Below are 55,098 nucleotides of genomic sequence, written 5' to 3' on the forward strand. Positions count from 1 at the left end.
GCCCCGCGGCGATGTTGGATGTCGGCTCAGCGGCGGTCGTCGTGCTCCGCCGCCTTCTCCTCGGCTTCCTTGACCTGTACCTCGGGGTCGAGGTCGGACCGGCCGCTGCCGTCGACCGAGGACAGGCGCCCCGCCTCGGGCACCTCGGTCGCGGCCGGAGGTTCGACGAGCCAGTCGGGGTTGGCCTGCTTGTCCCACCACTTCCAGGCGGCGAACGCGCCGCCCGCCAGGAGCCCCAGTACGGCCAGCCCCTTCACCAGCCGGCCGGCCCTGGCCCGCCGCTCGTGCTTGCGGAGCAGCTTCTGGATCTCCTGCGGTGTGACCTGGCCGCGCAGGGCGGCGATGGCCGCCACTCCGCGCGCGGTCGCCTCGTCCCGAACGGGCTGGGCCGCGGCCACGGCCTGCTCGATCCTCGGCCTGGAATAGTCGGCGGCCTGGCGAGCGGCCTTGCGGGTGCGGACGGCCGCCTCCTGGGCGACCTCCTCGACCTTCGGGGGCACATGGGTACGGGCCTGCTCAAGGCGCGGCGCGAGATGGGCGTCGTACTGGACGCGGGCCTGTTCGGCGGCCTGCGACACCTTCGGCGCGAGCCGGACACGTGCTTCGGTCGCGTAGTACGAGGCCCTGTCCTTGGCCGTGTCGGCGTAAGGCGCCACCACTTCCGCGGCGTGCAGCACGCTGTCCTTCGCCGAGCCGGTCGCGGCGCGCACGCTGTCGATGCGGGTCACGGGTCTCCTCCTCCTCGGTGGCGTACGTCGGGGGTACCAGGTACCCCCAAAGACACACAGTTCACCTTTCCACCCCTGGGGGGATCATGCCCGCCCAAAGAGTCCGGGGCATGTGAGGGCGGGCATCCGTGTCACGGGTGCCGACTCCCGGAAACTCCCGGGACGGAGCCGGTCAGGTGTCGATCAAGTGAGATAGCGGATCAATACGGGGCAACGGGAGCTTGCCGTCGACAATGCCACGGATCGCCCCGGCCCGCTCCCGTCCGGCGCGCCCCGACCCGAATTCCTCACCCGCGAGGTCGTGGTGCGTACGGCTTCCGCGCACCCGGGGTTCCGTGCCGCAGGGCTTCCTGACGGGGCCCCGGTCCGCACGTGCGTACGGCGGTGGCGGTCGGGGGTCGGACGGCCCGGTCCGTGCGAGGATCAGGCCGTCAAGAGAAGGCAACGGAAGGCAGATCGTGGCCGAGCAGCTTTACGCCACCCTGAAGACCAACCAAGGCGACATCGAGATCCGGCTCCTGCCGAACCACGCGCCGAAGACGGTCCGGAACTTCGTCGAACTCGCCACGGGTGAGCGCGAGTGGGTCAACCCGGAGACGGGTGTGACGTCCATGGACAAGCTGTACGACGGCACGGTCTTCCACCGGGTGATCAGCGGCTTCATGATCCAGGGCGGCGACCCGCTGGGGAACGGTACCGGGGGCCCCGGCTACCAGTTCGAGGACGAGTTCCACCCGGACCTCCGCTTCGACAAGCCGTATCTGCTGGCCATGGCCAACGCCGGTCCGGCCACCAACGGCTCGCAGTTCTTCATCACCGTCGCCCCGACGGCCTGGCTGACCCGCAAGCACACGATCTTCGGCGAGATCGCGGACGCGGCCAGCCAGAAGGTCGTGGACGCCATCGCCGGTGCCCCGACCAACCCGCGCACCGACCGTCCGGTCGAGGACGTCGTGATCGAGTCGGTCGTGGTCGAGACCCGCGAGCGCTGAGCCCGCCCCGGGCCCGAAGGATCCCGCAGGGAACCAAACGCCCCGTTCATCCGTAAGGATGGACGGGGCGGTGCGTTGCACCCGGGCCCGGACCCGTCGCGACCGTGTGCGAGCCGCCGTACGGAGATTGAGGGGACCCCATGGACCAGCAGCCGCCCGGCAGCCCGCAGGGACCGCGGGATCAGGGACCGCAGGACTCCCGGAGCCTGCCCGGCTGCTACCGGCACCCGGACCGCGAGGCCGGTGTGCGCTGCACCCGGTGCGAGCGCCCGATCTGCCCCGAGTGCATGGTCAGCGCCTCCGTCGGCTTCCAGTGCCCCGACTGCGTCCGCGGCGGCTCCGGCACCGGACACGCCCCGGCCGCCAATCAGCCCCGTACGCTCGCGGGCGGCGCCGTCGCCTCCGACCCCCGGCTCGTCACCAAGGTGCTGATCGGCCTCAACCTGGCCCTCTACCTCGTCCAGGTCTCGGTGGGCGACGCCTTCACCAACAACTTCGACCTGTTCGGCCGGGCCCTGCTCTCCGGCGAGGTCCAGGGTGTGGCCGAGGGCCAGTGGTACCGGATGCTGACGTCGATGTTCCTGCACGGGAGCATCACGCACATTCTCTTCAACATGGTCAGCCTGTGGTGGATCGGCGGCCCGCTGGAGGCGGCTCTCGGCCGCGCCCGCTACATCACCCTGTACTTCGTCTCCGGCCTGTCCGGCAGCGCGCTCACCTATCTGCTCGCGGGCCCCAACCAGCCGTCGCTCGGTGCCTCCGGAGCGATCTACGGCCTGTTCGGCGCCATCGCGGTCCTCTACCGCCGGCTCAACTACGACATGCGCCCGCTCATCGGCCTGCTGATCGTCAACTTGATCATCACCTTCAACCCCAGTTTCAACATCGCCTGGCAGGCCCACGTCGGCGGTCTGATCGCCGGTGTGGTGGTCGGCTACGCGATGGTCCACGCCCCGCGCGAGCGGAGGAACCTCGTCCAGTACGGGGTCTCCGGTGTGATGCTGATCGCGGTGGTCGTCGTGACCCTGCTCAGGACGGCACAGCTCACCTGAGAGTGCTGTGGGCTCACCTGAGAAGTGATGTTGTCCACAGATCGCCGCCGATCTTGTGCACCCTGTGCGGGAACAACTGTGCCCCCTGTCACTGACCCGGGTTTCCCCAGGTCGGACAGGGGGCGAACAGTTTTGCGGGGGCCGGCGGACCGGTCACACCGGCGTCAACCGCGGATTAGTTATCCACAGATCGTCTTTCTTTTCCACCTGTGGACAAGTGTTGTGGATAACTCAGTGGACAGCTGTGGGCAGAGCTCGTGCCCGCGGTGCTTCCAGCTGGGTGAAGACGGTCACTTCCACTGGGTGGAGACGCCGAAACCGGCCGCGATGAAGCCGAAGCCGACCACGATGTTCCAGTTGTCCAGCGCGTCGATCGGCAGGGAGCCGTCCGTCACGTAGAAGACGACGATCCAGGCCAGACCGATGAGGAACATGGCCAGCATGGCCGGTGCCACCCAGGCGTTGCTGTTCATCTTGATGTTGGTCGCCTGCTTCGCCGGGGGCGGCGTGTAGTCGGCCTTCTTGCGGATACGTGACTTCGGCACGAGGGTCTCTCCTGTCGATGCGCTGCGTGGCCGCGCAGGGAACTGGGGCGGGCTCCGGGGCAGCGTACAAGGGGAAACTGAGCGCTCCCCCGGGCGTCCGTTAGCGTAGTGCTTCCGCGGCGCCGAAGGAGATAAGGGTACGTTGAGCAATTCTGCCGACTCCCCCGGGACGAATTCCAGTCCTGGCGGTACGCACCGTTTCCGTCCGGTACGCGTCCTCACGGTCGCCGTCTTCGCCCTCGCGGGCCTGATCTTCTTCACCAGCTTCGACACGGCCAAGGGGACGAACATCCGTACGGACTCGTCCCTGCTGAAGCTCTCCGACCTGATCCAGGAGCGCAGCCACAAGAACGCCACGCTGGACGAGTCCAACGGGGCCCTTCGCCGCGACGTGGACGGCCTGGCCGGCAGCGAGGACGGCAGCAGCGCCGCCACGGACGCCAGGCTCGCGGCGCTGGAGAAGAACGCGGGCACCCAGAAGACCAAGGGCCGTGCCGTCACCGTCACGCTCAACGACGCCCCGCCCAACGCGACGGCGAAGCTCCCCGGCTACCCCGAGCCGCAGCCCGACTACCTGGTCATCCACCAGCAGGACCTCCAGGCCGTGGTGAACGCCCTGTGGCAGGGCGGCGCCAAGGGCATCAAGGTGATGGACCAGCGGCTGATCTCCACCAGCGCCGTGCGCTGCGTCGGCAACACCCTGATCCTCCAGGGCCGCGTCTACTCGCCCCCCTACAAGATCACCGCCATCGGGGACCCGGCCAAGCTCCAGAAGTCGCTGGCCGCCTCCCCGGCGATCCAGAACTACATGGTGTACGTCAACGTCTACGGGCTCGGCTGGAAAGTCGAGGAGAACGGGACGGTGACTCTTCCCGGCTACTCGGGCACAGTGGATCTGCACTACGCGAAGCCCGTGGAGTAGGCCGGTCCCGGACCTCGCGGGCCGCGGGCGAAGCCTGTGGAGCCAGCCGCCGCCGGGGGGTCTTGTGTCGGTGCGAGTGGTCGTCAGGACGATCAGTGAGCTGTGCCTGACCGCGGGCGCCCTGATCGTCCTTTTCGTGGTCTATGTGCTGTTCTGGACCGGGGTCAAGGCCGACAGCGCGATGAACCACCAGATCGAAGTGCTCCAGAAGCAGTGGTCGAAGCAAGCGGTGGCCCCGTCGCCGAAGGCCGGCTCCGGCTCCGGTTCCGGCTCCTCGGGCACGCCCGGCGCCACGGGCGGGACGGCCTCCGGGAGCCCGAAGGCGCCCGGCCCCTATTCGTACGGCGGCCCGTTCGCGGTCATGTACATCCCGCGTCTTGGTTTCACGTGGAACAAGCCCGTACTGGAGGGCACCGCCACCCAGGTGCTGAAACAGGGGCTCGGCCACTACCGGGGGACCGCCCGGCTCGGCCAGGAGGGCAACTTCTCGGTCGCCGGTCACCGGCGCACGTACGGGGACCCCTTCAAGGACTTTCCCGAGCTCCGCAGGGGTGACGCGGTCGTACTGACGGACGGAACGACCTGGTTCACGTATCGGATCGACAAAGGGCCCTACAAAACAGTGCCCTCCGACATTGAGGTGATCGACCCTGTGCCACGTAAGTCCGGGTATACGCGTCCGGGACGCTATCTCACGCTGACCACGTGCGATCCGGAGTGGGGGCACAGCCATCGGTTGATCGTCTGGGCACACCTCGATTCCACACAGCCTGTGGAGGCAGGGAAACCGGCGGCTCTGCGCCGTTAGTCTGTTGGCGTACGGCTACGGAAGGGACGGCATGTACGGCTGGATCTGGCGGCATCTGCCGGGGAGCGTATGGGTGAAGGCGCTGCTCTCACTCGTGCTCGTCCTGGCGGTGGTCTACGTGCTCTTCCAGTACGTCTTCCCGTGGGCCGAACCGCTGCTTCCCTTCAACGATGTGACGGTGGACAACCAGTGAGCACGCGCATCCTCGTTGTGGACAACTACGACAGCTTCGTCTTCAACCTGGTCCAGTACCTCTACCAGTTGGGCGCGGAGTGCGAGGTGCTGCGCAACGACGAGGTGTCGACCGCGCACGCCCAGGACGGCTTCGACGGTGTGCTCCTGTCCCCGGGGCCCGGAGCTCCCGAACAGGCCGGTGTCTGCGTCGACATGGTCCGGCACTGCGCCGCGACCGGGGTGCCCGTCTTCGGTGTCTGCCTCGGGATGCAGTCGATGCAGGTGGCCTACGGGGGTGTGGTCGGCCGGGCGCCCGAGCTGCTGCACGGGAAGACCTCGCTCGTGGAGCACCAGGGCAAGGGCGTCTTCGCCGGACTGCCCTCGCCCTTCACGGCGACCCGCTACCACTCGCTGGCGGCCGAGCCGGAGACCGTACCGGCCGAGCTCGAAGTCACCGCCCGAACGCACGACGGAATCGTCATGGGTCTCAGACACCGTGAACTGCCCGTCGAGGGAGTCCAGTTCCACCCGGAGTCGGTGCTGACCGAGCACGGCCACCGGATGCTCGCCAACTGGCTGCTCGAGTGCGGTGACAAGGTGGCCGTGGCGAGGTCGGCGGGGCTCGCCCCGGTGGTGGGCAGGGCCACGGCGTGACCGCGCTGCGCCCCGAGCGCGACAGCTCCCCCTACGGCGGCGAGGCCGCGTACGGGGGCGCGAACGCGTTCGAGGCGGCGGTCGGGGGACTCGCGGACCCGCTGACGGATCCGCTGCCCGGCCAGGGCCAGGCGCAGAGCGTGCAGCAGCAGGGCTACGACCACGGCGGGTACGGACCCGACTGGTACGCCGCGCAGGAGCAGGCGGCCCGGATGCAGGCCGCAGCGCACCAGCACGCGGCCCAGACACAGGCGGCTCAGGCACAGGCGGCCCAGGCCGCTCAGGCGGCCCACGCGCAGGCCGCGCGGGACCAGGCCGCTCACGCGCAGGCCCAGGCGTACGCCGCTCAGGCCGCGCACGCCCGGGCCCAGGCTCCCGCGCAAGCGATGCCGTCCGCCCCGGCGCCGGCACCCTCGTACGCGGACGACTACCAACGCGCGTACGCGCAGCCGTACGAGGAGCCCGCGGCCGGCCACCACCGCGGACCGGTCGCCGCGCCGATGCCCCCTCCCGCGTCCGCTCCCATGGCGCCTCCCCCCGTCCGCACCGTGACCGCCCCCGCGCCGGAGCCGGTGGCGCCGGGGCTGCCGTCGGACGACGAGACGGTCGCGTTGCGCCTTCCCGGAGTGTCGACGAGGGCGGAGCGCCGCGCGCGCGAGGCCGACGGCGGTCAGGGCCCCGCCTCCGGAGGCCGTGCGGCCCGCCGTAAGGCCGCCAGGCGCCACGGGCGGCACGGAGGGCCACTGGACCCCCAGGAGTCCCAGGAGGCGGCTCAGGAGGCCACTGGGGCCCCTCGGAGCCGGATGGACGCCCGGCGCGCCGCGCGGGAGTCGAAGCCCGGCGCGGCGGTCCTGGTGAGCCGGATGGTCGGAGAGGTGTTCATCACCACCGGTGTGCTGATGCTGCTGTTCGTCACCTACCAGCTGTGGTGGTCGAACGTGCGGGCGCACCAGGAGGCGGGCAGCGCCACCCACAACCTCCAGCAGGACTGGGCGAGCGGGAAGCGGAACCCGGGGACGTTCTCGCCCGGGCAGGGCTTCGCCATCCTGCACATCCCGAAGCTCGACGTGGTCGCGCCGATCGCGGAGGGCACCAGCAAGACGAACGTGCTCGACCGCGGCATGGTCGGGCACTACGGCGAGGCGCCGCTGAAGACGGCGATGCCGAGTGCCAAGACGGGCAACTTCGCGCTCGCAGGGCACCGCAACACCCACGGCGAACCGTTCCGCTACATCAACCGCCTCAAGCCGGGCGACGAGATCGTCGTCGAGACGCAGGACGACTACTACGTCTACAAGATGACGTCGATCCTGCCGGTGACGAGTCCCGCGAACACCAGCGTGCTCGACCCGATCCCCAAGGGTTCGGGTTTCACCGCGCCGGGCCGCTACATCACCCTGACCACCTGCACACCGGAGTTCACCAGTAAGTACCGGATGATCGTCTGGGGCAAGATGGTCGAGGACCGGCCGCGCAGCAAGGGCAAGCCCGACGCGCTGATGGGCTGAGGACGGACGCCGGCGCGGGGACGGGCCCGCGGGCGTCACGCGCACGTGAGACAACCTGAGACAGACCAGACGGGGCAGATGAACAGTGGCAGCGAGGACCGACCACGACGAACGCGCCGGATCGGAAACCGGCTACGCGGCCCCCAGTGACGGGCCCGGCGGGCGCCGGCGCATGGGATGGTTCGCGACGACGGTCAGCGTCTTCGGCGAACTCCTCATCACGGTGGGGCTGGTGCTCGGCCTGTTCGTCGTCTACTCGCTGTGGTGGACGAACGTCGTGGCCGACCGCGAGGCGCACAAGCAGGGGGACAAGGTCCGCGACCACTGGGCGCAGGCCCCGAGCGGTCCCGGCGCCCTGGACACCAAGGACGGCATCGGCTTCCTGCACGTCCCGGCGATGAAGAACGGAGAGGTGCTCGTCCAGAAGGGCACGGCGACGAAGGTCCTCAACGAAGGTGTCGCCGGCTACTACACGGAGCCCCTCAAGGCGTCCCTGCCGATGACCGGCAAGGACGGCAACTTCACCCTCGCCGCCCACCGGGACGGCCACGGCGCCAAGTTCCACAACATCGACAAGATCGCCAAGGGTGACGCGATCGTCTTCGAGACCCGTGACAAGTGGTACGTCTACAAGGTCTTCGACATCCTCCCGGAGACCTCGAAGTACAACGTCAAGGTGCTCCAGACGGTCCCCAGGGAGTCGGGCAGGTCGAAGCCGGGCCACTACATCACCCTGACGACCTGCACACCGGTGTACACCTCCCGCTACCGCTACGTGGTGTGGGGCGAACTGGAACGCGTCGACAAGGTCGACAGCGCCCGGACACCGCCGAAGGAACTGCGCTGACCCTGCCGCTCCCCGGGGCGGCGGACTCCACGGCCATGGAAAGGGCCCCGGCACTGTGAAGTGCCGGGGCCCTTTCCATGACCTTCATCAGGGGGCGGTCATCGGGCGGGTGTCATCCGCTGTTCCCGCCGAAGAAGCCGCCGCCGCCGTTGTTGTTGCCGCCGTTGTTTCCGCCGAGCTTCACCGTCGTCAGGGTGACCGTGGTGTTGTCCGGGCTGTCGACCGGGTTGTTGGCGCCCGGATCCTGGCCGATCACCCTGGCATCGTCGCTCTGGTCGCTACCCGGCTGGAACTGGATGTTGTTGAAGCCTTGGCCCTGAAGGATCTGCCTCGCCTCGGCCACGGTCTTGCCGACGACATTCGGCACCGTGGTCTGCTGCTTGGCCTTGCCGATCTGGATCTGCACCGTGGAGCCCGGGTCCGCCTGGGCGCCGATCTGCGGCGTCGTCTGGATGACCTTGCCGACCAGATTCGGGTCGTCGGTGTCCGTGTCGACGCACTGGCCGACGAGGTTGTTGGCGACCATCTGCGCCTTGGCGTCCTCGCAGCCCTTGCCGGTGACGTCCGGCACGGTGGACTGCTTCTTCGCGGCGGCGACCGTCAGGGTGATCGTCGAGCCCTTCTGTACGTCCTTGTCGCCCGTGGGGTTCTGGGAGATGACGACCCCGGGGGACTGGTCGGACTCCTGGGTCTTCTGCTCGACCGTGAATCCCTTGGCCTCGAGCTGGTCCTTCGCCTTGTCGAAGGAGAGGCCCGTCACGTCCGGCACGGTCACCTTCGGCGCTCCGGTGGACACGACCACGTCGATCGTGTCGCCCTTGTGCACCGTCGAGCCCACGGCAGGATCCTGCGAGCAGACGTTGCCCTTGGGTTCCTTGTCGCACGGCTTGCGGGTGGGGGCGAGTTTCAGCTCACGGTTGTCCGCCATCTTCTGGGCGTCCGACAGCGTCTGGCTCACGAAGTTGGGCACCTCGAAGGCCTCGCCGTTCGTGCCCTTGCCCGAGACGACGTACTTGCCGATCAGGATCGCGCCGATCAGCACCAGGACGCCCGCGACGACCAGGAGGATCGTCGAGGTGTTGTTCTTCTTCTGGCGGCGGCGGTCCGGGCGGTCGTCGTAGCCGTAGCCGCCGTCGTCGGGGTTCATCGGCGGCAGCATCGACGTGGCCTGGGCGTCCGCGGAGCGCAGGGCCGTGGTCGGCTGGTCGTCGCCGTAGCCGCCGTAACCGACCGAGCCCATGGCGGCGCTGGCCGCGACGGGCTGGCCGTCGAGGCAGGCCTCGATGTCGGCGCGCATCTCGTCGGCGGACTGGTAGCGGTAGTCCGGGTCCTTCACGAGGGCCCGCAGCACGATCGCGTCCATCTCGGGCGTGATCTCGGGGTCGAAGACCGACGGGGGCTGGGGCTCCTCGCGCACGTGCTGGTACGCGACGGCCACCGGGGAGTCGCCCACGAACGGCGGACGCACGGTCAGCAGCTCGTAGAGCAGACAGCCGGTGGAGTAGAGGTCCGAGCGGGCGTCGACCTGCTCGCCCTTCGCCTGCTCGGGAGAGAGGTACTGGGCCGTGCCGATGACCGCGGCGGTCTGCGTCATCGTCATGCCGGCGTCGCCCATGGCACGGGCGATGCCGAAGTCCATGACCTTGACCTGCCCGTTGCGCGTCAGCATGACGTTGGCGGGCTTGATGTCGCGGTGCACGATCCCGGCGCGGTGCGAGTACTCCAGAGCCTGGAGGATGCCGATCGTCATCTCCATGGACCGCTCGGGGAGCAGTCTGCGGCCCGAGTGCAGCAGCTCGCGCAGCGTGGACCCGTCGACGTACTCCATCACGATGTACGGGATGGAGGTGTTGTCGATGTAGTCCTCACCCGTGTCGTAGACGGCGACGATCGCGGGGTGGTTGAGCGAGGCGGCCGACTGGGCCTCCCGACGGAACCGGGCCTGGAACGACGGGTCCCGTGCGAGGTCGGCCCGCAGCGTCTTCACCGCTACGGTACGGCCGAGCCGGGTGTCATGCGCGAGGTAGACCTCCGCCATGCCACCACGGCCGAGCACGTGGCCCAGCTCGTACCGGCCGCCGAGGCGACGCGGCTCTTCCATAGCTACCTACCAGCCCTCTCCGTCGGTCCCGACCGCACCTTTGTGTGGTCCGGCGGTGTGCTGTCCGGGCATACCGTACCCGGATCGCTTGCTGTGACCTGGCCTGGACCGTCACCCGTGACAGGACCGGTATCGCAACGTGCACCGATGTGATGGGGACGTGAGCGGGGTCACTTCTTGCTGTCGATGACTGCCTTCATCACGTCCCTCGCGATGGGGGCGGCCAGACCGCCACCGGAGATGTCACCGCGGTTGGCGCTGCCGTCCTCGACGACCACCGCGACGGCGACCGGGGAGCTGCCGTCGGGGAGCTTGGCGTACGAGATGAACCACGCGTACGGCTTCTCGCTGTTGGCGACACCGTGCTGCGCGGTACCGGTCTTGCCACCGACGGTCACACCGGGGATCTGCCCGTTCTTACCCGTGCCGTCCTTGACGACCGTCTCCATCATCGACTGGAGGATCTGGGCGTTGGACTCGGAGAGCGGCTGGCTGAGCTTCTCGGGCTCGGTCTGCGAGACGACGTCCAGGTTGGGTGCCTGGAGCTTGTCGACCATGTAGGGCTTCATGAGCGTGCCGTTGTTCGCGACGGCGGACGCCACCATGGCCATCTGGAGCGGGGTCGCGGCGGTCTCGAACTGGCCGATGGAGCTGAGCGCGGTCTGCGGCTGGTCCATCTTCTTCGGGAAGACGGAGGCGTTGGAGCGCACCGGGGTGAGCTGCTCGGAGTTGAAGCCGAACTTCTCGGCCTCCGCCAGCATCTTGTCCTTGCCCAGGTCGGCGCCGATCTTGCCGAACACCGTGTTGCACGAGTAGCGGAGCGCGATGCGCATGCTCGCGTTCTTGCAGGGGATGTTCCCCTCGTTCTTCAGCTCCGTGGTGGTGTGCGGCAGCGTGTAAGGCAGCGGGGTCGTGGTGTTCTGGTCCGCCGTCGTGTACAGGCCGTTCTCCAGCGCCGCGGCCGCGGTGACCACCTTGAAGGTGGAGCCCGGCGGGTACGTCTCGCGCAGCGCCCGGTTGAGCATCGGGTCGTCGGGGTCGTTCTTCTTCTGGAGCTTGTTCCAGGCCTTGGCGTCGCTGTCGGAGTTGCCGGCGAAGGACGAGGGGTCGTACGACGGGGTCGAGGCCAGCGCCAGGATCGCGCCGGTCTGCGGGTTGATCGCGGCGACGGCGCCCTTGCCCCGGCTCAGCAGGCCCTTGTACGCGGCCTTCTGCGCGGCGGCGTTGAGGGTCGTGACGACGTTGCCGCCCTGCTTCCCCTTGCCCGTGATCATGTCGAGGGTGTTGCGGAAGAAGAGCCGGTCGTCGTTGCCGGTGAGGATGCCGTCGTCCAGCTTCTCCAGCTGGGAGGCGTCGAAGGCCTGCGAGGCGTACCCGGTGACCGGCGCCCACATGGCGCCGTCCTTGTAGGTGCGCTTCCAGACGAAGTCGCTGATGCCGGTCTTCTTCGACTTGGCGGCCCCGGTGACCGGGTTGCCGTCGACGATGATGTCGCCGCGCGGTGTGGCGTACCGCTCGATGGCGACACGGCGGTTGTTCGAGTCCGTCCGCAGGCTGTCGGCCTGGACGTACTGGACGTAGTTGTCGCGGAGGAGCAGGGCGAGGACGAGGAGCCCGCAGAAGATCGCGATCCGGCGCAGGGGCTTGTTCACGGGCGGACCACCTGGGTCATCTCGGCGTCGGGGCTGGGAGCGGGCGCGGGCGCGGGGCGGCGGGCGGTGTCGCTGATGCGGATCAGGATGCCCATCAGCGCCCAGTTGGCGATGACCGAGGAGCCTCCGTAGGCCACGAACGGCATCGTCATACCCGTCAGCGGGATCAGGCCCATGACGCCGCCCGCGACGACGAACACCTGGAGGGCGAAGCCACCGGACAGACCCACGGCGAGCAGCTTGCCGAACGGGTCGCGGGCCGCGAGCGCGGTGCGGATGCCCCGTTCCACGATCAGGCCGTAGAGCACGAGGATGCCCATGATCCCGGCGAGGCCCAGCTCCTCGCCGAAGCTGGCGAGGATGAAGTCGGAGTTGGCGGCGAAGCGGATGAGCTCGGAGTGGCCCTGGCCCCATCCGGTGCCGAGCGTGCCGCCGGAGCCGAAGGCCCACAGCGCCTGCATGGACTGCTCGGTGTGACCGGCGACGTTCTGCCGGCTGAGCATGAACTCGTGCATGGGGTCGAGCCAGGCCTGGACACGCTGCTGGACGTGCGTCTCGAAGGTCGCCACACCGACCGCGCCCGCCGCGGACATCAGCAGACCGAAGACGATCCAGCTGGTCCGCTCGGTGGCGACGTACAGCATGATGATGAACATTCCGAAGAACAGCAGCGACGTACCGAGGTCGGTCTCGAACACCAGGATGAGGATCGAGATGAACCAGACCACGAGGATCGGGCCGAGGTCGCGGCCGCGGGGCAGGTACAGCCCCATGAAGCGACGGCTCGCCAGCGCGAGCGCGTCCCGCTTCACCATCAGGTAGCCGGCGAAGAAGATCGCCAGGACGATCTTGGCGAACTCACCGGGCTGGATGGAGAAGCTGCCGACGTGGATCCAGATCTTGGCGCCGTAGATGTTGGCGCCGAGTCCCGGCACCAGCGGCAGGAGCAGCAGGACCAGGGCGCCGACCATGGAGATGTACGTGTAGCGCTGGAGGACGCGGTGGTCCTTCAGGAAGAACAGCACACCCACGAACAGGGCGATGCCCAGGGCCGTGTACATCAGCTGGCGCGGCGCGGCCGTGCCCGCCTGCTGGATCGACTGGAGCAGCTTGGACTGGTCGAGCCGCCAGATCATCACCAGCCCGAGGCCGTTCAGCAGCGTGGCCAGCGGCAGCAGCAGCGGGTCCGCGTACGGAGCGAACTTGCGTACGGCGAGATGGGCGACGCCGGCCAGCAGGCCGAGGCCCAGGCCGTAACTCAGCAGGCCGGCGGGCACCTTGTCGTCGATGGCGAGGCCCACGTTGGCGTAGGCGAACACCGGGATGACAACGGCGAACACCAGCAAGGCCAGTTCGGTGTTGCGTCGGCTCGGTGTGCCGATCGATCCGATCGTGGACGTGTGGTGCGTCGGCGTGTTCGTGCTACTGCTCATCGTGTGACAGGGCCCCTCACGGCTTCTTACTGCTTACCGCACAGCGAGACCAGCTTCTGCTCCTCGTCGGAGAGGCTGGGGCCGGGTGTGGGAGTGGGTGCGGTCGTGGACTTGGAGGTCGAGGGTGCCGAGCTCGAAGGGTTCGGGCTCGGGCTGGACGTGGCCTTGGACGTCAGGGAGGCCTTTGTGGTTCCCGTGGTTCCGTCGGCCTTGCTCGTGGTCGCCTTCGGGCTGCTCTGGCTCTCGGCGGCGCGGCGCTGCGCGTCCTTGCGGCAGGCGGACGCCTGGACCGCGAGTTCGTCGATCTTGGCCTGCGCGTCGGCGAGGCCGCCTTCGGCGATGGTCGCCTTGACCTGCTTCTGCTGGTAGGGCGGAAGGTACTTGAGTTCGATCTCGGGGTGGTTCTTCTCCACCTTCGAGAGCGAGACCCAGGCCAGGTCCTGGCTGATGCCGCGGTAGAGCGCGACGTGCTGGTCCTGGGCGCCGACGTAGTACTGCGTCTGCGTCCAACGGTAACCGCCGTACAGGCCGCCGCCGATGACGGCGAGCGTCAGGACGACGTAGAAGGATCGCTTCAGCCAGCGGCGTCCGCCGCGCGGCTTGACGAAGTCCTCGTCGGTGTAGTCGCCGAAGCTGCCGTTGGAGACGTAGCCGGTGGTGTCGCCGCTGCCGGGCGGGCCGAACTCGCCGCCGCCGCCCTGTCCGGGCACGGGCCGGCCGAGACCGGAGGCGCGGCCGGCGGGGGTCTGCATGGCGCCGTTGTCGTGCAGCTGGTGCTGGTTCTCGGCGACCGCGCCGACCACCACGGGGGTGTCGGAGAGCTGGGCCGCGAGGGTGTCGCCCGAGTCGATGTCGAGGACGTCGGCGACGATGACGGTGATGTTGTCCGGGCCGCCGCCGCGCAGCGCGAGCTGGATCAGCTCCTGCACGGTCTCCTGCGGGCCCTGGTAGCTGGCGAGGGTGTCTTCCATCGTCTGGTGGGAGACGACGCCGCTGAGGCCGTCGGAGCAGATCAGATAGCGGTCGCCGGCGCGGACCTCGCGGATCGAGAGGTCGGGCTCGACGTGGTCGCCACTGCCCAGCGCGCGCATCAGCAGGGAGCGCTGCGGGTGGGTGGTGGCCTCCTCCTCGGTGATGCGGCCCTCGTCGACGAGACGCTGCACCCATGTGTGGTCCTGGGTGATCTGCGTCAGCACGCCGTCGCGCAGCAGGTACGCGCGGGAGTCGCCGACGTGGACGAGACCGAGCCGCTGGCCGGTCCACAGCAGGGCGGTGAGCGTGGTGCCCATGCCCTCGAGCTGCGGGTCCTCCTCGACCATCATCCGGAGCTGGTCGTTGGCACGCTGCACGGCGGTGCCGAGCGAGGTGAGGATGTCGGATCCGGGTACGTCGTCGTCCAGCGCGACGATGGTGGAGATCACCTCGGAGCTGGCGACCTCACCGGCGGCCTGGCCGCCCATCCCGTCGGCGATCGCGAGCAGGCGGGGACCGGCGTAGCCGGAGTCCTCGTTGCCCTCGCGGATCATGCCTTTGTGCGATCCGGCGGCGAAGCGCAGTGACAGACTCATGCGCACCTCGCCCGTCGGCTCCGGGTACATCCGCACGGTGCCCACCCTCCGGTCGGGAGCGCGCCGGGGTCCCTTGTGTGGACCGCCGCTGCGTGCTCGCTCCGCTCGCTCATTGTCGTACTACTTCCGCAGCTCGATGACGGTCTTGCCGATGCGGATCGGCGCGCCCAGGGGAACGGGCGTCGGGGTCGTCAGCCGGCTCCGGTCGAGATACGTGCCGTTGGTGGAGCCGAGGTCCTCGACGATCCACTGGCCGTCCCGGTCGGGGTAGATCCTGGCATGCCTGCTGGACGCGTAGTCGTCGTCCAGCACGATGGTGCTGTCGTGCGCCCGGCCCAGGGTGATGGTCTGCCCCTGGAGGGCCACGGTGGTACCCGTGAGGGTGCCCTCCGAGACGACGAGCTTGGACGGTGCGCCACGGCGCTGCCGCCCGCCGCTCGCGGGCGCCTGCTGCTGGCGCTGCTGCGGAGGCGCGGCCTGTCGCGCGGCCTGCTGGGGCCTCGCGGCTTCCCTGCGCGAGCCGCGCTGTGTGACACGCGTTCCGAACAGGTCGCTGCGGATGACCTGCACGGCCACGATCACGAACAGCCACAGTACGGCCAGGAAACCCAGCCGCATGACCGTGAGGGTCAGCTCTGACATTGCCCCCGCTTCACCCTTCGGCTTGCCGGTAAATGATGGTGGTGCTGCCCACGACGATCCGCGAGCCGTCGCGGAGCGTAGCGCGGGTTGTGTGCTGCCCGTCCACCACGATGCCGTTGGTGGACCCGAGATCCTGGATCGTCGAGGGCGTTCCGGTCCGGATCTCACAGTGCCGGCGGGATACGCCGGGGTCGTCGATCCGCACGTCGGCTTCGGTGCTGCGGCCCAGCACCAGCGTCGGGCGGGAGATCTGATGGCGTGAGCCATTGATCTCGACCCAGTGCCGCACACGGCCGCCCGCCGCGGGACCGGCCGGGGGCCGGGCACCCGCGGGTGCCATGCCCGGACGGCCGCCGGGAGGCGGCGCGGACGGCATGGGGGGAGCGGCCGAGGGCGGGTAGCCGTAGCCACCCTGGGCTCCGCGGGGGCCCGCCGGGGCGGGGCCCGCGGGGGCGCGCTCGGGAGACTGCTGGTTCGCGGAGGAGGCGAGCGTACGGCTGCGGACCCGGTACAGACCGGTGTCGAGGTCGTCGGCCTTCTCCAGATGGACCTTGATGGGGCCCATGAAGGTGTAGCGCTGCTGCTTGGCGTAGTCGCGGACCATCCCGGCGAGCTCGTCGCCGAGCTGGCCGGAGTAGGGACTGAGCCGCTCGAAGTCGGGCGTGCTCAGTTCGACGATGAAGTCGTTGGGGACGACGGTCCGGTCGCGGTTCCAGATCGTGGCGTTGTTGTCGCACTCGCGCTGGAGCGCTCCGGCGATCTCCACGGGCTGGACCTCGGACTTGAACACCTTGGCGAAGGTGCCGTTGACCAGACCTTCGAGACGCTGCTCGAACTTCTTCAGGACTCCCATGGGGCACCTCCTCCGTCGTTGCCGTCCTGGTACAGCTTGCGGTCGTCTTCCTGGCCCTGCTGGACCAGCCGGCCTAGTCGGCCTTGCTGGTACTGCTTACTGATCGTATCCACGCGTCGGGAAATCGGCTGGTTCCCCCTGTCGGCACGGTCGACGGGTTGTCGACACCTTCCGAAGTCCCCTCCCGAAGTTCCCTGGGAGGCCCCTCTTCGAACTCTTCCCGGCCCTGCTTCTGCCATGGATCGTAGAGGCGCCCCACGACCAGTGTCCCGCACCCGACTGCGCGGTCCGTCCGACTCCTGGGGAGATGCGCTGGACCGGTACGAGGTTGATACGTGAACCGGTTCTGTCCGAAACGTGTGATGCGGACGGGAGTGCTGGTGGGGAGGCCGTGGGCGGGGGACGAGGAACGGCCGGGGCCGGGAGCCCGGACGGGGCAAGGGCACCGGGCCCGAAGGAGCGGGTGCGCGGGACGGGTGGTGCGCGGGCGGGAGGGCCTGGGGAAAGGGATGTGATTCCACCCCTGACAGCGTGCTAATCTTCTGCATGTCGGAAGGCGCTCGCGGCGAAAGCGAGAGACGGAAGACACACCCAATGCGCGGGTGGCGGAATAGGCAGACGCGCTGGATTCAGGTTCCAGTGCCCGCAAGGGCGTGGGGGTTCAACTCCCCCCTCGCGCACCAGCCGAAAGCCCCTCAGGTCCTCGACCTGAGGGGCTTTCGCGTTGTCCGGGGCCGTGAGCGCTTCCGATGCCTCGCCCTCGCGGCTCTTCCCTGCTTCTCACGGTTCGTGTGCTGTCGCGCGAGCGGGAGCACCGTTCGCCGCGGGTTGCGCGGACGGTCCGGGGCGCTGTGAAGTGTGACGATGCTCTCACGCGGGCGCCCGGGGTCGGTGGGGTGCCCGCGCGGAGCGGGTGCGATCAGGCGGCGACGCGGGCCGCGACCATCTTGGCCCGGGCGGCCGCGTCGTCGAGGGCCTTGCTCCGGGACGCCTCGAAGAGCGGGACCAGGTCGGTCATCGCCGGGTTGTGCGGGGCCATGGTGAGCTCCGGGACGATGAACTCGACGTCGAGGGCGAGCATGTCGCCGAGCAGGGCCCCCAGGTAGTTCTGCACGTACTCGTAGCCCTCGCGCGGAGTGCCCGGCGCGTACGAGCCGCCGCGGCTGGCGATGACGGTGACCGGGGTGCCCTTGGCCTTGGAGTCCTCGGCCATGGCGGTGCGCCCCACGAGAGCGATGTTGTCCAGCCATGCCTTCAGGGTCGAGGGGATGGAGAAGTTGTACATGGGGGCGCCGATCAGGATCGCGTCCGCGTTCTCCACCTCCTCGATCAGCTTCAGGCGGGCCGCGAAGGCCTCCGCCTGCCCGGGGGTGTGCGTCTCCGGGGCGGCGAAGCCGGCGCTGTGGGCGTCGGCCGTGATGTGCGGCACGGGCTGCGCGGCGAGGTCGCGGTGGACGACCGTGCCTCCCGGGTGCTGTTCCTCCCAGGCCGCGCGGAAGGCGTTCGCCACGGCGCGCGAGGTGGAGGCGCCGTCGGGGGAGACGGACGAGTCGATGTGGAGGAGGGTGGCCATGGTGGTCTCCAGACAAAAGGGGTGTAAGGGCCGCCTGTTGCAACCAGGGGTGCGCCCGGGTTCCTGGCGGGGTGGTGGAGCGGGACAGGGCAGAGCTGTCGCAGGGAGTCGAGTCCCCCTGGCGGGCTTCTCTTTCGTACCTAACTAGAGATAACACAGGGACTTACTTTTTTTCATCCCCTTGTGGGGACGCAGTACCCTGGCCTCATGGCAGAACCGGGAAGCCACGACGCGGGGCCGTGCCAGAAGGTCGACGACGGCATGACCCGTGTCTTCACGCTGCTCGGAAAGCGGTGGACGGGTCTGGTCGTCGCGGTCCTGCTGCAGCAGCCCGCCCACTTCGCGGATCTGCGCAGGGCGATCCCCGGCATCAGCGAGCGGATGCTCTCCGACCGGCTCACCGAGCTCGGCGCGGCCGGTCTGGTCGTGCGCAAGGTCAACGAGGGCCCGCCGCTGCGGGTTTGCTACGCCCTGACGGAAGCGGGCGCGGCGCTCGAACCCGCCCTCAAGGAACTCGGGGCCTGGGCCGAGCGGTATCTCCCGGAGGGCGGCGCCTGCCGGGAGCGGCTGCCGTAGCCGACGGGACGGGGCTTCTCCGGGGCCGTGGGCGGAGTTGTCCACAGGGTCTGACGCGTTTTCCCGACCGCCTGTAGCGTCAGCACGAGTTGATGTTCGTGCGCGGGGGAGGCGGTCGTGATGACCGAGATCGGTACGGCGGGGGCGGAACGGCGGACGGCGCCGGCGGGACGGGCCGGGCTCGTCGAGCAGGCCGGACCGGTGCCGCAGGAGCACCTGGAGCAGTCTCGGGGCGGCGTGCACGTGCCGGTGGCCGGCGACGGCTCCGTGCCGCGGTCCGGGCACCTGTCCTCGCACGGGGGCGCCCCGGCGGACGAGATCTTCGGGGTACGGGAGTTCGCGGTCCCGGGATTCGCCGCCCGGCCCCTGAAGGGTTCGCCCAAGCAGGAGGGGAAGGCCCTGCGCGGGCGGGTCCCGCGCGCGGCGCACGCCGAACTCCCGCTGGACACCGACCGGCCGGACGCCGTGACCGCGGTCGAGGAGTCCAACCGCGGCCGGATCCCCGAGCTCACCCCGATCCGCGTCGGCAGGATGGCGGCCACACCCTTCGCGTTCCTGCGCGGCAGCGCGGGCCTCATGGCGTACGACCTCGCCCGCACCCCGATGACCGGCGTCGGCGCCCAGATCTGCGGCGACGCCCACGCGGCGAACTTCGGCCTGTACGGGGACGCCCGCGGCGGCCTGGTCATCGACCTGAACGACTTCGACGAGACGGTGCACGGCCCCTGGGAGTGGGACCTCAAGCGGCTCGCCACCTCGCTCGTGCTCGCGGGCCGGGAGGCCGGGGCCGACGAGGACACCTGCCGGGCCGCCGCGCGCGACTGCGTGGGCGCGTACCGCCGCACCATGCGCCTGCTGGCCCGACTGCCGGTCCTGGACGCCTGGAACGCCATCGCCGACGAGGAACTCGTCTCCCACACCGACGCCCACGACCTCCTCGGCACCCTGGAGCGCGTCTCCGAGAAGGCGCGGGCCAACACCAGCGGGCGCTTCGCCGCCAAGTCGACCGAGGCGGTCGAGGGCGGTGGCCGCCGCTTCGTCGACGCGGCACCCGTGCTGCGCCGCGTCCCCGACGGGGAGGCGGCCGCGGTGGCGGCTTCCCTTGAGCACTATCTGACGACCGTCTCCGAGGACCGTCTCCCCCTGCTCGCCCGCTACGCCGTGCACGACGTCGCCTTCCGGGTCGTCGGCACCGGCAGCGTCGGCACCCGCTCGTACGTGGTGCTGCTCCTGGACCACCGCGGCGAACCGCTGGTCCTCCAGGTCAAGGAGGCCCGCGCCTCGGCGCTGCTCCCGCATCTGGCGACCATCGGCCACCCGATGCCCGAGGTGGCCCACGAGGGCCGCCGTGTCGTCCTCGGCCAGAAGCGCATGCAGGTCGTCAGCGACATCCTGCTCGGCTGGACCTCGGTCGACGGTCTGCCCTACCAGGTACGCCAGTTCCGCAACCGCAAGGGCAGCGTCGACCCCGCCGCCCTGCCCGCCGACCACGTCGACGACTACGGCCGTATGACCGGCGCTCTGCTGGCCCGCGCCCACAGCCACAGCGCCGACCCGCGCCTGATAGCCGGGTACTGCGGCAAGAACGAGGAACTGGACGAGGCCGTCGCCTCCTTCGCCGTCGCCTACGCGGACCGCACCGAGGCGGACCACGCGGCCCTGACCGCCGCGGTCCGCAGCGGACGGATCGCCTCCGAGCCGGGGGTGTGACCGGGCCGGGGACGGCGACCGGCGAGGTTCCGGCGTCGGTTCGGGCGCCGGGATGATCGGGGTGCTTGGGGTCAATGGGGTCGTTGTGGCCGGTCAGGTGGCTGTAGGGGCAGGGAAGGCAGTGATCCCCGGGGGAGTGTGGCCTACGCTGGTCGGGTGACGACCCCGGAAGCCGATCAGAGCCAGTCCGAGCCCGCCTCCCAGGAGGGCCGGGAGCACTCCGGTGCCCCGGAGGGCGAGACGCCCCGTGCCTCCCTCGGCGACGCCGGCCGCACCACCGACGCGGAGGGCACGGCGGGCGCGGACGCCGCTTCCGGCGCCCCGACCGGGTCCCGGACCGAGGGGCAGGGCGAGCAGCGGGCCGACGGGCGGGGCGAGGCCCCGGCCGCCGACGCGGGCCGGAGCCCGGCCACAGGCGGGGACGACCGGCCCGAGGCGCGTCTGGAGCGTGCCGTGCGAGCGGCCGAGCAGGCGCTGATCGAGTTCGAGATCGCCGTGGAGACCTTCCGCGTCGAGGTCGACAACTTCTCCCGGCTGCATCACCAGAAGCTCGGTCCGATGTACTCCCGCCTCGACGAGCTGGAGGCCCAGATCGCCGAGGCGCGTGCCGCGCGCACGGGCGACCCCGAGGACATATTCAAGGCGCACGAGGCCCGGGCGCGGGTCATGCCCATGCCCGGCGTCGAGGAGCTGTTCCACGGCTGGATGGACTCCGACGGCCTGTTCCCCGAGGCCGTGGCCATGCTCACGGACCAGCCCGTCCGGCCCCCGCAGCGGGTGCGTCCGAGCGAGGAGGCCCGCAAGCTGTTCCGCGAGCTGGTGCGCAAGGCCCACCCGGATCTCGCGCAGGACGACGGCGAGCGCAAGCGGCGTGACGAGTTCATCGTCCGCGTGAACGCCGCCTACGCCCGGGGCGACGAGGCGCTGCTGCGGGAGCTGGCCGCGGAGTGGGCCGCGGGTCCCGCGCCCGAGGAGTGGAAGCCGAGCCGCAGCGAGGAGCTCTACGCCCGTCTCGAATGGCTCTCCCAGCGCAAGGAGATGCTCACCCTGGTCGCCCGCGAGCTGGAGGAGAGCGCCATCGGCGCCATGCTCAAGCTGGCGCCGGAGGACCCGGACCGTCTCCTGGAGGAGATCGCCGAACAGCTGCTGACGCAGGTCGGTGAGCGCGAGCACGAACTGGCGACGCTGATCTCCCAGGCTCCCTGAGCTTCACCTCGGCGCGGTCGGGTAGCGTCACAGGCATGAGTTTCGGAGCTGGTGTGCCCACGGTCGGGGTCGGCGATCTCGCGGCCGACGACTTCCTGCTGGACGTCCGCGAGGACGACGAGTGGGAGGCAGGTCATGCCCAGGGGGCGCTGCACATCCCGATGAGCGACTTCGTCGCCCGGTTCGGCGAGCTGACCGAGGCCGCCCCGCAGGACGGCCGGGTCAACGTGATCTGCCGCTCCGGCGGACGTTCGGCCCAGGTCACCATGTATCTGGTCCAGCAGGGCATCGACGCCGCGAACGTCGAGGGCGGCATGCAGATCTGGGAGGCCTCCGGCCGTCCGGTGCTGAACGCCAAGGGCGAGCCCGGCTTCGTGCTGTAGCGAGGTCCCAGCCGCCCCGGGGACCGTCCGGGGCGGGGACCTTCCCCCCCTGGTGGCGGGGACCCGTGACGGTGGCGTCGGGGACCGCTCAGCCCAGGGAATGGGCCGCCAGCAGGTCGCCGAGGGCCTCCTCGTGCGCCGCCGCCGGGCCGAGCGACAGTTCCAGGTGCTTGGCCCAGGCGTGGTACCGGTGCAGCGCGTACTCGGTGTCGGCCCCGAAGCCCCCGTGCAGATGCTGGGCGGTCTGCACGACCCGGCGTACGCCTTCGGACGCCCAGATCTTGGCCACGGCCACGTCACCGCCGGCCGGCAGCGCCCCGTCCGCCCCCGAGCCGATCCGCCATGCGGCCTGCCAGAGCGTCGCCTCCATCGCGCGCAGGTCGATGTAGCGGTCGGCGGCCTGGACGGCGACCGCCTGGAACGTGGCGACCGGGAACCCGAACTGCTCGCGCCGGCTCGTGTACGCGCTCGTCATCCGGAGCACCTCCTCCCCGAGTCCGAGCGCCAGCGCGCAGGTCCCGGTGGCCAGTAGCTCGCGCAGCCACTCCCAGGCGCCCGGCGCGTCGATGACGTCCCCGGCGGCGATCTTGGCGGACTCCAGCCGCAGTTCGCCGAGCCGCTCGCCGGTCGTGGAGATCTGCTCGGCGAGTACGACGCCTTCCCGGCCGCGGGGCACCAGGGCGAGGACGGTCCGGTCGGCGTCCGTGTGCGCGGGCACGACGACCAGGTCGGCGTCGAAGGCCCAGGGCACCGCCGTCTGCACGCCGTCCAGCACCCAGTCCGTACCGTCCCGCCGGGCGGTCACCGCGCGCTCGGCGGGGTCGTGACCGGTCCTGCCGCCGGCGGCGACGGTCAGCACGAGTTCGCCCCGTCCGGCCCGTGCCGCGACCGACGTGCTCAACTCCTTGCCGCCGTAGCGTTGGACGGCCGCCGTCGCCGCGCTGTTCTCCAGCAGCGGCACCCGTGCCAGCACCCTCGCCGACTCCCGCAGCACGAGACACAGCGCGATCGCGTCGAGGCCCGCCCCGCCGGTCTCCTCGTCGAGCAGCAGGCTCAGCAGGTCCGCGTCGGCAAGTTTCGCCCACAGGGCCCGGTCGAAGTCCTCGGCCACCGCGCCCGGGGTGAGCGCGGGACTGGGCACTGCGTCGGGGGAGACGTCGGCGAACACCCCCCGGGCCGCCTCGGCCGCCGCCTGCTGCTCCTCGGTGAAGGTGAAGTCCACGATCCCGTCCTCCCGCACGCCGGACCGACGACCAGACGGAGAGCCTGATCTGACGGTGCGTCAAGATAGAACAGGTTCTACGAGAAGGGAACGGCCGACGGACGGCCGCTCCTCCCCGGATCGCGGATCCTCAGCGGTCGAAGTCCAACTCGACCTTTTCCGTGGCGGGATGGGACTGGCAGGCCAGGACGTAGCCGGCCTCCGTCTCCTCCGGTTCCAGCGCGAAGTTGCGGTCCATCCGCACCTCGCCGGAGACGAGGAACGCCCGGCAGGTGCCGCAGACACCGCCCTTGCACGCGTAGGGCGCGTCCGGGCGGTTGCGCAGGACCGCGTCCAGCAGCGACTCGCCGTCCTGGACGGGCCAGGTGCCGCCGCGTCCGTCGAGCCGCGCGGTCACGGTGCTGTGCGCGGGAGCCGGGACGGTGGAAGGAGCCGTCGGGGCGGCGTCCACGTGGAAGATCTCCTGGTGGATGCGGGTCCTGGACACCCCGAGCCCGCGCAGGGCCCGCTCGGCGCCCTCCACGAGCCCCAGCGGCCCGCACAGGAACCAGCCGGCCACCCGGCCGACGGGCAGCAGCGCCGGAAGAAGCCCGGTCAGCCGCTCCTGGTCGAGTCTGCCGGACGGCAGCCCGGCCTGCTGCTCCTCGCGGGAGAGGACCGTCACCAGCTGGAACCGCTGCGGATAGCGGTCCTTGAGGTCGGCGACCTCCTCCAGGAACATCGTGGAGGCCGTCGTGCGGTCGCTGCGGATCAGGCAGAAGCTCGCGCCGGGCTCCCGTGCCAGCAGGGTCGAGACGATCGACAGCACCGGGGTGATCCCGCTGCCGCCCACCACCGCCGCGTACAGGCCGGCCGAGGGCTCCAGCGTGAAGCGGCCCGCGGGAACCATCACGTCCACCTGGTCGCCGACGGCGATCTCCTTGAGCGCGTACGTCGAGAACGCGCCTCCGTCGACCAGACGCACTCCGACCCTCAGGGTGCGCGGCGCCTCGCCGTCGGGGGCGGGTGCCGGCGAGCAGATGGAGTACGTGCGGCGGATCTCCGTGCCGTCGGCCGTGCGGCGCAGCGCGAGATGCTGGCCGGCGGCGTGCCGGTAGTCCTCGCGCAGTGCGGCGGGCACCGCGAAGGTCAGGGCCACGGAGTCGTCGGTGATCCGGTCGACCGCGGCCACCGTGAGCGGGTGGAAGCGGGCCATCACAACTCCTTGAAGTGGTCGAACGGTTCGCGGCAGGACAGACAGCGGCGCAGCGCCTTGCACGCGGTGGAGGAGAAGCGGCTGAGCAGTTCCGTGTCGGCCGATCCGCAGGACGGGCAGCGAACGGGCTCCGGCTCGGCCGTGGCCGTCCGGGTCGGTCCGAGGTCGAGGGCCACCGGTCCCGCGGGGCGGGTGCCGCGCGGTGGCGCTATCCCGAACTCCCGCAGTTTGCGGCGGCCTTCGTCCGAGATGTCGTCGGTCGACCAGGCGGGGCTGAGCACCGTGCGCACGGACACCTCGCGGATGCCGTGCTCGTGCAGCACCCGCTCGATGTCGCTGGACATGGCCTCGACGGCCGGGCAGCCGGTGTAGGTCGGGGTCAGTTCGACCTCGACGCTGTCCGTGCCGCGGACGTGGACGGCCCGCAGGACACCGAGGTCCTCCAGGGTGAGCACGGGCAGTTCGGGATCGAGCACGGAGCCGGCCAGCCGGCGCAGCTCCTCCTCCAGGGCGGTGGCCGTCACCATGACGCCCCCGGGTGGCTGCGGTGCAGGTGCTGCATCTCGGCGAGCATCCGTCCGAAGGACTCGGTGTGCAGGCCCTGGCGTCCGGCGCCGGCCGTCCAGGCCCCGGACCGGGGGCCTTCGGGGACCGTCAGGGTCGCGCGGCGCAGGATCGCCCCCACGGACTCCAGCCAGGCGGTCCGCATGCCGTCCCAGTCGATGTCCACGCCGTCGAGCGGCTGGAACATCTCGTCGGTGAAGCGCCACAGCGCCTGGCAGGCGCGGCTCATCCGCTCGTGGCTCTCGGCCGTGCCGTCGCCGAGGCGCAGGGTCCACTGCTCGGCGTGGTCCTGGTGGTAGGCGACCTCCTTGACGGCCTTGGCCGCGAGGGGGGCGAACTCGCCGTCCCCGGAGGCCAGTTCCGCGTACAGGAGCCGCTGGTAGGTGGAGAAGTAGAGCTGCCGGGCGATGGTGTGCGCGAAGTCGCCGTTGGGCTGCTCGACGAGCTGGAGGTTGCGGAAGGCGCGCTCCTCGCGGAGATACGCCAGCTCGTCCTCGTCACCGGCCATGGAGAGCAGCACGCGGGCCTGGCCGAGCAGGTCCAGCGCGATGTTGGCCAGGGCGACTTCCTCTTCGAGGACCGGCGCGTGGCCGGCCCACTCCCCCAGGCGGTGCGAGAGCACCAGGGCGTCGTCGGCGAGGGCCAGTGCGGCGGCGGTGTTCACGGTGAGGGTCACAGGTGCTTCACCCCTTCCGGGATCTCGTAGAACGTCGGGTGGCGGTAGGGCTTGTCCGCGGACGGCTCGAAGAACGGGTCCTTCTCGTCGGGCGAGGAGGCCGTGACGGCGGCGGACGGGACGACCCAGATCGAGACGCCCTCGCCGCGGCGCGTGTACAGGTCGCGGGCGTTGCGCAGGGCCAGCTCGGCGTCCGGCGCGTGCAGGCTGCCGGCGTGGGTGTGCGAGAGCCCGCGGCGCGAGCGCACGAAGACCTCCCACAGCGGCCAGTCGGTGTTCGTCATGCTCAGCTCGCTCCTGTCTCACCGGTCGTGCTCGTCGAGCCGACGGCCTGGCTCGTGTGCTTGTCCGCGTAGGCCGCGGCCGCCTCCCGTACCCACGCGCCTTCCTCGTGGGCGCGCCGGCGCTGGGTGATCCGCTGGTCGTTGCACGGGCCGTTGCCCTTGAGGACCTCCCAGAACTCCGTCCAGTCGATGGCACCGAAGTCGTGGTGTCCCCGCTCCTCGTTCCACACCAGGTCGGGGTCCGGCAGGGTCAGGCCGAGCGATTCGGCCTGGGGGACGGCGATGTCGACGAAACGCTGGCGCAGTTCGTCGTTCGAGTGGCGCTTGATCTTCCACGCCATCGACTGGGCGGAGTGCGCGGATTCGTCGTCGGGCGGGCCGAACATCATCAGGGAGGGCCACCACCAGCGGTCGACCGCGTCCTGCGCCATCGCGTGCTGCTCGGGGGTGCCCTGGCTCAGGGCCAGCAGCAGCTCGTACCCCTGGCGCTGGTGGAAGGACTCCTCCTTGCACACGCGGATCATGGCGCGCGCGTACGGGCCGTAGGAGCAGCGGCACAGGGGGACCTGGTTGGTGATCGCCGCGCCGTCCACGAGCCAGCCGATGGCGCCGACGTCCGCCCAGGTCAGGGTCGGGTAGTTGAAGATCGAGGAGTACTTCTGGCGGCCGGAGTGCAGCTTGTCGAGCAGTTCGTCGCGGCCGACGCCGAGCGTCTCGGCCGCGCTGTACAGATACAGCCCGTGTCCCGCCTCGTCCTGGACCTTCGCCATCAGGATCGCCTTGCGGCGCAGGGAGGGCGCGCGCGTGATCCAGTTGGCCTCCGGCTGCATGCCGATGATCTCGGAGTGGGCGTGCTGCGCGATCTGGCGGATCAGGGTGGTGCGGTAGGCGTCGGGCATCCAGTCGCGGGGCTCGATGCGTTCGTCGGCGGCCACCGCGGCGTCGAAGACCACCTCGTATGCCGCTGTGCGCGCCGCTTCGTCGGCGGCTTCGTCCGCCTGTGTGCGGGCCGTTTGGTGCGCTGATGCTGTCGCCATGCGGTCCCCCTCGACCTCTCGCTCCCGACCGACCGATCGTTCGGTCCATTCGCAACAATGGTCGGTCGAGCGCCGTACGGTGTCAACCGCTGTGGATAACCTCGTGCGCGTGGGCGGGGCCGTAGGGGCACCTGGCGCTGTGCCGGACGGTCGGCTCCGCGTACGGTTCGCCGGCCGACGTCGTGGTGCGAGGCGACGTGGCGGTACGGTGCCCGCAGTCCGGCGGCCGGCAGCCGGATCCGGGATCGTGGATCGGGGCGGGATGGACGCGAGGGACGAGGGCGCGAAGCGGGAGCCGGGGTCGGTCGCGCCCGAGGAGGGCGCGCCCGGCGGTGCCGGTGCCGCCGGCGGTACGGCGCTTCCCGGCCAGCGGCCCGCGGACGATCCGCCCGGCGAGGTCCCGCGAAGTGGTCCGGAGGATTCCCCGGAGCTCGGCGGCGGGCCTTCGGGCGCAGGGTCGGCGTCGGCGCCCCGTCCGGAGCCCGAGGCGCCCGGATCCCGGGCGGCCGGGACCGATGCGACGGAGCCCGATGCGGCAGAGCCCGAGGCAGGTGCGACCGCCGAAGGCGGGTCCGGGGCGGCTCAGGCCGATGCGGTCGGGCGCGAAGCGGGTGTGATTGGACAGGGCTCGGCCGAGGGAAGCGTCGCCGGGGCGGCTGAGTCCGATGTGGCCGGGCGTGAAGCGGGTGTGATTGGACAGGGCTCGGCCGAGGGAAGTGCCACCGGTGAGCCTGAGTCCGATGTGGTCGGGGCCGAGGTAGGTACGGTCGGGTTCGGCGGGGGCGGGGAAGACGTAGCCGCAGGTGACGACGAAGCCGGGCGGTCCGAAAGTGAGGCTCGGGCGGGGATCGCCGCCTTGTCGCTGCCCCATCAGATCGTCGCCGCCCTCGCCCTGGCCGCCGTGGCCGTCCTCGCCTGTGTGCATCTCGGGATGGTGTTCCTGCACATCGCGCCCGCGAACACGGTGACGAAGCAGCACAGCCGCGCGATCGACGACTGGATCTACCCCGAGTTCGAGCAGAACTGGAAACTGTTCGCTCCCAACCCCTTGCAGCAGGACATCGCGGTCCAGGTCCGTGCCCTGGTGCGTAGCGCGGACGGCACCAGCCGCGAGACCGGCTGGTACGACCTGTCCGCCCTCGACGGGCTGGCCATCGACGGGAACCCGCTGCCGAGCCACACGCAGCAGAACGAACTGCGCCGCGCCTGGGACTTCTATGTAGGGACGCACGACGGCCAGAACCGCGCCGTCGGCCTGCGCGGTGATCTCTCGGAGCGCTATCTGCGCCGCATCGGCGTGCTGCGCCTCGACCGCGAGCACGCGGGCGGCGACAGCGCCGTCGTCGAACGGGTCCAGTTCCGCTCCCTGACCACGGACGTGCCGCCCCCGAGCTGGAGCGGCGAGAAGCTGTCCGACCGCCCCGTCGTCCGTGAGCTGCCCTGGTGGGCCGTTCCCGGGAGCGACCGCGCGGGCGGCCTGACGGAGGCGAGTGCCCGATGAACGGATGCGCCGCGACCATCACGCGCGGGATCGCCCGGGTCACCGAGGCCGCGCTCGGCCCGTACCAGAGCGCCGTGATCCGCATCGGCTTCGCCGCCACCTGGATGCTGTTCCTGCTGCGCGAGTACCCCCACCGCCAGGAGATGTACGGGCCCGACGGGCCCTGGAACCTGGGTCTCGCCCGGCAGCTCGTGGACAGCAACCACGCCTTCACGATCCTGCTGTGGTCCGACAGCCAGGTGTGGTTCGAGACCGCCTACGCCCTCGCGGTCCTCTCCGCCGCCCTGCTGCTGGTGGGCTGGCGCACCCGCGCGACGTCGGTGCTCTTCATGATCGGCGTGCTGTCCCTGCAGAACCGCAGTGTCTTCATCGGGGACGGCGGGGACAACGTCATCCACCTGATGGCGATCTACCTCGTGTTCACCCGCTGCGCCCAGGTGTGGTCGCTCGACGCGCGGCGGAACCGTTTGGTCGGCGAGGCACGCGCGCGTGGGGACCGGCCCGGGCCCGACCGCGGAGGCCCCGCCCTGTGGGCCGGCCTCGGGCTCGCGCTGGCGGTGGCGACGGGCGCGGGACGCATCGAGGGGGGTGTCCTGGGCGGCTGGCTCACGGTCTTCTGGGGACTGTGGACGGTGCAGGCCCTGTGGTGGGCCGCCGGCCGCCTCGCCCGCACCGCGCAGCCGCGCATCCTGCTGGACGTCATCGCCAACATCGTGCACAACGCCGCCCTGATGATCATCATGGCCGAGGCGTGCCTGATCTACGCGACCGCCGGCTGGTACAAGATCCAGGGTTCCCGCTGGCAGGACGGCACCGCCGTCTACTACCCGCTCCACCTGTCGTCCTTCTCCCCGTGGCCCGCGCTGTCCGAGCTGATGTCCGAGCACGGCACGATCGTGCTGCTGGTGACCTACGGAACGGTCGCCATACAGGTCGCCTTTCCCTTCACCCTGTTCAACCGGCGGGTCAAGAACGTCCTGCTGGCGGTCATGATGACCGAGCACGCGGTGATCGCCGTGGTCCTCGGGCTGCCGTTCTTCTCGCTCGCGATGATCGCCGCCGACTCCGTGTTCCTGCCCACGTCCTTCCTCCTGTTCCTGGGCGCACGGGCGGCACGCGCGCGTGGGCGGCTGTTCTCCCGCCGGGGGCCCGTGCTGCCGGGGCCCAGGGAGCCGGATCCGGGCGTTCCGGAGGAGCCCGAGCACCCGCACGTAGGCTTCACCGCATGAACGACCCGGTACGTGTCTGGCGCCAGCTCTCCGACGACTCCGTCCTGCTCGACGGCTTCCACGCCCTCAAGCACGCGGTGCGCTTCGGAGCGAGCGTGCGGCTGGCCGTCACGACCGACCGGGGGGCTGCCCTCGCGCTGGCCGACGAACTCGCCCCGGACGTACGCGCCGCGCTCGACGGGCTGCTGACCGAGGTCCCGGAGCCGGTGTTCGCCACCCTCGTGCCGCGTCCGCATCCCACCTCGGTGGCGGCTCTCGCCGTACGTCCCTCCCGGGCCGCCAACCTGGAGGCGCTGGCCCGGGCCCCCCGCACCGCGCCCGTGGTCGTCCTCGACGATCCGCGCAACCTCGGCAACGCCGGTGCGGTGATCCGGCTCGCGGCCGGCTTCGGCGCGACCGGGGTGGTCACCACGGGCACGCTCGACCCCTGGCACCCGACCGTCGTACGGGGAGGGGCCGGTCTGCACTTCGCGACCGCCGTGGAGCGCCTGACGGTGGACGGACTGCCGGGCGGCCCGGTCTTCGCGCTCGACCCCGAGGGCGAGGACATCCGGGGGACGAGGCTCCCCGACGACGCCCTGCTCGCCTTCGGTTCGGAGCGCAGCGGGCTGTCCGCCGAGCTGCGCTCCCGGGCCGACCATCTGGTCTCCCTGCCGATGCGCCCCCAGGTCTCCAGCTACAACCTCGCGACCAGTGTGGCCATGACGCTGTTCCACTGGAGCGCCCCGGGCGGCGCACCGGCCTAGTGCCGCGGCTGCCGCGGCACCGGATCCTTCCGAGGGGGCTCACGCCTCCCGGCGTACCTCGATCACCCGGAAGCGGTTCGCCACGAACGCCCCGTCGCACAGTGCCGCGTTGGCCGCGGCGTTGCCGCCGGAGCCGTGGAAGTCCGAGAACGCGGCCGTCTGGTTGACGTAGACCCCGCCGGTGAGGTTCAGGGAGAGCTGGGCGCACTCCTCCAGGCAGGCCTCCTGCACCTCGCGCTCGAACGCCTCGTCGGTGGTGTACGCGCCGACGGTCATCGCGCCCTTGTCCCGGGTGGTGCGGCGCAGGAGCTCCACGGCGTCCGCGGCGGAGTCGACCGCGACGGCGAAGGAGACCGGGCCGAAGCACTCGCTCATGTAGGCGGCCTCGTCGTCGCCGGCGTTCTCCCAGTACTTGCGGGAGCCGTCGAGCTTCACCATCAGCGGCGAGCGCACGACGGCGCCGGGGAACTCCGGGTTGTCGATCTGCCGTGAGGGCAGGGCGACTTCGCCGAGTCCGGCGGCGGCCTCCAGGCGGGCCTTCACGTCCGGGTTCACGATGGCGCCGAGCAGCGCGTTCGCGCGGGCGTCGTCGCCGAGGAGTCCGCCGACCGCCTTCGCGAGATCGGCGACGACCTCGTCGTAGGACTTGTGGCCCTCGTCCGTGGACACGCCCTCGCGCGGGATCAGCAGGTTCTGCGGGGTCGTGCACATCTGGCCGCTGTAGAGCGACAGGGAGAACGCCAGGTTGGACAGCATCCCCTTGTAGTCACCGGTCGACTCCACGATCACCGTGTTGACGCCGGCCTTCTCCGTGTAGACCTGCGCCTGGCGGGCGTTGGCCTCCAGCCAGTCGCCGAAGGCGGTGGAGCCGGTGTAGTCGATGATGCGGATCTCGGGGCGGGTGGCCAGCGTCTTGGCGATGCCCTCGCCGGGACGCTCGGCGGCCAGCGCCACCAGGTTCGCATCGAAGCCGGCCTCGGTGAGCACGTCGCGGGCGACCTGCACGGTGAGCGCGAGCGGGAGCACCGCGCGCGGGTGGGGCTTCACCAGGACCGCGTTGCCCGTGGCCAGGGAGGCGAAGAGGCCCGGATAGCCGTTCCACGTCGGGAAGGTGTTGCAGCCGATCATCAGCGCGATGCCGCGCGGGACGGGCGTGAACTGCTTGGTGAGGGCGAGCGGGTCGCGCTTGCCCTGGGGCTTGCTCCACTCCGCGGTGCCGGGGGTGCGGACCTGCTCGGCGTACGCGTAGGCCACCGCTTCGAGGCCGCGGTCCTGCGCGTGCGGGCCGCCCGCCTGGAACGCCATCATGAAGGCCTGGCCGCTGGTGTGCATGACCGCGTGCGCGAACTCGTGGGTGCGGTCGCTGATCCGCTTGAGGATCTCCAGACACACCACGGCGCGGACCTCGGCGCCCGCGTCGCGCCAGGCGCGCTGCCCCGCGCGCATGGCGGGCAGCAGGGTGTCGATGTCCGCGTGCGGGTACGTGACGCCCAGCTCGATGCCGTACGGCGAGACCTCGCCCCCGACCCAGTCGTCCGTGCCGGGCTGCCCCAGGTCGACGCGGGTGCCCAGGAGGGCGTCGAAGGCGGCCTTGCCCTCGGCCATGCCCAGGCTGCCGTGCTCGCCGTACGCCTTGGGGTGCTCGGGATGCGGGGACCAGTACGCGCGTGTGCGGATCGCTTCCAGCGCCTGATCGAGGGTGGGACGGTGCTGGGCGATCAGCTGGTGCGCGGTGGTTTCGGCGGCCATCAAGGACCAACTCCTCGTCTCAAGAGCTCCTCGTCGAGCTCGCGAGCTGGGCAGGAATGGACAGTCAGGGTTAGAGTAACCGAACGATCGGTCGGGACAAGGGGGTCCGCCGCATCTGTGGAAAACGTCGTGCGGGAGGATCGCGCACATGACAGCACTCGACCTCAGCAGCCCCGTGGCAGTCGTCGGTACCGGCACCATGGGCCAGGGCATCGCCCAGGTCGCGCTGGTGGCGGGCCACCCCGTGCGGCTCTACGACGCGGCTCCCGGGCGTGCCGCCGCGGCGGCCGAAGCGATCGGCGCCCGGCTCGACCGGCTCGTCGCCAAGGACCGGCTCACCGGTGCCGAACGGGACGCCGCGCGCGCCCGTCTCCGGCCCGCCGAGAGCCTCGCCGACCTCGCGGACTGCACGCTCGTCGTCGAGGCGGTGCTCGAAGAACTCGACGTCAAGCAGAAGCTGTTCGGCGACCTGGAGGACATCGTCGGGGACGACTGTCTGCTGGCCACCAACACCTCCTCGCTGTCCGTCACGGCCATCGGCGGCGCGCTGCGCAACCCGGGCCGGCTCGTCGGGCTCCACTTCTTCAACCCGGCGCCGCTGCTGCCCCTCGTGGAGGTCGTCTCCGGGTTCGCCACCGACGTCACCTCCGCCACGCGCGCGTACGAGACGGCCCGCGCCTGGGGCAAGACCCCCGTCGCCTGCGCGGACACCCCGGGGTTCATCGTCAACCGCATCGCCCGGCCCTTCTACGCCGAGGCGTTCGCGGTCCACGAGTCCCAGGCCGCCGACCCCGCCACCATCGACGCGGTGCTGCGCGAGTCCGGCGGTTTCCGGATGGGCGCCTTCGAACTCACCGACCTGATCGGCCAGGACGTCAACGAGTCCGTCACGCACTCCGTGTGGCGGTCCTTCTTCCAGGACGTGCGCTTCACCCCCTCGCTCGCCCAGCGGCGGCTGGTCGAGTCGGGCCGGCTCGGCCGCAAGGCGGGGCACGGCTGGTACGACTACGGCGACGGCGCCGAGGCCGCCGAGCCGCACACCGCGGAGAAGGCGCAGCCGCCCGCGTACGTCGTCGCCGAGGGCGATCTGGGCCCCGCCGCCGATCTCCTCGCCCTGATCCGCGAGGCGGGCATCCAGGTCCGGGAGGACGAGGAGGACCACGGCACCCGGCTGGTGCTGCCGGGCGGCGGCCAGCTGGTCCTCGCCGACGGCCAGACCTCGGTGGAGTTCCGCGACGTCGTCTACTTCGACCTCGCGCTCGACTACCGCAAGGCCACCCGGATCGCCCTGTCGACGTCCCAGGAGACCGCTCCCCAGACGCTCTCCGAGGCCATCGGCCTCTTCCAGGCGCTGGGCAAGGACGTCAGCGTGATCGGGGACTGCCCCGGCATGATCGTCGCCCGCACGGTGGCCCGGATCGTCGACCTCGCGTACGACGCGGTCGCCAAGGGCGTGGCCACCGAGGAGGACATCGACACCGCGATGCGCCTCGGCGTCAACTACCCCCTCGGCCCCTTCGAGTGGAGCCGCCGGCTCGGCGCGAACTGGTCGTACGACCTCCTGGACGAACTGCACGTGCGCGACCCCTCCGGACGCTACGCGCCCTCGCTGGCGCTCTACCGCCACGCGTACGCCGACGAGAAGCGGGAGGGCGCCCAGTGACCACCGCCAAGCGCGACACGTACACCCCCGAGACGCTGCTGTCCGTGGCCGTCCAGGTCTTCAACGAGCGCGGCTACGACGGCACGTCCATGGAGCACCTGTCCAAGGCGGCCGGCATCTCCAAGTCGTCGATCTACCACCACGTCGCGGGCAAGGAGGAGCTGCTGCGGCGCGCGGTGAGCCGGGCGCTCGACGGCCTCTTCGAGATCCTCGACGAGGAGCACGCGCGCGTGGGACGGGCCGTGGAGCGCCTGGAGTACGTGGTCCGGCGCATGGTCGAGGTGCTCACCTCCGAGCTGCCCTACGTGACGCTGCTCCTGCGGGTGCGCGGCAACACGGACACCGAGCGGTGGGCCCTGGAGCGGCGCCGCGACTTCGACCACCGGGTCGCCGAGCTCCTGAAGGCCGCGGCCGCCGACGGGGACGTACGCGGTGACGTGGAGGTCAGGCTCGCCACCCGGCTGGTCTTCGGGATGATCAACTCGCTCGTCGAGTGGTACCGCCCCGACGCGCGGGGCATGGGCGCGCGTGAGGTGGCCGACGCCGTGGTGGTGCTGGTCTTCGGAGGGCTCCGCCGGGAGTCGTAGGCCCCTGGTGCGGTGCTGTGGCGCGGGCCGGTGGTCCGGCCCGCGTCAGCCCTCCGGTTCCAGGTCCTCCTCCTCGAAGACCAGCAGCGTCCTGCTGCTGAGCACCTCCGGGATGGCCTGGAGCCGGGTGAGGACCAGCTCGCGCAGGGCCCGGTTGTCCGGCGTGTGCACCAGCAGCAGCACGTCGAAGTCGCCGCCCACCAGGGCGATGTGCGAGGCCCCGGGCAGCACCCGCAGCCGCTCCCGCACCGTGCGCCAGGAGTTCTGCACGATCTTGAGGGTGATGTAGGCCGAGGTGCCCTGCCCCGCGCGCTCGTGGTCGACGCGCGCCCCGAAGCCGCGGATCACCCCGTCCTCGATCAGCCGGTTGATCCGCGCGTAGGCGTTGGCCCGCGAGACGTGGACCCGCTCGGCCACCGAACGTATGGAGGCACGGCCGTCCGCCTGGAGCATGTGCAGGATGTCCTGGTCGATCGCGTCGAGCGGACGGGCGGGCGGCACGGAGGGTCCGGCCTCCGGCGGCTCGGCCATTTGTTCAGGTGCCATGTCCCCCCGCCTCCCTACCATGGACGTAATGCATCCATCTCAGGCCGCGCAGAACCGTTTGTCCACAGCCTGGCGGCGCCTGTAGCCAAAATGTGCCGACGACCGAACAATCGGTAGGTGAGGCGCATCACACCCGTGTCGCGTCCGAAGCCGCTCCCACGAGGAGGTGCCGTCATGACGGTCATGGAGCAGCGAGGGGCCTACCGGCCCACGCCGCCGCCCGCCTGGCAGCCCCGCACCGACCCCGCGCCGCTGCTGCCCGACGCGCTGCCCCACCGCGTCCTCGGCACCGACGCCGCCGCCAAGGTCGACCCGGACCTGCTGCGCCGCCTCCACACGGAGCTGGTGCGCGGCCGGCGGTACAACGTGCAGGCCACCGCTCTCACCAAGCAGGGCCGTCTCGCCGTGTACCCGTCCAGCACCGGCCAGGAGGCCTGCGAGGTCGCCGCCGCGCTCGTGCTGGAAGAGCGCGACTGGCTCTTCCCCAGCTACCGCGACACCCTCGCCGCCGTGGCCCGCGGCCTCGACCCCGTCCAGGCGCTCACGCTCCTGCGCGGCGACTGGCACACCGGCTACGACCCGCACGAGCACCGCATCGCGCCCCTGTGCACCCCGCTCGCGACCCAGCTCCCGCACGCCGTGGGCCTCGCGCACGCCGCCCGCCTCAAGGGCGACGACGTGGTCGCGCTCGCCCTGGTCGGCGACGGCGGCACCAGCGAGGGCGACTTCCACGAGGCGCTGAACTTCGCCGCCGTGTGGCAGGCCCCCGTCGTCTTCCTCGTGCAGAACAACGGCTTCGCCATCTCCGTGCCGCTCGCCAAGCAGACCGCCGCCCCGTCGCTGGCCCACAAGGCCGTCGGCTACGGGATGCCCGGCCGCCTGGTAGACGGCAACGACGCGGTCGCCGTGCACCAGGTCCTGAGCGAGGCCATCGCCCACGCGCGCGCGGGCGGCGGTCCCACCCTGGTCGAGGCCGTGACGTACCGCATCGACGCCCACACCAACGCCGACGACGCCACCCGCTACCGGGTCGACTCCGAGGTCGAGACCTGGCGCGGCCACGACCCCGTCGCCCTGGTGGAGCACGAGCTGACCGAGCGCGGACTGCTCGACGAGGCCGCCCTCCAGGCGGTGCGCGACGGCGCCGAGGCGATGGCCGCGGACCTGCGGGAGCGCATGAACCAGGACCCGGTGCTCGACCCCATGGACCTGTTCGCCCATGTGTATGCCCAACCCACTCCTCAACTGCTTGAGCAGGAGAGCCTGTTGAGGGCGGAGCTGGACGCCGAGGCGGACGGCACGCCCGGAGCGGGCCCGCACGGCCCGGAAGGAGCCGGGCGATGACCACGGTTGCCCTCAAACCGGCCACGATGGCGCAGGCGCTCGGACGCGCCCTGCGTGACGCCATGGCCGCCGACCCGACCGTCCACGTCATGGGCGAGGACGTCGGCACCCTCGGCGGTGTCTTCCGGGTCACCGACGGGCTCGCCAAGGAGTTCGGCGACGACCGCTGCACGGATACCCCCCTCGCCGAGGCGGGCATCCTCGGCGCGGCCGTCGGCATGGCCATGTACGGTCTGCGGCCGGTCGTCGAGATGCAGTTCGACGCGTTCGCCTACCCGGCGTTCGAGCAGCTCCTCTCGCACGTGGCGAAGATGCGCAACCGCACGCGGGGCGCCATGCCCCTGCCCATCACCATCCGCATCCCCTACGGCGGCGGCATCGGCGGGGTCGAGCACCACAGCGACTCCTCCGAGGCGTACTACATGGCGACCCCGGGCCTCCACGTCGTCATGCCCGCGACCGTCTCCGACGCCTACGGACTCCTGCGGGAGGCCATCGCCTCGGACGACCCGGTGGTCTTCCTGGAGCCCAAGCGCCTGTACTGGTCGAAGGATTCCTGGAACCCGGAGGAGCCGCCGGCCGTTGAGCCGATAGGCCGCGCCGTGGTGCGGCGCCCCGGCCGGAGCGCCACGCTGATCACGTACGGGCCGTCCGTGCCCGTCTGCCTCGAAGCCGCCGAGGCGGCGCGGGCCGAGGGCTGGGACCTCGAAGTCGTCGACCTGCGCTCCCTGGTGCCGTTCGACGACGAGACGGTCGCGGCGTCGGTGCGGAGGACCGGACGAGCGGTCGTCGTGCACGAGTCGGGCGGCTTCGGAGGACCGGGCGGGGAGATCGCGGCCCGCGTCACGGAGCGCTGCTTCCACCACCTGGAGGCGCCGGTGCTGCGCGTCGCCGGGTTCGACATCCCGTATCCGCCGCCGATGCTGGAGCGGCACCACCTGCCCGGCGTCGACCGGATCCTGGACGCCGTGGGACGTCTGCAATGGGAGGCGCAGAGCTGATGGCACAGGTGCTGGAGTTCAAGCTCCCCGACCTCGGGGAGGGACTCACCGAGGCGGAGATCGTCCGCTGGCTGGTGGAGGTCGGTGACGTCGTCGCCGTCGACCAGCTCGTCGTCGAGGTCGAGACGGCCAAGGCGATGGTCGAGGTCCCCTGCCCCTACGGCGGTGTGGTCACCGCCCGCTTCGGCGAGGAGGGCACGGAGATGCCCGTCGGGGCGCCGCTGCTGACCGTCGCCGTGGGCGGCCCGGCCGAGGACGGCGGGACCGGGACCGGGGCCGGCGCGGACGAGCGGAGCGACGAGGGCTCCGGGAACGTGCTGGTGGGCTACGGCACGGGTGCGCCCCCGGCGCGTCGCCGCAGGGTGCGTCCCTCCGGCGGGCCCGCGGCCGGAGGACCTGCCGGGGCACCCTCCCGCGCGGGCGCGGGCACCTCGCCCTCCCGCCCGGAACCGACCCGCTCCGAGCCGGTCCGCTCCGAGCCCGTCGCCGCCGTACCGCCGGCCGCGGCAGGCATGTCGCGGGGCGGCCGCAACGGTGTCGCCCCTGGGCGGGGCGAGGGTCCCGTGCCGGTCATCTCGCCCCTGGTGCGACGGCTCGCCCGGGAGCACGGTGTGGACCTGCGGCAGCTGGAGGGATCCGGTCCCGAGGGGCTCATCCTGCGGGCCGACGTCGAGTACGCGTTGCGCGCGGCGTCCGCCGGGCGGGTCCGGCCGTCCGTCACCGCGGCACCGGGGCACGCTCCGGCCGCCGGTTCCGGTGCGCCCGCCGCTGAGCCCTCGTACGACGGCCTCACCGGCCGGACGACCGCGTACGCGGACATCACCTCGGTCGTGCCCGGTGCGGCCGGTGTCTCCCGGGGCGCCGCCCCGCAGGGCGTCCGTGTGCCCCTCAAGGGCGTTCGCGGCGCCGTCGCCGACAAGCTCTCGCGCAGCCGGCGCGAGATCCCCGACGCGACCTGCTGGGTGGACGCCGACGCCACCGAGCTCATGCAGGCACGCAGGGCGATGAACGCGGCAGGCGGTCCGAAGATCTCGCTGCTGGCCCTGCTGGCCCGGATCTGCACCGCGGCGCTGGCCCGGTTCCCCGAGCTCAACTCCACGGTCGACCTGGAAGCCCGCGAGATCGTCCGGCTCGGCCAGGTGCACCTGGGCTTCGCGGCCCAGACCGAGCGCGGGCTCGTCGTCCCCGTCGTGAGGGACGCGCACACACGGGACGCGGAGGGGCTGAGCGCGGAGTTCGGCCGGCTGACCGAGGCGGCCCGCACCGGGACCCTGACGCCCGCGGACCTCACGGGCGGCACCTTCACGCTGAACAACTACGGCGTGTTCGGCGTCGACGGTTCCACGCCGATCATCAACCACCCCGAGGCGGCCATGCTCGGCGTCGGGCGCATCATCCCCAAGCCCTGGGTCCATCAGGGCGAGTTGGCGGTGCGTCAGGTCGTGCAGCTCTCGCTCACCTTCGACCACCGCGTCTGCGACGGCGGTACGGCGGGCGGTTTCCTGAGGTACGTGGCGGACTGCGTGGAACAGCCGGCGGTGCTGCTGCGCACTCTGTAGGAGGCGGGACCCGGTCGCACCGGCACCCGCGCCGTGCCCCGAGGGTGGCACCGACTCGTCGGACGCCCATACTCGGGGCATGACCGCGTACGAGCCCGAGGGCGCGACCTGGCGACCTGGAAGCGGTGTCCCCCCGTGGGGCGGCCCCGGCGGTGACGCCGGCTACGACGCCGTCGTGCTGGCCGGAGGCGCCGCCCGGAGGCTCGGCGGCGAGGACAAGCCCGGTGTGCGCGTGGGCGGACGAACCCTGCTGGACCGGGTGCTGGCCGCCTGCGCCGACGCCGCCCGCACGGTGGTCGTGGCCGAACCCAGGCCCACGGCACGCCCCGTGGAATGGGCCCGCGAGGACCCGCCCGGCGGGGGACCGCTCGCCGCGCTGGACGCCGGGCTGCGGCACACCGGGGCGGCGCACGTCCTGGTGCTCTCGGCCGACCTGCCGTTCCTGGAGGAGAAGACGGTCCGCCGCCTCCTGGACACCCTCCGCGGGGCCGGCCCCGCACAGGAGCCACCCGGGCCCCTCCCCGCCGCCCCCGGCGGACTCGGCCCCGTCGCCCCCGACGGAGTCCTCCTCGTCGATTCCGGTGGGCGGGATCAGCCGCTCGTGGCCGTCTACCGCGCGGACGCGCTGCGACGGGAGCTGGCCGTGCTCGCCGCCGCGCACGGGAGCCTCGCCGGGCTGCCGCTGCGGCGGCTCGTCGCCGCCCTGGAACTCGCTCGGGTCACCGACCCCGTCGCGTCCTTCGACTGCGACACCTGGGACGACATCGCCGCCGCCAGAGCACGCATCAGGGAGCATGGGCACGTGCTGGATGAATGGATTTCCGCAGTCAAGGACGAGCTGGGCATCGACCTGGACGTCGACACCGGTGTACTGCTCGACCTGGCCCGCGACGCCGCACACGGCGTCGCCAGGCCGGCCGCGCCGCTGACCACGTTCCTCGTCGGATACGCGGCCGCGCGGGCCGGCGGTGGCACCGAAGCGGTCGCCGAGGCCGCCCGCAAGGCCGCCGCGCTCGCGCTCCGCTGGGCCGAGGAGGACACCCCGGACACCCCGGCGGCGGCCCCCGACGCCCGGCCGGACGCCGGCTCGCCCGCCACCGCGCCGGACGCCGGATGACCGCCGCCCGCTCCACCCGGGACGGCCAGGACGCCGACGAGTTCGACGTCGAGGAGGCGCTCGCCCTGGTCAAGGGCGTGAGCGCGCACGCCTCCGGCGAGTCCGGCCGGGCCGAGCGCGCCGTACCGGGACCCCACGGCACCGACCAGGCGGTCACGGCGCCCGGCGCCCGGAACGGCGGTGACGGCAAGCACGCGCGTCACCGGGCCACCCCCTGGCCCGAGGCCCGGGCGATCGCCGAGCGCGCCGCCCGCTCCCTGCCCCGACGCACCCCCTTCCTGGCTCCCCTCGACGCCTCCCTCGGCCTCGTCGTCGCCGCTCCCCTGACGGCGCTCACCGACCTGCCCTCCTTCGACACCTCGGCGATGGACGGCTGGGCCGTCGCCGGACCCGGTCCCTGGGAGGTACGGGAGGACGGCGTGCTCGCGGGGCACGCGGAGCCGGAGCGGCTCGGGGACGGCGAGGCGGTCCGGATCGCCACCGGTGCCCGGGTCCCCCGGGACGCGACCGCCGTCCTGCGCAGCGAGCACGGTCACCTCGACGACAAGGGACGGCTGCACGCGGGAGTCACGCAGGAGCACGGCGCCGCCCGCTCCAGGGGAGTCCCGGCGCTCGCGCACGGCCAGGACATCCGCCCGCGCGGCCAGGAGTGCCGCAGCGGCGACCAGCTGCTGCCCCACGGGGCCCTGGTCACCCCGGCCGTGCTGGGCCTCGCGGCGGCCGCCGGCTACGACACGCTCGCCGTCATCCCCCGCCCCAGCGTCGAGGTCCTCGTCCTCGGCGACGAACTGCTCAGCGGCGGACTGCCCCGGGACGGGCTCATCCGGGACGCGCTCGGCCCCATGCTGCCGCCGTGGCTGCGGGCGCTGGGCGCCGAGGTCGTCGCGGTCCGCAGGCTCGGGGACGACGCCAAGGCGCTCCACAAGGCGATCACCGGCTCCCGGACCGATCTGATCGTCACCACCGGCGGCACCGCGGGCGGTCCCGTCGACCACGTCCACCCCACCCTGCGCCGGATCGGCGCCGAACTGCTGGTGGACGGCGTCAAGGTACGGCCGGGGCACCCGATGCTGCTGGCCCGCACCCGGGAGGACCAGTATCTCGTCGGCCTGCCGGGCAACCCCCTCGCGGCCGTCTCCGGGCTGCTCACGCTCGCCGAGCCGATGCTGCGTACCCTGGCCGGACGCGTGGCCCCGGAGCCGTACACGCTGCCTCTCGGGGAAGCGGTGCAGGGGCATCCGTACGACACCCGGCTCATCCCCGTCTCCCTGCGCGGCGAGCGGGCCACGCCGCTGCACTACAACGGCCCGGCGATGCTGCGGGGCGTCGCCGCCGCCGACGCGCTCGCGGTCGTACCGCCGGGAGGAGCGCGGGCGGGTCAGGAGCTGGACCTCATCGATCTGCCGTGGGCCGCGGCGGGAATCGACGCGTGCTTCGGCTGAACCGGGCCGGGGCACGAGCGGCAGCCGTCGCAGGCAGGGCTTCGCCGGACGCACCACACCATCAGACATGCGCATGGCCTGATCAGTGGACGGATGTGCCCTGCCTGACCGAGATCACGCGGTCCCCGGCCCGGAGGCTGGCGGCCTCGGGTTCGGTGTAGTCGTAGACCTGCTTCCGGCGCACGACGGCCACGACCAGATCCGCGCAGTCCCGAGGCGACCGGCCCAGCTCGTCCGCCGATACGGGACGCTCCACGAGGTCGAGCCCTCGCCCGTAGGTCATCAGGTTCTCGAGGATCCTCGCCACGTGGGGGTAGGCCATCGACACACCGAGGAGGCGTCCCGCGGAACTGGAGCTGAGGACGACCGTGTCGGCCCCGCTCTGCTTCAGCAACGGGAGGTTCTCGTCCTCCCGTACCGCGGCGACGATGGTCGCGTGCTTGTTGAGCTGGCGCGCGGTCAGGGTCACCAACGCCGCGGTGTCGTCGCGTTGCGGGGCGACGATCACGCGGGTGGCACTGTGCAGCTCGGCCTTGCGAAGGGTGTCCGACCGGGTGGCGTCACCGAGTACGGACACGAGCCCGTCACTGCTGGCGGCCTCCGTGGCCGATCGTTCGGGATCGACGACCACGATCTTGTTCTTGCGGATGCCCTGCCCCAGGAGCGCTTCGATGGCGTGCCGGCCCTTCGTCCCGTAGCCGACGACGACCACGTGATCCCGCAGATGGGCACGCCAGCGGTGGACGCGCACCTGCTGGCGGGTGCGCTCGGTGAGCACTTCGAGCGTGGTGCCGACCAGGATGATCAGGAACAGGACGCGCAACGGCGTGATGACGAAGATGTTGACGAGCCGCGCGGTGTCGCTGACCGGGGTGATGTCGCCGTATCCGGTGGTGGAGAGCGTGACGGTCGCGTAGTAGGCGGCGTCGAGGAAGTCGACGCTGCCGTTCGCGTTGTCGTTGTAGCCGTCACGGTCGAACCAGACGACGAGCGTCGTGACGAACAGGATCAGCAGCGCCATGGCCAGGCGCCGGAGAACCTGCTGGAGGGGCGGCACGCTGCGCGCGACGGGCATCGTGATGGAACGGCCGGCTTCGGCGTCGTCCACGGCCTCGGCCCGCGACCGGTACCAGAGGGACCGGAAGATCGAGAACTTCCCGGTCCTGGAGGGTGGTCCGTTCTCGTCCTTCATCGATCGCCCCTGCGACAGTGATCCAGTCAGACAGCACGGTGACCATGGTCCCCGACGAGGACGCACCTTCGGCGCAGCCGTGACTGACCTTTCGGTTCTTTCGAGAAGCCGCTGGAGGGCGACCTTGCGTGAACACACCGTCGTTGTCGGGTTCGGGACCAAGGGGCGGTCGGCCATCGAGACCGTCTGCGCGACCGGGCTCAAGAAGGAGCACGTCGTGGTCGTCGACCCGAGTTCCCGTGTGGTCGACGCGGCGACCGCCGAGGGCTACACGGGAGTGGTCGGGGACGCCACGCGCAGCGACGTGCTGATGCGGGCCGAGGTCCACAAGGCCGGGCAGATCATCGTCGCCACCCAGCGCGACGACACCGCCGTCCTGGTCACCCTGACGGCGCGGCAGCTCAACCGCGGGGCGAAGATCGTCGCCGCGGTGCGCGAGGAGGAGAACGCGCCGCTGCTCCGGCAGTCCGGCGCCGACGCGGTCATCACCAGCGCCAGCGCGGCCGGCCGGCTGCTCGGGCTCTCCGTGCTCAGCCCCGCCGCGGGCATGGTGATGGAGGACCTGATCCATCAGGGCAGCGGGCTCGACATCGTGGAGCGGCCCGTCACGAAGGCCGAGGTGGGCCTCGGCGCCCGCGAGACGGCCGACCTGGTGGTCAGCGTCGTACGAGGACACCGCGTGCTCGGCTACGACGACCCGGACGTCGGCCCGCTGGAGCCGACCGACCGGCTGATCACGATCGCGCGGGTCCCGCACGGCACCCGGACGACGCCCGGCGTTCGGCCCCTGCCGCGGGAGTAGCCGGCACGGCCAGGAGTAGCGTCCCTCTCATGTACGCGATCACGATTCCCGAACCTGGTGGGCCCGAGGCGCTGGTGTGGGACGAGGTTCCCGATCCGGTGCCGGCCGAGGGCGAAGTGCTGGTCGAGGTGGTGGCCAGCGCCGTCAACCGCGCCGATCTGCTCCAGCGTCAGGGCCTGTACAACCCGCCGCCCGGCGCCTCCCGCTACCCCGGACTCGAATGCTCGGGGCGCATCGCCGCGGTCGGCCCGGGCGTCCTGGGCTGGTCGGTCGGCGACGAGGTGTGCGCGCTCCTCGGGGGCGGCGGCTACGCCCAGAAGGTCGCCGTCCCCGCCGGACAGCTGCTGCCCGTGCCCTCGGGCCTGGACCTCCGGCAGGCGGCGGCCCTGCCCGAGGTGACCTGCACCGTCTGGTCGAACGTCTTCATGGTCTCCCATCTGCGTCCTGGCGAGACACTGCTCGTGCACGGCGGCTCCAGCGGCATCGGCACCATGGCGATCCAGCTGGCGAAGGCCGTCGGGGCGAAGGTCGCCGTCACGGCGGGGACGAAGGAGAAGCTCGACTTCTGCGCGGAGCTGGGCGCGGACATCCTCATCAACTACCGCGAGCAGGACTTCGTCGAGGAGATCGAGCGGGCCACCGGCGGGGCGGGCGCCGACGTCATCCTCGACAACATGGGGGCCAAGTACCTCGACCGCAACGTGCGCGCCCTCGCGGTCAACGGACGGCTCGCCATCATCGGCATGCAGGGCGGCATCCAGGGGGAGCTGAACATCGCCGTCCTCCTGAACAAGCGGGCCGCCGTCACCGCGACCTCGCTGCGTGCCCGGCCGCTCGGCGAGAAGGCGGCGATCGTGGCGGCCGTGCGCGAGCACGTGTGGCCGCTGATCGACTCCGGCCAGGTCCGTCCGGTCGTGGACCGCGAGCTGCCCATGAGCGACGCGGCGGACGCGCACCGGGTGCTGGAGGAGAGCAGCCACATCGGCAAGGTGCTGCTCGTCGCTCCGTAGGGCCCGCCGGGGCTTGCCGGCCCGGCTCCGCGAGAAGCTCCGGAGCCGGGCCCGACCGGAGGCGGGAGTCCCGCCCGCGCGAAGACGCCTGGGCCGTTCCCGGGCCCGTCCGGCCTCGGGAGTCCCGGCCGTGCGGAGACGCCTGGGCCGTTCCCGGGCCCGTCCGGCCTCGGGAGTCCCGGCCGTGCGGAGACGCCTGGGCCGTTCCCGGACCTGTCCGGCCTCGGGAGTCCCGGCCGTGCGGAGACGCCTGGGCCGTTCCCGGACCTGTCCGGCCTCGGGAGTCCCGGCCGTCCGGAGACGCCTGAACCGCCCCCGGACCCGTCCGGCCCCTGGCCTTCTCAGCTCCGGCGTACCCGCAGGCCCAGGAAGGCCAGGGCCAGGCCGAGGCCGATGAGGATCAGGCCGCTGCCCAGCGGCAGGATCGCCAGGTCGGTGTCGGGTGTGGAGCCGGGCCCGACCACGCTCTGCTGCACGGGGATCGCGTTGTCGCCCGAGGGCTCGGGGGCCGTGCTCGGCTCGGTGAGGCCGGTGTCGGCGGCGGGGGCGGTGTCCTGGAGCCCCGGGGCGGTGGTGCCGTCCGGGTCGGGGCCGGTGGGAGTGCCGGAGCCGTCCGAGGCGTCCTGGCCGTCCGTGGCGTCCGGCTCCGCCGTCCGGCCCGGCCGTTCGCGCCCCTCGCCCGCGTAGCTGCCCGCGCGGGACGGGTCCGCCGTGGGGGTGGGCCGTACGGGATCGGAGGCGGCCGGACTGGGGGCCGCGGCGCCGGACGCCCCCGGACCGGTGGGCTCGTGGGCGGACGGCCCGGACGCGCCGGTCCCGTGGGGTGACGGGGGCGGCGAGGTGGTCCTCGGGCCGGTCGGAGCCGCCGAGGGACTCTCGTCCGCCGGGGGACGACCCGGCGTACCGCCGTTCGAGGGAGAACCGGAGGACCCCGGGGCCCCGGGGGACCCGCCCGGCCCGGTGGCGCCCGTGGCACCCGAGGACCCGGTGGGGCCGCCCGGCCCGGTCGGGAGCATGTCCGAGCGGGCACCGGAGCCGGCCGGGGCGGCGCGGGACGCTCCGCTCCCGGAGCGGACCGCGACGGCGGACGAGAGGACGGCCGGGGCCGCCAGGACGGCGGAGGAGGAGACGGCCGCGCCCGCCTGGGCTCCTGACGGGGAGATGCCCGTACCCGACGGGAAGATGCCCGTACCCGACGGGACCGCCGACCACAGGAACGGAACGCTCGCCGGAGCGGCGCCCGCGAGGGCGCCGGGGACGTTCAGCAGGGCGGCCGCGAGGAGTCCGGCCGTGGGCAGGGTGCGCAGCCATGGAGTCACGTCGGTGACCCCCTCCCGGAACGGTTCGCCAAGACGGGTGCCGTGATCGACGGAACCAGCCTCACATGAGGTCGTGATCCCGGCATCTCGACCGAAAGTGATGCCATTCGCGCACTTCAGAGGCCGTGGAACCGCACGGATTCGCCAACTGGGCCGACCTAGGTGGTGGATCACCGTGTACGGGGGGCACCACCGTGATGGAGTACGTGGGTGCGAGAGAATGGCGGCATGGAGATGCCGAGGAACGAACGGTCGCCGGAGAACCCTCAGGTCCTGGTTGTCGGCCAGGACGGAATGGCGCTCGGCGGCACCGGGGACGAGGACTCCCGCGAGATCCCGGTGACGGAGATGGTGGAGCAGCCCGCCAAGGTGATGCGCATCGGCAGCATGATCAAGCAGCTGCTGGAGGAAGTGCGCGCCGCGCCCCTGGACGAGGCCAGCCGGGTCCGCCTCAAGGAGATCCACGCGAGCTCCGTGAAGGAGCTGGAGGACGGCCTCGCCCCGGAGCTCGTGGAGGAACTGGAGCGCCTCTCCCTGCCCTTCACGGACGAGCAGACCCCCAGCGACGCCGAACTGCGGATCGCGCAGGCTCAGTTGGTGGGCTGGCTGGAGGGGCTCTTCCACGGGATCCAGACGACCCTGTTCGCCCAGCAGATGGCGGCCAGGGCGCAGTTGGAGCAGATGCGGCGGGCCCTTCCGCCGGGCGTCGGCGGCCTGGAGGGCGACGAGGACCCCCGCACGGGGGGCCGTTCGGGCGGACCGTACCTGTAACCGCGGCGGCGGAGCCGTCACCTTCTCGGTCCGGCGATCCGGGACCGTCCCGGTACGACAAATGGCCCGGCACCATGGTGCCGGGCCATTTGTCGTACGTGCTGCCGGCAGATGTCTAGGACGGGTCGCCCGTGGACACCTTGAGCTCGATCTCGGGCATGTTCTTGGGGTCGAGGTCCTCACCGGCGGACGGGAACTGGTCCATGACCGTGTCCTCGCCGTAGGTGTTCTCGTCCACGCGCGTGATCTTCATCTGCCAACCGGCGGCCTGGAAGCAGGACTTGACCGAGCCGAGGTTCTTGTAGTGGAAGTCCGGGAGCTGGATCTTCTTCGGGTCGTCGTAGGACTCCGTCGGATCCGTGCACTTCTCGGTGTCGATCGTCTTGGACGTGTCGGGACCCTTGTGACCCGCGACCGGCGTGGACGACGTGCTGGTGGGGTGCCCGCCGCCCTTGCTGTCGTCGCCCGACCCGCCGTTCAGGACGATCGCCGTGATCAGACCGCCGACGGCGATGAGCGCCACGACGACCGATCCGATCACGACCGCCTTGTTGCTCCTGCCGCCCGCGCCGCCGGGGGCGGGCTGGGGCGAGAGGTTGTACGGGGGAGGCGTGGCGGGGCCGTGCTGCCCGGCGTACGCGGAGGTCTGCGGCGGTGCCTGGTAGCCGCCCTGCTGCGGGTAGCCGTACGCCGGTGCGGGCGTCGGCGTTCCGTACGGGCCGGGCTGGTACGGCGTCTGCACGGGGCCCGGTGCCGGAGTGCCCTGCTCGACCGGCGGGAACACGGCCGAGCCGACGCCCGAGCCGCTCGGGGTCTGGGCGCCCGGCACGATGTTCGGCGCGACGGCCTGGAACGACTGGGCGACCCGCAGGCACTCGTCGCGCATCGTCTCGGCGCTCGGGAAGCGCTCGTTCGGGTTCTTCTTCAGGGCGCGGGCGATCAGCGCGTCCACGGCCGGGGGCAGCGAGCGGTTGACCGAGGAGGCCGCGACCGGCTCCTCCTGGACGTGCGCATAGGCGATGGCCAGCGGGGAGTCCGCCTCGAACGGCAGCCGTCCGGTGACCAGTTGGAACAGCATGATGCCGACCGAGTACAGGTCGGAGCGGGCGTCGACGCCCCGGCCGAGGGCCTGCTCGGGGGAGAGGTACTGCGGGGTGCCGACGACCATGCCGGTCTGCGTCATCGAGGTGACGCCGGACTGCATCGCGCGGGCGATGCCGAAGTCCATGACCTTGACGACGTTGCGCTTGGTCATCATCACGTTGCCGGGCTTGATGTCCCGGTGGACCAGGCCCATCTCGTGGCTGATCTCCAGCGCCGCCAGGACGTCCGCGGTGATCTTCAGGGCCTTGTCGGCGGGCATCGCGCCGTACTGCTGGATGTCCGCGTCGAGGACCGAGCCGAGCGGCTTGCCCTCGATGTACTCCATGACGATGTACGGCGTCGTCATGCCGTCGAGGTCGTCCTCGCCGGTGTCGAAGACCGAGACGATGTTCGTGTGCGTGAGCTTTGCCACCGACTGGGCCTCGCGGCGGAAGCGCTCGCGGAAGGCCTGTTCCCGGCCGAGCTCGGTGTGCAGCGTCTTGATCGCGACCTGCCGGTCGAGCACCGAGTCGTAGGCGAGGTGCACCGAGGCCATGCCGCCCTCGCCGAGCAGATCGCGCAACTGGTAGCGGCCGCCGGCGACCGCGCGCCCCGCGTACCGCCCCTGTGCGCCGTCCTGGCTCATCTTCTGCGTCCCCCGCGGCCGTGATCGATTGGCTTATTCCGGGCCAAGTCTGCCCCAGGGCACGGACACGTCAAGCTCGGTGCCCGTTCCGTGACCGTCTGAGAAAGAAGCGTCGCGGAAGCGTTACAGGTGACGTACGGCCGGTACACGGAATTTGCACCGACGGACCTCCGGCGGGTTGGATGGCCGGTCCATCTCACGCTCATCTCGGACCGGCGCCAGGCGTGGAGCCTGTAGCGTGGCCCGACGGAGACCGTAACAACCACCGCGCAGACCGCGGGCAGAAACGACGGCGAGGACTGATGGCACAGCAGCAGCGCGCTCAGGGCCCGTCCGACCCCGAGGCGACTGGCGGCGGTATGTCAGATGCGCCGGAGATGTGGGGTAACGGCGGGCTGGTCGGCGACGGCCGGTATCGGCTGACACACAGGCTCGGCCGGGGCGGCATGGCCGAGGTGTTCGCCGCCGAGGACGTGCGCCTGGGGCGGACCGTGGCGGTGAAGCTGCTCCGCGCCGACCTGGCCGAGGACCCCGTGTCCAAGGCGCGGTTCACGCGCGAGGCGCAGTCGGTCGCCGGGCTCAACCACCACGCGGTCGTGGCGGTGTACGACTCCGGCGAGGACGTGGTCGGCCACGGCGTCGTCCCGTACATCGTCATGGAGATCGTCGAGGGTCACACGATCCGCGACCTGCTGATCAACGCCGAGGCCCCCGGGCCCGAGCAGGCGCTGATCATCGTCTCCGGCGTCCTGGAGGCGCTGGCCTACTCGCACCAGCACGGGATCGTGCACCGGGACATCAAGCCGGCGAACGTGATCATCACGGAGACCGGCGCGGTCAAGGTGATGGACTTCGGCATCGCGCGCGCCCTGCACGGGGCGCAGTCGACGATGACCCAGACCGGCATGGTCATGGGCACCCCGCAGTACCTCTCCCCCGAGCAGGCGCTCGGCAAGGCCGTCGACCACCGCTCCGACCTGTACGCGACGGGCTGTCTGCTCTACGAACTCCTCGCGCTGCGGCCCCCGTTCACCGGCGAGACGCCGCTGTCGGTGGTCTACCAGCACGTCCAGGACATCCCGCTGCCTCCCTCCGAGGTCGACCGCGAGGTGCCGCCGGAGCTCGACGGGCTCGTCATGCGCGCCCTCGCGAAGGACCCGGACGACCGGTTCCAGACCGCCGAGGAGATGCGCGGGCTGGTCCAGTACGCGCTCCAGATGCTCTACGACCAGGGCAGCCACACCGGCACCTGGAACACCGGCCCGGTCACCCTGCACGAGGGGCCGCGCGGCCAGGCGGGCGGTTTCGCCGGCACGGCCGCGCTGCCGCACCCCGGCGACTACGGCACCACGCAGATCCCGGCGCCGCTCATCCCGCAGTACGGGACCGGCGACGACGGCGGCTTCGAGGGGCACGGCAACCGGGGCGGCGGCGGACGCGGCAAGCTGTGGCTCCTCGCGCTCTTCGCGATGATCGCCATCGCCGGCGGTGTCGCGCTCGCGTACCACAACATGGGCAACGGCACGCACTCGGGCAACGGCACCACTCCGACGCCGACCGTCTCGCACTCCAGCAAGAGCGAGAACTCGACGGACCAGCCCACCGACGACTCCACGGACCAGTCCACGGACCAGTCCACGGACGACTCGACCAACACCGGCGGGAACCAGGACTACACGCCCTCGTACCACCCGACCCGGAACACCGACACCCAGGCGCCGACGGACCAGCCGACGGACCAGCCGACCCAGACGACTCCGACCACGGCGCCCCCGACCACCGCACCGGCCACGCCGACGTCGGAGCCGACGACCGGCGACCCGGCCGGCGGCGGCACCGAGTCCCCCGCCGCGGGGGACCTGGGCTGACCCGACGGGCCCGGGCCGCACGGACCGGGAAAAGACACCTCACGCGCGCGGGGGCCCACGACGGGTCTCCGCGCGTCGTCGTCCGGGCCGCCCGCCGTCGCTCCGGCCCGCGCTTTCCGGGCTCCGCCGCGCCGGCCTGCGCTTTTCCCGGGTTCCGGCCCGATGTGTTCGATTTCGGCCCGGCCCATTCGGTGCCGGACCGCGCATTCAGTGGTGCTGTTGTTCCGCCTGTTTGCGTGCCACATAGGCGGCCGCCTGCGACCGGCGCTGCATTCCCAGTTTGGACAGCAGGCTCGACACGTAATTCTTGATCGTTTTCTCGGCGAGGTGCAGCCGTTCGCCGATCTGCCGATTGGTGAGGCCCTCGCCGATCAGATCGAGAATCCTGCGTTCCTGGTCGGTGAGCCGGGCGAGCCGTTCGTCGTCCTTGGTGCCGCCACCGCCCCGCAGCCGCTCCAGGACCCGTGCGGTGGCCGCCGGGTCGAGCAGGGACTTCCCGGCCGCGACGTCTCGTACGGCCGCGAGCAGCTCCTGGCCGCGGATGGCCTTCAGGACATAGCCCGAGGCCCCCGCCATGATCGCGTCGAACAGGGCCTCGTCGTCGGCGTACGAGGTCAGCATCAGGCACTTGACGTCCTCGTCCGCGGAGCGGATCTCGCGGCAGACCTCCACCCCGCTGCCGTCCGGGAGGCGCACGTCGAGGACGGCCACGTCCGGGCGGGTGGCCGGGATCCGCACCAGCGCGTCGGCCGCCGTACCCGCCTCTCCGACCACCTCGATGTCGTCCTCCGTCGAGAGCAGCTCATGGACGCCGCGCCGGACGACTTCGTGGTCATCGAGGAGGAATACAGTGATTTTCCCGATTTCACGCACGATGTCAGTCTCACACACGATCATGGGCACTGCCCCAGGTGAACCCTTCCCGAGCCCGGGGTGGCCGGGATAACGTGCCGGTGTTCCGGCCCCCTGCAAGGCTGTGACCAGTGCTGTGACCAGCGACTGTTCCGATCTGCTCGATCTAGTAGGAAATCCACGTTTCCAAGTACTTGGATTTCCTATCAAAATCGCAGGTCAGGAGGGGTTTCACAGAAATGTGAAGCACTGGGTAACGTGGCAGTTGCAGGGCGCTCGCCGGGGCACCTGTCACGCCTGTTCCCGGCCGAGTGGCACCCACCCCGTGCACGGGTGCCGGAACAGGCGAGCCGCTCTCCCGAGCTCGAACCGCGAGCGAGGGGGACCCCAGCCTTCCGGCAACCCCGGGGGCCGGACCGACGGAGGAGCACACGTGACCGTGGAGAGCACTGCCGCGCGCAAGCCGCGACGCAGCGCCGGTACGAAGAGCGCCGCGAGCGCCAGTACGACCGGTACCAAGAGCGCCGCGAGCAGGAGCGCCGGCGCGGCCGCCAAGAAGTCGCCCGGGGCGACCGGCGGCGAGCCGGAGCTCGTTCAGCTGCTGACCCCGGAAGGCAAGCGGGTCAAGGACGCCACGTACGACCCGTACGTCGCCGACATCACCCCCGAGGAGCTGCGCGGCCTCTACCGGGACATGGTCCTGAGCCGCCGCTTCGACGCGGAGGCCACCTCCCTCCAGCGCCAGGGCGAGCTGGGCCTGTGGGCCTCCATGCTCGGCCAGGAGGCCGCCCAGATCGGTTCGGGCCGGGCCACCCGCGACGACGACTACGTCTTCCCGACCTACCGTGAGCACGGCGTCGCCTGGTGCCGCGGAGTCGACCCGACCAACCTGCTCGGCATGTTCCGGGGTGTGAACAACGGCGGCTGGGACCCGAACGGCAACAACTTCCACCTGTACACGATCGTCATCGGCTCGCAGACGCTGCACGCCACCGGCTACGCCATGGGCATCGCCAAGGACGGCGCGGACTCGGCCGTGATCGCGTACTTCGGTGACGGCGCCTCCAGCCAGGGCGACGTCATGGAGTCCTTCAACTTCGGGGCGGTCTACAACGCCCCGGTCGTGTTCTTCTGCCAGAACAACCAGTGGGCGATCTCCGAGCCGACCGAGCGCCAGATGCGCGTGCCGCTGTACCAGCGCGCGCAGGGCTTCGGCTTCCCCGGCGTCCGCGTCGACGGCAACGACGTGCTCGCCTGCCTCGCGGTCACCAAGTGGGCCCTGGAGCGGGCCCGCAACGGCGAGGGCCCCACCCTGGTCGAGGCGTTCACCTACCGCATGGGCGCGCACACCACCTCCGACGACCCGACGAAGTACCGGGCCGACGAGGAGCGCGAGTCGTGGGAGGCGAAGGACCCGATCCTGCGCCTGCGCGCCTACCTGGAGTCCGCAAACCACGCGGACGAGGGATTCTTCGCGGAACTCGAGGCCGAGAGCGAGGCGTTGGGCAAGCGAGTACGCGACGTGGTGCGGGCCATGCCTGACCCGGACCACTTCGCCATCTTCGAGAACGTGTACGCGGACGGGCATGCGCTCGTCGACGAGGAGCGCGCCCAGTTCGCCGCCTACCAGGCGTCGTTCGCGGACGCGGGGGAGGGCAAGTAGCCATGACGACGGAGAAGATGGCGCTCGCCAAGGCGATCAACGAATCGCTGCGCACGGCCCTGGAGGCCGACCCCAAGGTCCTCATCATGGGCGAGGACGTCGGCAAGCTCGGCGGAGTCTTCCGGGTCACCGACGGACTCCAGAAGGACTTCGGCGAGGACCGGGTCATCGACACCCCGCTCGCCGAGTCGGGCATCGTCGGCACCGCGATCGGCCTGGCCCTGCGCGGCTACCGCCCGGTCGTGGAGATCCAGTTCGACGGATTCGTGTTCCCGGCGTACGACCAGATCGTCACCCAGCTCGCGAAGATGCACGCGCGGGCGCTCGGCAAGATCAAGCTCCCCGTCGTCATCCGTATCCCGTACGGCGGCGGCATCGGCGCGGTCGAGCACCACTCGGAGTCCCCCGAGGCGCTCTTCGCGCACGTCGCGGGCCTGAAGGTGGTCTCCCCCTCGAACGCCGGCGACGCCTACTGGATGATGCAGCAGGCCATCCAGAGCGACGACCCGGTGATCTTCTTCGAGCCCAAGCGGCGCTACTGGGACAAGGGCGAGGTCGACAAGGACGCCATCCCCGGTCCGCTGCACAGGGCGCGGGTGGCGCGCGAGGGCAGCGACCTCACCCTGGCCGCGTACGGCCCGATGGTGAAGGTCTGCCTGGAGGCCGCCGCGGCCGCCCAGGAGGAGGGCAAGTCGATCGAGGTCCTGGACCTGCGCTCGATGTCCCCGATCGACTTCGACTCCGTCCAGGCCTCGGTCGAGAAGACCCGCCGCCTGGTCGTGGTGCACGAGGCGCCGGTGTTCCTCGGCACGGGCGCGGAGATCGCGGCCCGTATCACCGAGCGGTGCTTCTACCACCTGGAGGCGCCCGTCCTGCGGGTCGGCGGCTATCACGCCCCGTACCCGCCGGCCCGCCTGGAGGAGGAGTACCTTCCGGGCCTCGACCGGGTGCTCGACGCCGTCGACCGCTCGCTGGCGTACTAGGAGAGAGTCGTGACGACGATGACTGAGAACGCGTCGGGACTCCGCGAGTTCAAGATGCCCGACGTGGGCGAGGGGCTCACCGAGGCGGAGATCCTCAAGTGGTACGTCCAGGTCGGTGACATCGTCACCGACGGGCAGGTGGTCTGCGAGGTCGAGACCGCCAAGGCCGCGGTCGAGCTGCCCATCCCGTACGACGGCGTGGTGAGCGAGCTCCGCTTCCCCGAGGGCACGACGGTGGACGTCGGCCAGGTGATCATCGCGGTGGACGTGTCCGGCGGAACGGCCCCCGCGCCGGCCGCCGCCCCGGCTCCCGCGGTCGCAGCCCAGGCCCCCGCGGCCGCTCCGGCCCCCGCCGCTCCGGTGGCGGCCCCGGAGGAGGAGGCCAAGCCCGAGGGCCGCAAGCCGGTGCTCGTCGGGTACGGCGTGGCGGAGTCCTCCACCAAGCGCCGCCCCCGCAAGGGCACGGACGTCCCGGCCCAGCAGAGCGAGACGCTCTACGCGGCCACCGCCATCCAGGGCGAGCTCAACGGCCACGGCTCCGCGGTCCGGGAACGCCCGCTGGCCAAGCCCCCGGTCCGCAAGCTCGCCAAGGACCTCGGGGTCGACCTGGCGACGGTCACCCCGTCGGGCCCGGACGGCATCATCACGCGGGAGGACGTGCACGCGGCGGCGGCTCCGGCCCCGGCGCAGGCACCGGCCCCCGTGGCCGCCCCGGCTCCGCAGCAGGCCCCGGTCACCGCCCAGCCGCAGGTCCCGGCCCCGGCCGCGTCGTACGACGGCGCGCGCGAGACCCGGATCCCGGTCAAGGGTGTCCGCAAGGCGACGGCCAACGCGATGGTCGGCTCGGCGTTCACCGCGCCGCACGTCACCGAGTTCGTGACGGTCGACGTCACGCGCACGATGCGTCTGGTCGAGGAGCTCAAGCAGGACAAGGACATGCAGGGGCTGCGGGTCAACCCGCTGCTGCTCATCGCCAAGGCCCTGCTGGTCGCGATCAAGCGCAACCCGGACGTCAACGCGTCCTGGGACGAGGCCAACCAGGAGATCGTCCGGAAGCACTACGTGAATCTGGGCATCGCCGCCGCCACGCCCCGCGGGCTGATCGTGCCGAACATCAAGGACGCCCACACCAAGACCCTGCCGCAGCTGGCCGAGTCGCTGGGCGAACTGGTGGCCACGGCCCGTGAGGGCAAGACCTCGCCGGCCGCGATGCAGGGCGGCACGGTGACGATCACCAACGTCGGCGTCTTCGGCGTCGACACGGGCACGCCGATCCTCAACCCCGGCGAGTCCGCGATCCTCGCGGTGGGCGCGATCAAGCTCCAGCCCTGGGTCCACAAGGGCAAGGTCAAGCCCCGTCAGGTCACCACCCTGGCGCTCTCCTTCGACCACCGTCTGGTCGACGGCGAGCTCGGCTCCCGGGTCCTCGCCGACACCGCGGCCGTCCTGGAGCAGCCCAAGCGGCTGATCACCTGGGCCTGATCCGTAGGACGATCGAACGGAAGGGGCCTGCCGCGCAC

Annotated in this window: 50 protein-coding genes, 1 tRNA gene and 1 pseudogene; 30 read left to right on the plus strand and 22 right to left on the minus strand. The window is 71.4% G+C overall.

Annotated features, from left to right (window positions below; all coding sequences use genetic code 11):
• Positions 1–26: 26 nt before the first annotated feature.
• Positions 27–728 (minus strand): DUF5324 family protein, encoded by a 702-nt coding sequence (locus ACFWI4_RS32990; RefSeq protein ID WP_385397517.1) that lies wholly within the window; start codon positions 726–728, stop codon positions 27–29.
• 458 nt (positions 729–1,186) lie between these two features.
• On the opposite strand from ACFWI4_RS32990, the gene ACFWI4_RS32995 reads away from it, so the two are divergent.
• Both ACFWI4_RS32995 and ACFWI4_RS33000 read left to right on the plus strand, forming a co-directional pair.
• Positions 1,187–1,720: a peptidylprolyl isomerase gene (locus ACFWI4_RS32995; RefSeq protein WP_385397515.1), complete on the plus strand. Its 534-nt coding sequence runs from the start codon at positions 1,187–1,189 to the stop codon at positions 1,718–1,720.
• A 140-nt stretch (positions 1,721–1,860) separates the two neighbouring features.
• Positions 1,861–2,772: a rhomboid family intramembrane serine protease gene (locus tag ACFWI4_RS33000; protein WP_387203841.1), complete on the plus strand. Its 912-nt coding sequence runs from the start codon at positions 1,861–1,863 to the stop codon at positions 2,770–2,772.
• Between the two features lie 290 nt (positions 2,773–3,062).
• On the opposite strand, the gene crgA is transcribed toward ACFWI4_RS33000, so the two are convergent.
• Positions 3,063–3,317 carry a cell division protein CrgA gene (gene crgA, locus ACFWI4_RS33005; protein WP_385397511.1) on the minus strand — a complete coding sequence of 85 codons (255 nt, stop codon included), beginning with the start codon at positions 3,315–3,317 and terminating at the stop codon, positions 3,063–3,065.
• 142 nt (positions 3,318–3,459) lie between these two features.
• Here crgA and ACFWI4_RS33010 point away from each other — a divergent pair, with 142 nt between their 5' ends.
• From ACFWI4_RS33010 to ACFWI4_RS33035, 6 genes are all read left to right on the plus strand, one after another.
• The gene (locus ACFWI4_RS33010) at positions 3,460–4,239 is read left to right on the plus strand and encodes a DUF881 domain-containing protein (RefSeq protein ID WP_387203845.1); all 780 of its coding nucleotides are present in this window, start codon (positions 3,460–3,462) and stop codon (positions 4,237–4,239) included.
• Positions 4,240–4,309: 70 nt separating this feature from the next.
• Positions 4,310–5,047, plus strand: coding sequence for a class E sortase (locus tag ACFWI4_RS33015; RefSeq protein WP_387203935.1), 738 nt, complete (start codon positions 4,310–4,312; stop codon positions 5,045–5,047).
• A gap of 31 nt (positions 5,048–5,078) precedes the next feature.
• Positions 5,079–5,240, plus strand: a complete 162-nt coding sequence (locus ACFWI4_RS33020) for a hypothetical protein (RefSeq protein ID WP_385397507.1) — start codon at positions 5,079–5,081, stop codon at positions 5,238–5,240.
• Complete coding sequence (locus ACFWI4_RS33025) at positions 5,237–5,875, plus strand: aminodeoxychorismate/anthranilate synthase component II (RefSeq protein ID WP_339130469.1); 639 nt, start codon at positions 5,237–5,239, stop codon at positions 5,873–5,875. The genes ACFWI4_RS33020 and ACFWI4_RS33025 overlap by 4 nt, the downstream gene beginning before the upstream one ends.
• The gene (locus ACFWI4_RS33030; protein WP_387203849.1) at positions 5,872–7,383 is read left to right on the plus strand and encodes a class E sortase; all 1,512 of its coding nucleotides are present in this window, start codon (positions 5,872–5,874) and stop codon (positions 7,381–7,383) included. The genes ACFWI4_RS33025 and ACFWI4_RS33030 overlap by 4 nt, the downstream gene beginning before the upstream one ends.
• 85 nt (positions 7,384–7,468) lie before the next feature.
• Positions 7,469–8,230, plus strand: coding sequence for a class E sortase (locus tag ACFWI4_RS33035; RefSeq protein WP_387203852.1), 762 nt, complete (start codon positions 7,469–7,471; stop codon positions 8,228–8,230).
• A gap of 112 nt (positions 8,231–8,342) precedes the next feature.
• Here ACFWI4_RS33035 and pknB read toward each other — a convergent pair whose 3' ends face one another.
• The 7 genes from pknB to ACFWI4_RS33070 all read right to left on the minus strand — a co-directional run bounded on the left by pknB (position 8,343) and on the right by ACFWI4_RS33070 (position 16,592).
• On the minus strand, positions 8,343–10,331 hold the full coding sequence (pknB, locus tag ACFWI4_RS33040) for a Stk1 family PASTA domain-containing Ser/Thr kinase (RefSeq protein WP_387203855.1): 1,989 nt from the start codon (positions 10,329–10,331) through the stop codon (positions 8,343–8,345).
• Positions 10,332–10,501: 170 nt separating this feature from the next.
• The gene (locus tag ACFWI4_RS33045) at positions 10,502–11,983 is read right to left on the minus strand and encodes a peptidoglycan D,D-transpeptidase FtsI family protein (RefSeq protein ID WP_387203858.1); all 1,482 of its coding nucleotides are present in this window, start codon (positions 11,981–11,983) and stop codon (positions 10,502–10,504) included.
• On the minus strand, positions 11,980–13,416 hold the full coding sequence (locus ACFWI4_RS33050) for an FtsW/RodA/SpoVE family cell cycle protein (protein WP_387203861.1): 1,437 nt from the start codon (positions 13,414–13,416) through the stop codon (positions 11,980–11,982). Before ACFWI4_RS33050 ends, ACFWI4_RS33045 begins: the two co-directional genes overlap by 4 nt.
• A gap of 26 nt (positions 13,417–13,442) precedes the next feature.
• Complete coding sequence (locus ACFWI4_RS33055) at positions 13,443–14,984, minus strand: Stp1/IreP family PP2C-type Ser/Thr phosphatase (RefSeq protein ID WP_387203864.1); 1,542 nt, start codon at positions 14,982–14,984, stop codon at positions 13,443–13,445.
• 120 nt (positions 14,985–15,104) lie between these two features.
• The gene (locus ACFWI4_RS33060) at positions 15,105–15,626 is read right to left on the minus strand and encodes an FHA domain-containing protein (RefSeq protein WP_037614909.1); all 522 of its coding nucleotides are present in this window, start codon (positions 15,624–15,626) and stop codon (positions 15,105–15,107) included.
• Between the two features lie 10 nt (positions 15,627–15,636).
• On the minus strand, positions 15,637–16,479 hold the full coding sequence (locus ACFWI4_RS33065; protein WP_385397494.1) for an FhaA domain-containing protein: 843 nt from the start codon (positions 16,477–16,479) through the stop codon (positions 15,637–15,639).
• On the minus strand, positions 16,467–16,592 hold the full coding sequence (locus ACFWI4_RS33070; RefSeq protein WP_385397492.1) for a hypothetical protein: 126 nt from the start codon (positions 16,590–16,592) through the stop codon (positions 16,467–16,469). The genes ACFWI4_RS33065 and ACFWI4_RS33070 overlap by 13 nt, the downstream gene beginning before the upstream one ends.
• 483 nt (positions 16,593–17,075) lie before the next feature.
• Between ACFWI4_RS33070 and ACFWI4_RS33075 the strand changes: the two genes are divergently transcribed.
• A tRNA-Leu gene (locus ACFWI4_RS33075) sits at positions 17,076–17,162 on the plus strand.
• Between the two features lie 236 nt (positions 17,163–17,398).
• Here ACFWI4_RS33075 and ACFWI4_RS33080 read toward each other — a convergent pair.
• A complete protein-coding gene (locus ACFWI4_RS33080; RefSeq protein WP_387203869.1) occupies positions 17,399–18,052 on the minus strand; it encodes an FMN-dependent NADH-azoreductase in 654 nt (217 codons plus the stop codon).
• Between the two features lie 207 nt (positions 18,053–18,259).
• Between ACFWI4_RS33080 and ACFWI4_RS33085 the strand changes: the two genes are divergently transcribed.
• The 4 genes from ACFWI4_RS33085 to ACFWI4_RS33100 all read left to right on the plus strand — a co-directional run bounded on the left by ACFWI4_RS33085 (position 18,260) and on the right by ACFWI4_RS33100 (position 21,927).
• Complete coding sequence (locus tag ACFWI4_RS33085) at positions 18,260–18,628, plus strand: winged helix-turn-helix transcriptional regulator (RefSeq protein WP_387203872.1); 369 nt, start codon at positions 18,260–18,262, stop codon at positions 18,626–18,628.
• 120 nt (positions 18,629–18,748) lie between these two features.
• The gene (locus ACFWI4_RS33090) at positions 18,749–20,338 is read left to right on the plus strand and encodes a DUF2252 domain-containing protein (RefSeq protein ID WP_387203875.1); all 1,590 of its coding nucleotides are present in this window, start codon (positions 18,749–18,751) and stop codon (positions 20,336–20,338) included.
• Between the two features lie 156 nt (positions 20,339–20,494).
• Entirely contained in the window at positions 20,495–21,544 is a 1,050-nt protein-coding gene (locus ACFWI4_RS33095) for a hypothetical protein (protein WP_387203877.1), read from the plus strand.
• 35 nt (positions 21,545–21,579) lie between these two features.
• Complete coding sequence (locus ACFWI4_RS33100) at positions 21,580–21,927, plus strand: rhodanese-like domain-containing protein (RefSeq protein WP_385397482.1); 348 nt, start codon at positions 21,580–21,582, stop codon at positions 21,925–21,927.
• Positions 21,928–22,015: 88 nt separating this feature from the next.
• Here ACFWI4_RS33100 and ACFWI4_RS33105 read toward each other — a convergent pair whose 3' ends face one another.
• The 6 genes from ACFWI4_RS33105 to paaA form a co-directional block, all read right to left on the minus strand.
• Positions 22,016–23,149 carry an acyl-CoA dehydrogenase family protein gene (locus ACFWI4_RS33105; RefSeq protein ID WP_387203880.1) on the minus strand — a complete coding sequence of 378 codons (1,134 nt, stop codon included), beginning with the start codon at positions 23,147–23,149 and terminating at the stop codon, positions 22,016–22,018.
• Positions 23,150–23,279: 130 nt separating this feature from the next.
• Positions 23,280–24,344, minus strand: coding sequence for a 2Fe-2S iron-sulfur cluster-binding protein (locus tag ACFWI4_RS33110; RefSeq protein ID WP_387203883.1), 1,065 nt, complete (start codon positions 24,342–24,344; stop codon positions 23,280–23,282).
• The gene (gene paaD / locus ACFWI4_RS33115) at positions 24,344–24,871 is read right to left on the minus strand and encodes a 1,2-phenylacetyl-CoA epoxidase subunit PaaD (protein WP_387203886.1); all 528 of its coding nucleotides are present in this window, start codon (positions 24,869–24,871) and stop codon (positions 24,344–24,346) included. Before paaD ends, ACFWI4_RS33110 begins: the two co-directional genes overlap by 1 nt.
• On the minus strand, positions 24,865–25,584 hold the full coding sequence (gene paaC, locus ACFWI4_RS33120) for a 1,2-phenylacetyl-CoA epoxidase subunit PaaC (RefSeq protein ID WP_387203889.1): 720 nt from the start codon (positions 25,582–25,584) through the stop codon (positions 24,865–24,867). Before paaC ends, paaD begins: the two co-directional genes overlap by 7 nt.
• Entirely contained in the window at positions 25,581–25,868 is a 288-nt protein-coding gene (gene paaB / locus ACFWI4_RS33125) for a 1,2-phenylacetyl-CoA epoxidase subunit PaaB (protein ID WP_164372737.1), read from the minus strand. Before paaB ends, paaC begins: the two co-directional genes overlap by 4 nt.
• Before the next feature lie 2 nt (positions 25,869–25,870).
• Positions 25,871–26,905 carry a 1,2-phenylacetyl-CoA epoxidase subunit PaaA gene (gene paaA, locus ACFWI4_RS33130; RefSeq protein WP_387203892.1) on the minus strand — a complete coding sequence of 345 codons (1,035 nt, stop codon included), beginning with the start codon at positions 26,903–26,905 and terminating at the stop codon, positions 25,871–25,873.
• Between the two features lie 856 nt (positions 26,906–27,761).
• On the opposite strand from paaA, the gene ACFWI4_RS33135 reads away from it, so the two are divergent.
• Genes ACFWI4_RS33135 through ACFWI4_RS33145 form a run of 3 tightly spaced genes read left to right on the plus strand, consistent with a single transcriptional unit; the run spans position 27,762 to position 30,381 of the window.
• A complete protein-coding gene (locus ACFWI4_RS33135) occupies positions 27,762–28,406 on the plus strand; it encodes a DUF5819 family protein (protein WP_387203895.1) in 645 nt (214 codons plus the stop codon).
• Complete coding sequence (locus ACFWI4_RS33140) at positions 28,403–29,635, plus strand: HTTM domain-containing protein (RefSeq protein WP_387203898.1); 1,233 nt, start codon at positions 28,403–28,405, stop codon at positions 29,633–29,635. Before ACFWI4_RS33135 ends, ACFWI4_RS33140 begins: the two co-directional genes overlap by 4 nt.
• Complete coding sequence (locus ACFWI4_RS33145; RefSeq protein ID WP_385397465.1) at positions 29,632–30,381, plus strand: TrmH family RNA methyltransferase; 750 nt, start codon at positions 29,632–29,634, stop codon at positions 30,379–30,381. The genes ACFWI4_RS33140 and ACFWI4_RS33145 overlap by 4 nt, the downstream gene beginning before the upstream one ends.
• Before the next feature lie 39 nt (positions 30,382–30,420).
• On the opposite strand, the gene paaN is transcribed toward ACFWI4_RS33145, so the two are convergent.
• Complete coding sequence (paaN, locus tag ACFWI4_RS33150) at positions 30,421–32,130, minus strand: phenylacetic acid degradation protein PaaN (protein ID WP_387203901.1); 1,710 nt, start codon at positions 32,128–32,130, stop codon at positions 30,421–30,423.
• Between the two features lie 148 nt (positions 32,131–32,278).
• Here paaN and ACFWI4_RS33155 point away from each other — a divergent pair, with 148 nt between their 5' ends.
• Complete coding sequence (locus ACFWI4_RS33155; protein WP_385397461.1) at positions 32,279–33,793, plus strand: 3-hydroxyacyl-CoA dehydrogenase; 1,515 nt, start codon at positions 32,279–32,281, stop codon at positions 33,791–33,793.
• Positions 33,790–34,380 carry a TetR/AcrR family transcriptional regulator gene (locus ACFWI4_RS33160; protein WP_387203904.1) on the plus strand — a complete coding sequence of 197 codons (591 nt, stop codon included), beginning with the start codon at positions 33,790–33,792 and terminating at the stop codon, positions 34,378–34,380. Before ACFWI4_RS33155 ends, ACFWI4_RS33160 begins: the two co-directional genes overlap by 4 nt.
• A gap of 45 nt (positions 34,381–34,425) precedes the next feature.
• On the opposite strand, the gene ACFWI4_RS33165 is transcribed toward ACFWI4_RS33160, so the two are convergent.
• On the minus strand, positions 34,426–34,911 hold the full coding sequence (locus ACFWI4_RS33165; RefSeq protein WP_385397672.1) for an Lrp/AsnC family transcriptional regulator: 486 nt from the start codon (positions 34,909–34,911) through the stop codon (positions 34,426–34,428).
• Between the two features lie 189 nt (positions 34,912–35,100).
• Here ACFWI4_RS33165 and pdhA (ACFWI4_RS33170) point away from each other — a divergent pair, with 189 nt between their 5' ends.
• The 5 genes from pdhA (ACFWI4_RS33170) (at position 35,101) to ACFWI4_RS33190 (ending at position 41,389) form a co-directional block, all read left to right on the plus strand.
• The gene (gene pdhA / locus ACFWI4_RS33170; protein WP_385397457.1) at positions 35,101–36,270 is read left to right on the plus strand and encodes a pyruvate dehydrogenase (acetyl-transferring) E1 component subunit alpha; all 1,170 of its coding nucleotides are present in this window, start codon (positions 35,101–35,103) and stop codon (positions 36,268–36,270) included.
• Positions 36,267–37,271, plus strand: a complete 1,005-nt coding sequence (locus ACFWI4_RS33175) for an alpha-ketoacid dehydrogenase subunit beta (protein ID WP_385397455.1) — start codon at positions 36,267–36,269, stop codon at positions 37,269–37,271. Before pdhA (ACFWI4_RS33170) ends, ACFWI4_RS33175 begins: the two co-directional genes overlap by 4 nt.
• Positions 37,271–38,830 carry a dihydrolipoamide acetyltransferase family protein gene (locus ACFWI4_RS33180; protein ID WP_387203938.1) on the plus strand — a complete coding sequence of 520 codons (1,560 nt, stop codon included), beginning with the start codon at positions 37,271–37,273 and terminating at the stop codon, positions 38,828–38,830. The genes ACFWI4_RS33175 and ACFWI4_RS33180 overlap by 1 nt, the downstream gene beginning before the upstream one ends.
• A gap of 79 nt (positions 38,831–38,909) precedes the next feature.
• Entirely contained in the window at positions 38,910–39,947 is a 1,038-nt protein-coding gene (locus tag ACFWI4_RS33185; RefSeq protein ID WP_387203909.1) for an NTP transferase domain-containing protein, read from the plus strand.
• Complete coding sequence (locus ACFWI4_RS33190; protein ID WP_387203912.1) at positions 39,944–41,389, plus strand: molybdopterin molybdotransferase MoeA; 1,446 nt, start codon at positions 39,944–39,946, stop codon at positions 41,387–41,389. Before ACFWI4_RS33185 ends, ACFWI4_RS33190 begins: the two co-directional genes overlap by 4 nt.
• Positions 41,390–41,471: 82 nt before the next feature.
• Here the strand turns inward: ACFWI4_RS33190 and ACFWI4_RS33195 are convergent, their stop codons facing one another.
• On the minus strand, positions 41,472–42,581 hold the full coding sequence (locus ACFWI4_RS33195; protein WP_387203915.1) for a potassium channel family protein: 1,110 nt from the start codon (positions 42,579–42,581) through the stop codon (positions 41,472–41,474).
• A 106-nt stretch (positions 42,582–42,687) separates the two neighbouring features.
• On the opposite strand from ACFWI4_RS33195, the pseudogene ACFWI4_RS33200 reads away from it, so the two are divergent.
• Positions 42,688–43,383: pseudogene (locus tag ACFWI4_RS33200) on the plus strand (potassium channel family protein); the annotation flags it as partial.
• Between the two features lie 29 nt (positions 43,384–43,412).
• Positions 43,413–44,393, plus strand: coding sequence for an NAD(P)H-quinone oxidoreductase (locus tag ACFWI4_RS33205; RefSeq protein WP_385397447.1), 981 nt, complete (start codon positions 43,413–43,415; stop codon positions 44,391–44,393).
• A 341-nt stretch (positions 44,394–44,734) separates the two neighbouring features.
• On the opposite strand, the gene ACFWI4_RS33210 is transcribed toward ACFWI4_RS33205, so the two are convergent.
• Entirely contained in the window at positions 44,735–45,712 is a 978-nt protein-coding gene (locus ACFWI4_RS33210; RefSeq protein ID WP_387203918.1) for a hypothetical protein, read from the minus strand.
• Positions 45,713–45,940: 228 nt separating this feature from the next.
• Between ACFWI4_RS33210 and ACFWI4_RS33215 the strand changes: the two genes are divergently transcribed.
• Complete coding sequence (locus tag ACFWI4_RS33215) at positions 45,941–46,483, plus strand: bacterial proteasome activator family protein (protein ID WP_385397443.1); 543 nt, start codon at positions 45,941–45,943, stop codon at positions 46,481–46,483.
• 115 nt (positions 46,484–46,598) lie between these two features.
• Here ACFWI4_RS33215 and ACFWI4_RS33220 read toward each other — a convergent pair whose 3' ends face one another.
• Positions 46,599–48,212 (minus strand): protein kinase, encoded by a 1,614-nt coding sequence (locus ACFWI4_RS33220; protein WP_387203921.1) that lies wholly within the window; start codon positions 48,210–48,212, stop codon positions 46,599–46,601.
• A gap of 302 nt (positions 48,213–48,514) precedes the next feature.
• Here ACFWI4_RS33220 and ACFWI4_RS33225 point away from each other — a divergent pair, with 302 nt between their 5' ends.
• A complete protein-coding gene (locus ACFWI4_RS33225) occupies positions 48,515–50,080 on the plus strand; it encodes a protein kinase (protein WP_387203924.1) in 1,566 nt (521 codons plus the stop codon).
• A gap of 207 nt (positions 50,081–50,287) precedes the next feature.
• On the opposite strand, the gene ACFWI4_RS33230 is transcribed toward ACFWI4_RS33225, so the two are convergent.
• Positions 50,288–50,953 (minus strand): response regulator, encoded by a 666-nt coding sequence (locus ACFWI4_RS33230; RefSeq protein WP_385397437.1) that lies wholly within the window; start codon positions 50,951–50,953, stop codon positions 50,288–50,290.
• A gap of 412 nt (positions 50,954–51,365) precedes the next feature.
• On the opposite strand from ACFWI4_RS33230, the gene pdhA (ACFWI4_RS33235) reads away from it, so the two are divergent.
• From pdhA (ACFWI4_RS33235) to ACFWI4_RS33245, 3 genes are read left to right on the plus strand one after another with little or no spacing between them, the layout of a single operon-like run.
• Positions 51,366–52,595, plus strand: coding sequence for a pyruvate dehydrogenase (acetyl-transferring) E1 component subunit alpha (gene pdhA, locus ACFWI4_RS33235; protein ID WP_385397435.1), 1,230 nt, complete (start codon positions 51,366–51,368; stop codon positions 52,593–52,595).
• 2 nt (positions 52,596–52,597) lie between these two features.
• Positions 52,598–53,578 (plus strand): alpha-ketoacid dehydrogenase subunit beta, encoded by a 981-nt coding sequence (locus tag ACFWI4_RS33240; RefSeq protein WP_387203929.1) that lies wholly within the window; start codon positions 52,598–52,600, stop codon positions 53,576–53,578.
• 9 nt (positions 53,579–53,587) lie between these two features.
• On the plus strand, positions 53,588–55,060 hold the full coding sequence (locus ACFWI4_RS33245; protein ID WP_387203932.1) for a dihydrolipoamide acetyltransferase family protein: 1,473 nt from the start codon (positions 53,588–53,590) through the stop codon (positions 55,058–55,060).
• Positions 55,061–55,098 lie beyond the last annotated feature (38 nt).

The sequence above is a fragment of the Streptomyces sp. NPDC127038 genome (assembly GCF_042725875.1).
GTDB lineage: Bacteria > Actinomycetota > Actinomycetes > Streptomycetales > Streptomycetaceae > Streptomyces.

Coding starts and splice junctions, on each gene's coding strand:
- ACFWI4_RS33000 (WP_387203841.1), top strand. CDS start 1,861: ATGGACCAGCAGCCGCCCGGCAGCCCGCAGGGACCGCGGGATCAGGGA.
- ACFWI4_RS33020 (WP_385397507.1), top strand. CDS start 5,079: ATGTACGGCTGGATCTGGCGGCATCTGCCGGGGAGCGTATGGGTGAAG.
- pknB (WP_387203855.1), bottom strand. CDS start 10,331: ATGGAAGAGCCGCGTCGCCTCGGCGGCCGGTACGAGCTGGGCCACGTG.
- ACFWI4_RS33050 (WP_387203861.1), bottom strand. CDS start 13,416: ATGAGCAGTAGCACGAACACGCCGACGCACCACACGTCCACGATCGGA.
- ACFWI4_RS33055 (WP_387203864.1), bottom strand. CDS start 14,984: ATGAGTCTGTCACTGCGCTTCGCCGCCGGATCGCACAAAGGCATGATC.
- ACFWI4_RS33060 (WP_037614909.1), bottom strand. CDS start 15,626: ATGTCAGAGCTGACCCTCACGGTCATGCGGCTGGGTTTCCTGGCCGTA.
- ACFWI4_RS33065 (WP_385397494.1), bottom strand. CDS start 16,479: ATGGGAGTCCTGAAGAAGTTCGAGCAGCGTCTCGAAGGTCTGGTCAAC.
- ACFWI4_RS33080 (WP_387203869.1), bottom strand. CDS start 18,052: ATGGCCACCCTCCTCCACATCGACTCGTCCGTCTCCCCCGACGGCGCC.
- ACFWI4_RS33085 (WP_387203872.1), top strand. CDS start 18,260: ATGGCAGAACCGGGAAGCCACGACGCGGGGCCGTGCCAGAAGGTCGAC.
- ACFWI4_RS33090 (WP_387203875.1), top strand. CDS start 18,749: ATGACCGAGATCGGTACGGCGGGGGCGGAACGGCGGACGGCGCCGGCG.
- ACFWI4_RS33100 (WP_385397482.1), top strand. CDS start 21,580: ATGAGTTTCGGAGCTGGTGTGCCCACGGTCGGGGTCGGCGATCTCGCG.
- ACFWI4_RS33110 (WP_387203883.1), bottom strand. CDS start 24,344: ATGGCCCGCTTCCACCCGCTCACGGTGGCCGCGGTCGACCGGATCACC.
- paaD (WP_387203886.1), bottom strand. CDS start 24,871: ATGGTGACGGCCACCGCCCTGGAGGAGGAGCTGCGCCGGCTGGCCGGC.
- paaB (WP_164372737.1), bottom strand. CDS start 25,868: ATGACGAACACCGACTGGCCGCTGTGGGAGGTCTTCGTGCGCTCGCGC.
- paaA (WP_387203892.1), bottom strand. CDS start 26,905: ATGGCGACAGCATCAGCGCACCAAACGGCCCGCACACAGGCGGACGAA.
- ACFWI4_RS33140 (WP_387203898.1), top strand. CDS start 28,403: ATGAACGGATGCGCCGCGACCATCACGCGCGGGATCGCCCGGGTCACC.
- ACFWI4_RS33145 (WP_385397465.1), top strand. CDS start 29,632: ATGAACGACCCGGTACGTGTCTGGCGCCAGCTCTCCGACGACTCCGTC.
- paaN (WP_387203901.1), bottom strand. CDS start 32,130: ATGGCCGCCGAAACCACCGCGCACCAGCTGATCGCCCAGCACCGTCCC.
- ACFWI4_RS33155 (WP_385397461.1), top strand. CDS start 32,279: ATGACAGCACTCGACCTCAGCAGCCCCGTGGCAGTCGTCGGTACCGGC.
- ACFWI4_RS33165 (WP_385397672.1), bottom strand. CDS start 34,911: ATGGCCGAGCCGCCGGAGGCCGGACCCTCCGTGCCGCCCGCCCGTCCG.
- pdhA (WP_385397457.1), top strand. CDS start 35,101: ATGACGGTCATGGAGCAGCGAGGGGCCTACCGGCCCACGCCGCCGCCC.
- ACFWI4_RS33175 (WP_385397455.1), top strand. CDS start 36,267: ATGACCACGGTTGCCCTCAAACCGGCCACGATGGCGCAGGCGCTCGGA.
- ACFWI4_RS33180 (WP_387203938.1), top strand. CDS start 37,271: ATGGCACAGGTGCTGGAGTTCAAGCTCCCCGACCTCGGGGAGGGACTC.
- ACFWI4_RS33185 (WP_387203909.1), top strand. CDS start 38,910: ATGACCGCGTACGAGCCCGAGGGCGCGACCTGGCGACCTGGAAGCGGT.
- ACFWI4_RS33190 (WP_387203912.1), top strand. CDS start 39,944: ATGACCGCCGCCCGCTCCACCCGGGACGGCCAGGACGCCGACGAGTTC.
- ACFWI4_RS33195 (WP_387203915.1), bottom strand. CDS start 42,581: ATGAAGGACGAGAACGGACCACCCTCCAGGACCGGGAAGTTCTCGATC.
- ACFWI4_RS33205 (WP_385397447.1), top strand. CDS start 43,413: ATGTACGCGATCACGATTCCCGAACCTGGTGGGCCCGAGGCGCTGGTG.
- ACFWI4_RS33215 (WP_385397443.1), top strand. CDS start 45,941: ATGGAGATGCCGAGGAACGAACGGTCGCCGGAGAACCCTCAGGTCCTG.
- ACFWI4_RS33220 (WP_387203921.1), bottom strand. CDS start 48,212: ATGAGCCAGGACGGCGCACAGGGGCGGTACGCGGGGCGCGCGGTCGCC.
- ACFWI4_RS33225 (WP_387203924.1), top strand. CDS start 48,515: ATGGCACAGCAGCAGCGCGCTCAGGGCCCGTCCGACCCCGAGGCGACT.
- ACFWI4_RS33240 (WP_387203929.1), top strand. CDS start 52,598: ATGACGACGGAGAAGATGGCGCTCGCCAAGGCGATCAACGAATCGCTG.